Source organism: Streptomyces griseorubiginosus (assembly GCF_017614965.1).
Lineage (GTDB): Bacteria > Actinomycetota > Actinomycetes > Streptomycetales > Streptomycetaceae > Streptomyces > Streptomyces griseorubiginosus_B.
Genome location: NZ_WVUG01000037.1, coordinates 1 through 44,471, shown reverse-complemented (window position 1 = coordinate 44,471; position 44,471 = coordinate 1). Strand labels below are relative to the sequence as shown.

The following is a 44,471-nucleotide window of genomic DNA, read 5'->3' as shown; positions in this document are numbered from 1 at the left end:
GGTCGAGGGGGACGCCGGGGCCGGGAAGACGGCGCTGGCGCACGCGTTGAGCGGGCGGGCACGGCGGGCCGGGATGCGCGTGGCCTGGGGCGCCTGTCTGGAGGGTGGGGGCACGGCGCCGTACTGGCCGTGGGTGCAGATCTTGCGGGGTGTCGGGCGCCCGGCGGACGCCATCGCGGGACGCGGGGGCGGTTCGGAGAACCGGTTCCAGGTCTTCGACGGCGTGGTCGAGGAGTTGCGCCGCTCCGGTGGCGGGCACGGGCTGCTCGTGGTCCTCGACGACCTGCACTGGGCCGACGAGCCGTCGCTGCGGCTGCTGCAGTGGGCCGCCTCCGCCGTGACCGACGACCGGGTGCTGCTGATCGGGCTGTACCGGGGGCAGGAGGCCTTCGCGTACGGCGAGGCGGGCGCCGTACTGCGGGCTCTGGGCCGGGGACGCGCGGCCGGCACGATCACGCTCGGCGCACTGACCCCGGACGAGGTCGCGGAGCTGGCCGGGCGGGCGCTGGGACGGGCGCCCGACGCCGGGCTCCTCCAGGTCGTGCGGGAGCGGTGCGAGGGCAATCCACTGTTCGTTCTGGAGATGCTGCGGCTGGTGGAGACAGGACGGCCGGTGGACGGCCGGCTGCCGCGTACCGTGCGGGAGGCTGTGGGCGGCCGGCTCGATCGGCTGACTCCTGCCTGTCGTCGGGTCATGCGTCAAGCCGCCGTACTGGGACGGGAGTTCACCGTCCCGCTGCTCGCCTCCGTCGTCGACGACACCGGCTCCGCGCCCCTCGAGGACCTGCTCGACGAGGCGCTTTCCGTCGACCTCGTCACCGCCCCCGCCCCGCACACCGTCCGCTTCTGCCACGTCCTCACCCAGGAGGTCCTCCTCGCCGAACTCCCCACCCCCACCCGTCGCACCCTGCACGCCCGGGCCGCCCGGGCGCTCGCGGACACGGGGCCGCTGGAGGCGTTCGCGCATCACCTCCGGCAGGCCGCGCCGCTGACCGGCGCCGAGGAGGCGCTGGCGGCGACCCGCGCGGCCGGACGGCGAGCCTGGGACCAACTGGCGTACGAGCACGCGGCGTTCCAGTACCGGGAGGCGCTGAGGCTGCTGCCGCTGGTGCCGGGCGGTGCGCAGTTGCGGGCCGGGCTGGCGCTGGAGCTGGCGCGCGCCGCGTTTCGCTCCGGGGCCATCGAGGAGGCGGGACGGTGCTGCCGCGAGGCCGCCGAACTGGGGCGGGCTGCCGGTGACGCGGAGATCGTCGCGGACGCGGCCACCGTCGTGCGGGGCATCACCAACTCCCCGCTCACCACCGAGCTGCACGCCCTGTGCGCGTCGGCGCTGGAGATGCTCCGAGAGGTGGACGACCCCGTGCGCGAGGCCCGGGTGCTCGCCCAATTCGCCTGTACCAGCGATCCGTTCGCCGGGACGGAGACCGTCGAGACGAGCCGGCGTGCGTTGGCCGCCGCCGAGGCGTGCGGTGACCCCGACGCCCTGTTCCTCGCACTCCAGGCACGCGGCACGGCCCTGGTGGACGGCCGGCACGTGCTGGAGCGGCTGTCGATCGGCGAGCGCGCCCTGCGGCTGGGCCGGGACACCGGCCGCGCGGAGCCCACGGCGTGGGGGCACGTCTGGCGGCTGGACGCCTTCTGGGAGCTGGGCCGCCGGGTCCAGCTGGACCGCGAACTGACCGCGTTCGCCGACCTCGTCTCCCGTATGCGCGAACCGCTCTGGCAGTGGCGGCTGCTGCGGGTGCGGGCCTGTCTGGCGTTGCACGAGGGACGGCACGACACCGCCCGCGAACTCGCCGACCGGGCGCTGGAGATCGGCGAACGCGGAGGCCACGAGGGCGCCGGGTTCCTGGACCTGGTGTTCCGTTCGCACCTGGCGACGCAGACCGGGGAGGGCTTCGACGAGGTCGAGACGGGGGTGCGGGAGTTCGTCGCCCGGGGGCCGTTCTTCGCCCGGGGGTGGCTCGTCGACGTCCTGGTGGGCGCGGGGCGGACCGCGGAGGCGGCGGAGATGTGGCGGGCGATCGCCCCCTATGTACGGGACCTTCCGCGCGGTGCGCCGGAGTGGATCGTCGCCGGGACGACCAACGCCCGCCTCGCGGTGACCTTCGGGGACCGGGAGGCAGCCGTGACGCTGTACGAGGACCTCCTGCCGTACGCCGACCGGCAGGTCACCGCCGGCGCGCACAATCCCTCCGGCGGTCCGGTCACTCTCTACCTCGGCATGCTCGCGACCTTCCTGGCGGACTGGCCGGCCGCCGAACGCCATCTGCGGGCCGCGCTGGCCTCCTGCCGGGCGACCGGCTCACCGCCGTACGAGGCCCGCGTCCGGATGGAGACCGCTCGGCTGCTGCTGGCCCGCCGCCCGGCCGATCCGGCGGGCGCGGAGGAGCATCTCGCGGCCGCGTCACAGATCGCGCGGCGGCTGGAGCTGCGGCCGCTGGAGGGGGAGATCGCCGCCGTCGAGGCCGGCACCCGCAGGGGCGTTCTGACCGCGCGCGAGGAGGAGGTGGCCGCGCTGGTCGCCGAGGGGCTCAGCAACCGGCAGATCGCCCGGCGGCTGCGGCTGTCGGAGCGCACCGCCGAGAACCACGTCACCCACATCCTCACCAAGCTCGGCTTCGACTCCCGGGCCCGCATCGCGGCCTGGTACGCACGCCGCGGCTGAGTGGTGCCGTGAGTGGTTTCCCGGATGGCCGGTTGCCGCCGTCCCCCTAGCGTCAATGGCCAGAGACGTGAGGAGGCGAGCGTCATGTACGCGGTCGTGGGCGTCTGGAGCACGGACGAGGGCCGGGAGGAGGAGCAGCGGCGCGCGTTCAAGGACCGGATCGTGCCGCTGACCAGGTCCCGGCGGGGTTTCGTGACCGGTTACTGGATGCGGGACGCGGAGACGGGCAAGTCCCACACCGCGGTCGTCTTCGCCGACGAGGAGTCCGCCGGGGAGTTCAAGAGGTTCGTCGAGAGCCGCTCGCAGGAGGCGGCGCGGGCCGGGATGACGGCGGACTTCTGCGCCCTGGTGGAGGTCGTCGCGGAAGCCACGGCCACTTCCGACCCGCCCCACTCCTGACGGACCCGGCTCCGACCGGCTCGCCGCTTCTTCCGACACCCGTACTACCCCAACCCCTACCCGGGAGGCACCCGATGACCACCACGACCGCCGTGAACGGCACTCTCGTCAGGAACCCGGCCGCCCACACCGTCGCCCTGGCCCTCTGCGCACTGCTCGGTCTGCTCGACGTCGCCGGCACGGCCGGACTGCTGTCCTCCGACGGGCCGCCCGTCTTCATCGTGCTGCCCGGCACGATCCTCGGCCTGCTCACCCTCGCCGCGACGCTCCCCGCCCTGCGCGGCAGCGAACCGGGCCTGAACACTGTCCTGGGCTCCCGGTTCGTGTCGGCCGTGATGGGGTTCGTCGCCTTCTTCGACGACGAGGCCCCGCACTGGGCGCGGGTCGTCGTCGCCGTCTCCATCGCCGTGACGCTGGCGGCCTTCGGGCTGCTGGCCCTCCCGCGTCAGGAGCCCGCCCGGGGGACCAGGCCCTGACGTCACGGACCGCCCCCGCCCGGCTCAGCGACACCGGGTGGGGGCGGTGCCCCTGACGGGCCGGGGCCTCGGTCAGCCCGTCTCGCGGACCGTGCTCGCCGGTACTCCCCCCACCGTGAAGCCGATGACCGCCCCGCCCCCCTCGCGCTGGAAGGCGAAGGGGGCGCCGCCGTGGGCCATGGCCACCTCGCGCACGATGGAGAGGCCGAGGCCGGAGCCGGGGAGGGAGCGGGCGTCGGCGGCGCGGTAGAAGCGGTCGAAGACGCGGACGAGGTCGCAGTCGGCGATGCCGGGGCCCCGGTCGAGGACCTCGACGCGGACCGTGCCGGGCCGGGCGGGCCCGGAGACGGCGATCTCGATGGGACCGGTGCCGTCGCGGTCGAACTTCGCCGCGTTCTCCACGAGGTTGGACAGCGCCCGGGTCAGCATCCCGAGCCGCCCGTCCGTCGTCGTGTCGCCGCTCGAGCGGACCGTGACCTCCCGTCCGGTACGGCGCCGGGCGACCCCGGCGACGTCCTCGGCGATGTCGACGAGGTCCACCCGCTGCGGCGGCTCCGTGTCGGACTGCCCGGCGGCGAGATCGACCAACTCGTTGACGAGATCGGTCAGTTCGCGTGCCTCCTGGCCGAGGTCGGCGACCAGTTCCTCCCTGGTCGAGGGCGGCAGTTCGTCGATGCGGCGCAGCAGGGAGATGTTCGTGCGCAGGGAGGTGAGCGGGGTGCGCAGTTCGTGGCCCGCGTCCTGGACCAGGCGCCGCTGGTCCTCCTCCGACTGGGCGAGCCGGCCGAGCATCCGGTCGAAGGCGCGGCCGAGGCGGCCCACCTCGTCGTACCCGGTGACCGGCACCTCGATGCCGAGCCGGCGGGTGCGGGCCACGTCCTCGGCGGCCGAGGTCAGGATGATCAGCCGGCGGGTGATGCGCCGGGCCAGCCACCAGCCGAACAGACCGGCGGCGGTCACGACGGCGGCCATCAGGATCAGCGTGCGCTGCTGCAGCGCCCGCAGCAGATCCTCGGTGTCGCTGAACTCCTGCGCCACCTGCACGGCACCCCGCCCGTCGCCGAGCGACACGGTCGCGATGCGGTAGACGTCCGCGTCGACGCCGACGTCCTTGTGCTCGACCATCCTCGCGGCCGTGCGCGTCACGGCGATCGCCCGGTCCGCGGCCGTCACCGGCAGCCCGGGGCTCCCGGAGTCGACGACCTTGCCGTCCGGCCCCAGCACCTGGACGTCCGTCCGGGCCGGCCGCACGATGTCGTGGCCCGGCGCCGACGAGGAGAAGTCGTCCGGGGTCATCCGGTGCTGGCGCACCTCGTCCCGCAGATCCTGCACGACCTGGTCGAACACCGACTCCTGGTCCACCCGCACCAGCCGCGCCGCCGCGCTGTACGACAGCACGCCGACCAGCACGGTCACACAGGCGGTGACCGTCGCGAACGACACCGCGAACGTGGTGCGCAGGGAGACCAGCCCGGGCCGCCGTCTGGCCAGCAGCCGCCTGAGCCGGCCCACTCAGTCCTCCCGGAGCACGTAACCCACGCCACGGACCGTGTGGATCAGCGCTGGCGCGCCGGGCTCGTCGAGCTTGCGGCGCAGGTAGCCGACGTACACGGCGAGGTTCTTGGAGCCGGGACCGAAGTCGTAGCCCCAGATCCGGTCGTAGATCGTGGAGTGGTCGAGCACGATGCCGGCGTTGCGCACCAGCAGTTCCAGCAGCTCGAACTCGGTACGGGTCAGCTCCAGCTCGCGCTCCCCGCGCCAGGCGCGCCGGGCCTGGATGTCCATGCGCAGGCCGGCGGCCTCGATCTGCCGGTGGGAGGACGGGACGGCGTCCTTCGTCCCCTTGGCCTCCTTCGCCGGTACGTCGGGCGCGGCGCCGTTGTCCTGGCTGCTGCGCCGCAGCAGGGCCCGCAGCCGGGCGAAGACCTCCTCGACGTCGAAGGGCTTCACCACGTAGTCGTCGGCGCCGGCGTCCAGACCGGCGATGCGGTCCGCGGTCTCGACGAGCGCGGTGAGCATGAGGATGGGGGTGCGGTCGCCCTCGGCGCGCAGGACCCGGCAGACCTGGAGCCCGTCGATGCCGGGCATCATCACGTCGAGGACGAGCACGTCGGGCGGGGTCTTGTGGGCCTGCGCCAGTGCCTCTACGCCGTCGGCGACCGCGGTGACCTGGTAGCCCTCCAGGCTCAGGGCGCGCTCCAGCGCATGGCGGATGGCGCGGTCGTCTTCGGCGAGCAGCACAGTTTGGGGCACGCACCCAGTCTGCCAAGGCCGGTGGCTGTTCGGCCGAAGTGAGCGGACCGACGATCAGCCTTTTTACCGGCCTCTCACCGTCACACAGGCAACCGGAGACATACGCCTACCGTCTTCTCACCGACGGCGGGAGGTGCCGCTCACACGCCGGACGAACCGTTGGGGGACAGCGCCGCCAGCTGCTGCGCGAACGGCACGACCTGCAGGTCGTCCTTGGCCCGCCTCGGACCCGAGAGCCCCGAGATCTCAGAGATCTCCGAACGCTCCGAGCGCCCCGACAGCCCCGTCATCAGCGCGGCCAGCTCCCCCGCCGCCCGTTCGATCCGCCCCTCCAGGCCCTCCGCGCCCCAGTCCTCCGAGGCCGCGTAGACCCCGGTGGGCACGACCACCGCCCGCAGATACGCGAACAGCGGACGCAGAGCGTGTTCCAGGACCAGCGAGTGGCGGGCCGAGCCGCCCGTCGCCGCGATCAGGACCGGCTTGCCGTCCAGCGCGTCCTTGTCGAGGACGTCGAAGAACGACTTGAACAGGCCGCTGTAGGAGGCCGAGAACACCGGCGTGACGACGACCAGTCCGTCCGCCGAGGTCACCGCGTCCTGCGCGGCGGCCAGGGCGCGGCCCGGGAAGCCGTTGGTGAAGTTGTGCGCGATCTCCACGGCGAGGTCGCGCAGCTCGACCACCTCGACCTCGACCGGCGCCTGCCGGCCCACCGCCGCGGCCAGCCGGTCGGCCAGCAACCGCGTGGACGACGGGACGCTCAGCCCCGCCGAGACGACGACGAGCTTCATGCGACGACCTCCTCATCGGCAGCGTGCTTCTGCGCGTCGGCGAGCAGCGACGCGTGGGTCGGTGCCTCCGGCACGTCCGCCGGGCGGCCCGCCGCGAACTCCTTGCGCAGCACCGGCACGACCTCCTCGCCCAGCATGTCGAGCTGCTCCAGCACGGTCTTCAGCGGCAGCCCGGCGTGGTCCACCAGGAACAGCTGGCGCTGGTAGTCACCGGCGTACTCCCGGAAGGAGAGCGTCTTCTCAATGACCTCCTGCGGGGAGCCGACGGTCAGCGGGGTCTGGTCGGTGAAGTCCTCGAGCGAGGGCCCGTGGCCGTACACCGGCGCGTTGTCGAAGTACGGACGGAACTCGCGCACCGCGTCCTGCGAGTTCTTCCGCATGAAGACCTGGCCGCCGAGGCCCACGATCGCCTGCTCCGGCGTCCCGTGCCCGTAGTGCGCGTACCGGGTCCGGTACAGCTCGACCATGCGCTTGGTGTGGTCGGCCGGCCAGAAGATGTTGTTGTGGAAGAACCCGTCGCCGTAGTACGCGGCCTGCTCGGCGATCTCCGGCGAGCGGATCGAGCCGTGCCAGACGAACGGCGGGACACCGTCCAGCGGGCGGGGCGTCGAGGTGAAGCCCTGCAACGGCGTCCGGAACTTCCCCTCCCAGTCCACGACGTCCTCGCGCCACAGGCGGCGCAGCAGCGCGTAGTTCTCTATCGCGAGGTTGATGCCCTGGCGGATGTCCTGTCCGAACCAGGGGTAGACCGGCCCGGTGTTGCCGCGTCCCATCATCAGGTCCACCCGGCCGTCGGCAAGGTGCTGGAGCATCGCGAAGTCCTCGGCGATCTTCACCGGGTCGTTCGTGGTGATGAGGGTCGTGGAGGTGGAGAGGATCAGCCTCTCCGTCTGCGCGGCGACGTACCCGAGCATCGTCGTCGGGGACGAGGGCACGAACGGCGGGTTGTGGTGCTCGCCGGTCGCGAAGACGTCCAGGCCGACCTCCTCGGCCTTCAGGGCGATGGCGACCATGGCCTTGATGCGCTCACGCTCGGTCGGCGTACGCCCCGTGGTGGGGTCCGGCGTCACATCGCCGACGCTGAAGATCCCGAACTGCATGGTCGCTCGACCTCCAAGTTGTTGACGGTTCAACTATACCCTTCCAACGACGCCCGAGTCCCCCGTATTCCGCGGACTGTCAGTGGCTCGTCCTACGATCCCGACATGGCCGCCGCACGCCGTGACACCCGAGGTATCGTCGGCGCCGCGGACTTCCTCGCCCGCGTGGACTTCCGCCGCCCCGACGCCGCCGAGCCGCTGCGCGCGTACGTCGAGTACTACTGGCTGATCGACTGGGACCTCCCCGAGCCCTACGTGTCCCACGTGGTCCCGCATCCCGCCGTGCACGTCGTCTTCCAGCACTTCGAGGGCCAGGAGCCCTTCGTGGAGATCGCCGGCGTCCAGCACGGCCTCTTCACCCAGAAGCTGGAGGGGCGGGGCCGGGTGTGCGGCATCAAGTTCCGGCCGGGCCGCTTCCGCGCCTTCGCGCCGGACCGGCCGGTGAGCGCGTGGACGGGCCGCCGGGTCCGCTCCCCCGAGGTCCTCCCGGACGCCGATCTCGCCGCCGTCCTCGCCCCCGACGACGAGACGGCCCGCGTCGCCGCCCTCGACGCCTTCCTCCTCGCCCGGGATCCACGGCCCGATCCCCAGGCCGAGCTCGCCGCGGCCCTGGTCGAACGCGCCCGCACCGACCGCTCCATCCGCCGGGTCACCGAACTGGCCCGCACGGAGGGCATGTCCGTACGACTCCTCCAGCGCCTGTTCGCCGCACACGTCGGCGTGGGGCCGAAGTGGGTCATCCTGCGCTACCGCATCCACGAGGCCCTGGAGCGCGCCGAGTCCTCCGACAAGCTCGACTGGGCCACCCTCGCCGCCGACCTCGGCTACGCCGACCAGGCCCATCTGGTACGGGACTTCACGGCGACGGTGGGAGTGCCGCCGACGGCGTACGCGGCACAGGGCGGCGGGGTGGGCTGAGCCGGGACCGAACCGGCGCCGAGGTCAGAACGAGGTCAGAACGCCTGGGCGTCCCCGGTCCGCAGCCGGGTGATCTGCCGGGCGCTGAAATCGACCGTCCGCCTCATATGGCCGACGATCACGGCGAGTTGGGCGTCGTCCAGGTCGTCGAAGAGGGTCGACCAGCCGCCGCTCAGCCGCTCCCACATCCGGCCGAACTCGGCGATCTTCTCCGGCACCGTCAGCACGAGCACCTTGCGGCGGTCGGCCGCGTCCCGCCGCCGTACGACGTACCCGGCCTTCTCCAGCCGGTCCACCAGCCGCGTCGCCGACCCGGTCGTCAGGCCCGTCAGCTCGGCGATCCGGCCCGTGGTGACCGGCGCGCCCTCCAGCGTGAGCAGGTTCAGGCACTGCAGATCCGTCGGATGCAGCCCGATGCGGTCCGCGACGGCCTGGTTGAACAGGGCGTACGAGGCCATGTAGCGGCGCGAGACCGTGGACAGCTCCTGAAGCAGCCGCTCCCGTGCGCTACCCGCCATGCCCGGCTCCCTCACTTCTGCACCGTGCAGAAATCGTACGACGCAGAGGTCCAGCGGCCCCGGAAGCCGCGGCAGCCGCCGCTCAGAAGTAGTAGTCGTCGCCCGTGGCCAGGACGAGCACCCGTTGCCGGTCGTTCTGCCGGTTCCGGTCCACCGTGCCGCCGCTCCACACCGTGTCGATCTGCAGCAGCACCTCCGACGGCGCGCCCAGCAGCCGTACCCGTAGCCCGATCCGCTCGCCCACCGCGTCCGCCGCCAGCGCCCCCACCCGGCACAGCACCGCCCGCGGCTCCGACCGCGCGCACCCCGCCGGCAGCGTCTGCGCGTCCGTCAGCGCCCGCGACCAGCGCAGCCGTACCGTCGCGTCCGGTACGGCGGACGGCCCGAAGTTGCCGGGCGTGAACCGCACCTTCACCCGCCCGTCGGCCAGCGAGGCGGCACCGTGGTAGGCGAGGTCGGCCTCCGGACCGCCCCCGACGGCCCGCGCGGGACCCACCGCCCCGCAGACCGCGGCCAGCACCGCCGCCGCCCCCGCAAGAACCCTCCGCATGCCCCACTCCTCACTCCGGCGCCGTGGACGTACGGATGTATCCCGCGCGCGGGCGCACCGCAGGCGCCCTCCATCAGGTGACAGCGCGCGTGACAGGCTGCTGCCATGCTCATCGCCCGATCCGCCGCCCTGTTCGTCCTCGCCGCCCTGTTCGAGATCGGCGGCGCCTGGCTGATCTGGCAGGGCGTCCGCGAACACCGCGGCTGGCTGTGGATGGCCGGCGGCGTCCTCGCGCTCGGCGCGTACGGCTTCGTGGCCACGTTCCAGCCCGACGCGCACTTCGGCCGCATTCTGGCGGCCTACGGCGGCATCTTCGTCGCGGGCTCGATCCTGTGGGGGGTGGTCGCGGACGGGTACCGGCCGGACCGCTGGGACATCACCGGGGCCGCGATCTGCCTGGCCGGGATGGCAGTGATCATGTGGGCCCCGAGAAACGGGGGCTGACCGCCCCGTATCGAGGGGCGCTCGATGTCTGACGCCTATCCTGTCCGGGACAAACCCGCGAACCGAACCCGCACACCGAACCCGCGAACCGAACCCGCACACCGAACCCGCACACCGAACCCGCGAGGAGCACCTTCATGGCCCCGTCCCGCATAGCGATCGTCACCGGCGCGAGCAGCGGAATCGGCGCCGCGACCGCCCGCAGGCTCGCCGAGGCCGGCTACCGCGTCGTCCTCACCGCCCGCCGCGAGGACCGCATCGAGGCGCTGGCCAAGGAGCTCAACGAGGCGGGCCACCAGGCGACCGCGTACCGGCTCGACGTCACCGACCGCGCCGCCGTCGACGAGTTCGCGACGGCCTTCAAGACGGTCGCCGTGCTCGTCAACAACGCCGGCGGAGCCCTCGGCGCCGACCCGGTCGCGACCGGCGACCCCGCCGACTGGCGCACGATGTACGAGACGAACGTCCTCGGCACGCTGAACGTCACCCAGGCGCTGCTGCCCAAGCTGGTCGCGAGCGGCGACGGGACGGTCGTCGTGGTCTCCTCCACCGCGGGCCACGGCACGTACGAGGGCGGCGCGGGCTATGTCGCCGCCAAGCACGGCGCCCACGTCCTCGCCGAGACCCTCCGCCTGGAGATCGTCGGACAGCCGGTGCGGGTCATCGAGATCGCGCCCGGCATGGTCAAGACCGACGAGTTCGCACTGACCCGCTTCGGCGGGGACGCGGAGAAGGCGTCCAAGGTGTACGAGGGCGTGGCCGAGCCGCTGACCGCCGAGGACGTGGCCGACACCATCGGCTGGGCGGTCACCCGCCCCCACCACGTCAACGTCGACCTCCTGGTCCTGCGCCCGCGCGCCCAGGCGTCGAACACAAAAGTCCACCGGGACCTGTGATGGCCGCCGACGAAGGTGAACGGCGGCGCCTCGACCTGGAGAAGAAGCGCGAACGGTACGTCTGGTACTACCTCGCCTACTTCCTCTTCGGCATCCATGTCGTCGCGTTCGTGATGATCTACGCCGTGCTGCACGCCAAGTAGGCATAGAGTCACAGCCTGTGGACAGACATCTGCGCTTCGACGTGCTGCACAACTTCCGTGACTTGGGCGGCTATTCGACCCCCGACGGGCGCCGGATCCGTTCCGGGCGCCTGTACCGGGCCGACTCGCTGGGCAAGTTGCGGCAGGGCACGGAGGACTGGTCCCGCTTCCTCTCGCTGGGCGTCCGCACGGTCGTCGACCTGCGCCACCCGTGGGAGATCGAGAAGCGCGGCCGTGTGCCGGACGACCCGTCGTTCAGCTACCACAACCTCAGCATCGAGCACCGCCCCTACAACCAGCCGGCGTTGCCGCCCGAGCTCGACCCGGGTCCGTACCTGGCGGAGCGGTACATGGAGGTGGCGGAGGACGGCACGAAGGAGATCCGCCGGGCGCTGGAACTCGTCGTGGCCGCGGCGGAGTCCTCCGACCCCCTGGTCTTCCACTGCGCGTCCGGCAAGGACCGCACGGGCCAACTGGCGGCATTCGTCCTGTCGTTGCTCGGCGTCCCGGACGAGACGATCATCGAGGACTACAGCCTCACCGAACTCGCTGCACCGGCGATCCTCGCGGCCTGGACGGCACGGGAGGGCCACGCACCGACCTGGCTGGGCTTCGGCCGCGCCCCGGCGACGGTCATGCGCACCTACCTCGCCGCCATGAAGGCGCGTCACGGCTCGATCGAGAGGTACGTGAACCAGGAACTGTCCCTCGACGCCACGGAGTTGGCATCCCGCCTCCGCGCGTCCCTCCTGGAACCCCGCCCCACCACCTGGCCGCCCCTGACCTTCCGCAGGGCTACCCCTGCCGACGCCCCCGCCCTGGTCCGCCTCCGCGACACGGCCGCCCTCTGGCAACTGGCGCGGGGCATCGACCAGTGGAAGCCGGGCGAGAAGGACGAGACCCACTTCCGCACCCGCATGCGGGAGGGCGAGGTCTGGCTGGCGTACGCGGACGACCGTCTGACCGGCGCCTACGAACTCTGGTGGGACGACCCGGCCGCCTGGGGCCCCCGCCCCGCCGACGCGGGCTACATCCACCGCCTCATGACGGTTCCCCACACCTCCCCACCCGGCACGGGCCGCCACCTCCTCACCCACGCCGAATCCCGCATCACCGCGAAGGGCCGCCCGCACGCCCGCCTCGACTGCCTCGCCACCAACCCGGCCCTGCGCGCCTACTACGAGGCGGCGGGCTACGAAGTGGCCGGCGAACAGCGAGCCAAGGAGGGCGGCGCGGGCAGCCCCTATGCGGTGACACTGCTGGAGAAGCGGCTGTCGGGCTGAGTCAGCCCTTCACGCAGACGACCTGCTTCAGCTTCGCCACGACCTCGACGAGGTCCCGCTGCTGATCGATGACCTGCTCGATCGGCTTGTAGGCGCCCGGGATCTCGTCGACCACGCCGGAGTCCTTGCGGCACTCCACGCCCCGCGTCTGCTCCTCCAGGTCCTTGGTGGAGAAGCGGCGCTTGGCGGCGTTGCGGCTCATGCGCCGACCTGCGCCGTGGGACGCCGAGTTGAAGGCCTTCTCGTTGCCGAGACCCTTCACGATGTACGAACCCGTGCCCATGGAGCCCGGGATGATGCCGTAGTCGCCGGAGCCCGCGCGGATCGCGCCCTTGCGGGTGACGAGCAGGTCCATCCCGTCGTAGCGCTCCTCCGCCACGTAGTTGTGGTGGGCGCTGATCTCCGGCTCGAAGGTCGGCTTCGCCTTCTTGAACTCCTTGCGGACCACGTCCTTCAGGAGCGCCATCATGATCGAGCGGTTGTACTTCGCGTACTCCTGCGCCCAGAACAGGTCGTTGCGGTAGGCCGCCATCTGCGGGGTGTCCGCGATGAAGACGGCGAGGTCGCGGTCGACAAGACCCTGGTTGTGCGGGAGCTTCTGGGCCACGCCGATGTGGTGCTCGGCGAGTTCCTTGCCGATGTTCCGGGAACCGGAGTGCAGCATCAGCCATACGGAACCGGTCGTGTCCGTGCAGACTTCGACGAAGTGGTTCCCGGATCCGAGCGTTCCCATCTGCTTTCCGGCCCGCTCGTGACGGAATTTGACCGAATCGGCCACTCCGTCGAACCGCCCCCAGAAGTCCTCCCACCCGGCCGTCGCGAAACCGTGCAGCCGCCCCGGGTCGACCGGGTCGTCGTGCATTCCGCGGCCCACCGGAATCGCCTGCTCGATCTTCGACCGCAGCCGCGAGAGATCCCCCGGCAGGTCGTTCGCGGTCAGGGACGTCTTCACCGCCGACATGCCGCAGCCGATGTCCACCCCGACCGCCGCCGGACACACCGCACCCCGCATCGCGATCACCGAGCCGACCGTCGCGCCCTTGCCGTAGTGGACGTCCGGCATGACCGCGAGGCCCTTGATCCAGGGCAGGGTGGCGACATTGCGGAGCTGCTGGAGGGCGCCCTCCTCGACCGACGCGGGGTCGGTCCACATACGGATCGGGACCTTCGCGCCCGGTATCTCGACGTACGACATGTCTTCCTCATTCCCCCGGAAAAACAACACAGATCTACATAAGTGGGTAATCGAAAAAAAGGTGCCAAGGTCTACGAAAAGGACAGCGGACCGGCGGTCACGGCGTTGCGTGCGATAGACATTGTCTGCAGGGGTGCCCCCTGCGCGGCAAGCCATTAACCAGCGAGAGGAGCCTGACCGTGCAGCGGAAGGCGTACGTATCCGGCGTCGCCGCACTCCTCGCGGCCCTGCTGGCCGGCTGCACCAGCGGCTCCAGCGGCGGCGGCACGACGGACGACGCTAACCCGGGCAACGCCGGCTCGGCCACCGCTGTCGCCCAGCCGGGCAAGTACGACACGCTCCCGGAACCGTGCAGCGCGGTCAGCCACAACACCCTCGACTCCCTGCTGCCCGGCATCAAGCAGATCGCCGACCAGGATCAGCGTGCGAAGGCGTACCAGGGAGAGGCCGACCTCACCTACGACACCGACCGCAAGTCCGGCTGCCGTTGGAAGGTGGAGTCCACGGACGCGACGGACCATCTCCTCGTCGACTTCGAGCGCGTGGTGTCGTACGACAACGCGGTGAGCGACGACGCCGAGGCCCAGCAGCTGTTCGCGACGAAGGTGGAGGCGGCGGACCTGCCCGAGCCGACCGCCTCGAGCTCGGACGCGGGCGTGACAGCCGACGCCGGTTCCTCGTCCACCGCCTCGCCCTCGGCGTCGGCCTCCACCTCCTCAACGCCGTCCTCCTCACCGTCCTCCTCCTCGTCCGCGACCCCCTCCGACCTCCAACCCCGCGTCCTCTCCGGTCTCGGCGACGAGGCGTTCCTCGACGACGTGGTCGGCGGCTCCGGTTCGACGGCCCAGCAGCGCACGGTGACTGTGGCATTCCGCACGTCGAACGTCATCGTGACCATCGAGTACGAGGAGCAGCCGGCCACCGTCGGCACGGTCCCGGACAGCAAGGAAATGCAGGACAGGGCAAGGAAACTGGCCTCCCAGCTGGCGGACACGCTGGGCGGATAAGGGGTGTTCACCGCTCCCCCGCGTCCCTTCGCAAAGCTTTCAAAGCAAAACCGCACAGAGTCCTCACCGCGTACCGTGGCCCCTCGGACCCGATCCGACGGCAGGAACCACGAGCGTCATGAGTGAAGGAACCATGCAGCGACCAGCACAGCGAGATGAGCTCGACCAGCGAGAGAAGCGGGCGGGGCGCCTGGGCCGTGTCCTTGTCTGCGCGGCGGCGGTCCCCGTGATGCTGATCGTCGCCGGCTGTTCCTCGGACTCCGGCTCCGGTGACAGCGGGAGCAAGGGGTCGGAGAGCGGCGGGCAGACGTCCTCGTCGACGGGCGCGAGCGCGTCGCCGACGGTGCAGGCGGCGGCGTACCGGACGATTCCCGACTCGTGCGGGACGTTGTCGAAGAAGACGCTGACCTCGCTGGTACCGAAGGGGGCGAAGTCCGGCAAGAAGGGCACTTCGGACGAGGCGGGTACGCGGGCGAGTTGCTCGTGGAGCAGTCTGGCCAACAACGGTGTGAAGGGCTCCCAGTTCCGCTGGCTCAACGTGTCTCTGCTGCGTTTCGACTCGGACGCGGCGCGCGGTGAGGGCAACCAGCTGGCGCACGTGTACTACGAGAAGCAGGTCAAGGACGCCCAGTCGGTGGCGGGCGCGAAGAACGTCAAGTCGCAGGCGGTCGCCGGGACGGGCGACGAGGCGACGGCGGTGCGCTACGACCTGAAGAAGAAGGAGGGCGCCTTCAAGCAGCAGACGGTCGTGGCGCGGGTGGAGAACGTGGTCGTCACCCTCGACTACAACGGCGCGGGTCTGGCCGGTGACAAGACGCCGAACGCCGACGATCTGAGCAAGCTGGCGCAGCAGGCGGCCAAGGAGGCGGTGGCCTCGGTGGCGGCGGCCAACGGCGACGGCGGCCAGGGCGGCGGTTCCGGCGGCGACTCGGGTTCGGGCACGGCGAAGCCGTCGCCTTCGAAGTCCGCGGCGCCGTCGGCGTCGGCGTCGAAGGCCGGGAAGTCCTCCGCGTCCCCGTCGAGCTCTCCTTCCTCCTCAGCGTCGAAGAAGAGCTGACCGTCACATCTGGACGGCAATTCGCAGCTCAGCACCGCATTTTGACGGAGCCCGGCCCCCTGTGACGGCCGGGCTCCTCCCGTCCGGCGGTACGACCGACGTACACATGTGCCACCCTGTTGCGCGCAACAACACGCAAGGGGAGGGGAGTACGGGTGGCCGCGCCACTGCAGCTGACTCGGATGCACCGCGTTCTCATCGGCGTGGTCGTGACCGGCGCCGTGATCATCGCCGGCATCGGCTTCGCCGGTTCGTACGCGGCGGTCCGCGAGTTGGCCATCAAGAAGGGCTTCGGGAACTTCGCGTACGTGTTCCCGATCGGCATCGACGCCGGTATCTGTGTCCTGCTCGCCCTGGACCTCCTCCTGACCTGGATCCGCATCCCCTTCCCGCTGCTGCGGCAGACGGCGTGGCTGCTGACGGCGGCCACGATCGCCTTCAACGGCGCGGCGGCCTGGCCGGACCCGCTGGGCGTGGGCATGCACGGCGTGATCCCGGTCCTGTTCATCGTCGCCGTGGAGGCGGCCCGGCACGCGATCGGCCGGATCGCGGACATCACGGCCGACAAGCACATGGAGGGCGTGCGGCTCACCCGCTGGCTGCTCTCCCCGGTCCCGACCTTCCTGCTGTGGCGCCGGATGAAGCTGTGGGAGCTGCGCTCCTACGAGCAGGTCATCAAGCTGGAGCAGGAACGTCTCGTCTACCAGGCCCGGCTGCATTCGCGGTTCGGCCGCGCCTGGCGCCGCAAGGCTCCGGTGGAGTCCCTGATGCCGCTGCGGCTGGCCCGCTACGGCGTCCCCCTGGCGGACACGGCCCCGGCGGGCCTGGCCGCGGCGGGCATAGAGCCGGTGCTGCTGCCCCCGGCGCCCGCGCAGGAGGTCACCGCGCCACCGGTGAACCGCGCGGTGGAGGCGGCGCCCGCACCACGGCCGACGGAGCAGTACGACTACGTACCCGAGGCACCCGAGCCGGAGGTGAGTCCCTGGCTGCACGCCCGGCACCCCCAGCAGATCGAGTACCACGGCGACTACGATCCGACGTACGACCCGGAGCAGTACGCCCAGTGGTACGCGGAGCAGCAGCAGGCGGAGCAGTACCAGCAGGAACAGCAGTACCAGGAAGAGCCCTCGATGGAGGAGACGGGCAGCTTTCCCATCCCGGTGAGCGGCAACCGCACCCGTGAGCTCGGAGAGGGCGGTGGCGCCCCGGAGCCGTCCGAGGAGGACTTCTACCAGGTCTTCCGCGAGTCGATAAAGACCGGGAACGGTGCGCCCACCCCGCGCGGGTTCATCGCCGATGTCGAGGCCACGTACGGTGTCACGCTCGACGAAGCCGAGTCCAAGCGCATGGTCAACCGGTTCTCCAACCGCCTGAACGCGGAGCTGACGGACGAGCACATCGCCTGACCGGCTCAGGTACAGGTAGAGAGACAGGAAAAGGCACAGGAAAAGGGGCCCTCGGCAGAGGACCCCTTTTCCGTTGCCGTTACTCGCTACTCGCTACTCGCCGAGCAGGCGCCGTACCCGGTCCTGTCCCACCGCCAGCAGCAGCGTGGGCAGGCGCGGTCCCGTGTCGCGCCCGACCAGCAGGTGGTACAGCAGCGCGAAGAACGTCCGCTGGGCCGTCTTGATCTCGGCCGGCAGCTCCTTGGGCGTGGCGTCGGCCGCGAACCCGGCCTGCACCTTCGGGACGCCGTAGACGAGGTGCGTCAGGCCGTCCAGCGACCAGTGCGACTCCAGTCCGTCGAGCAGCAGCCGCAGCGACTGCTGGGAGGCCTCGTCGAGGGACTTCAGCAGCTCGGCGTCGGGTTCGTCCCGCACGATGGTGCGCTGGTCGGCGGGGACGTGGGTGTTGATCCAGGCCTCGGCCCGGTCGTACCGCGGCCGTGCCTCGTCCAGCGAGGCGAGCGGGTTCTCCGGGTCGAGCTCGGAGAGGATCCTGAGCGCCTGGTCCTCGTGCCCGGCGGTGATGTCGGCGACCGAGGCGAGCGTGCGGTACGGCAGCGGTCGCGGTGTCGTCGGCAGCTCACCGGCGGCCGTGCCCACCGCGCGGGCGTGCGCGGCGACGTCCCCCGGCAGGGCGGAGCCTCCCCCAGTGCCAATAGCCTGGGAGGTGCCCCCAGCGACCTTGGCGTCGAGCTTGTCCCACTCGTCGTAGAGCCGCTGGATCTCCTGGTCGAAGGCGATCTTGAAGGACTGGTTGGGCCGGCGGCGGGCGTAGAGCCAGCGCAGGATCTGCGGCTCCATGATCTTCAGGGCGTCGGCGGGCGTCGGCACACCGCCCCGCGAGGAGGACATCTTCGCCATGCCGCTGATGCCCACGAACGCGTACATGGGCCCGATCGGCTGCTTGCCGCCGAAGATCCCGACGATCTGCCCGCCGACCTGGAAGGAGGACCCCGGGGACGAGTGGTCCACACCGGACGGCTCGAAGACGACGCCCTCGTAGGCCCAGCGCATCGGCCAGTCGACCTTCCAGACCAGCTTGCCGCGGTTGAACTCCTCCAGCCGGACGGTCTCGGAGAAGCCGCACGAGGTGCAGGAGTAGGTCAGCTCGGTGGTGTCGTCGTCGTAGGAGGTGACGGTCGTGAGGTCCTTCTCGCAGTTGCCGCAGTAGGGCTTGTACGGGAAGTAGCCGACGGAGCCGGAGGCGGAGCCGTCGTCCTCGCCGGCCGCGCCGGAGCCCTCGGCGGCCTCCAGTTCGGCCTCGTCCACCGGCTTCTGGGACTGCTTGGCCGGGGCCTTCTTGGTGCGGTACTGGTCGAGGATCGCGTCGATCTCGGCCCGGTGCGCCACGGCGTGCAGGATCTGGTCCCGGTAGACGCCGGAGGTGTACTGGGCGGTCTGGCTGATCCCGTCGAACTCCACGCCGAGCTGGGCCAGCGACTCGATCATCGCGGCCTTGAAGTGCTCGGCCCAGTTCGGGAACGGGGAACCCTTCGGCGCGGGGACGGACGTCAGCGGCTTGCCGATGTGCTCGGCCCAGGTCTCGTCGACCCCGGCGACCCCGGCCGGCACCTTGCGGTAGCGGTCGTAGTCGTCCCAGGAGATGAGGTGGCGCACCTGGAGGCCGCGCCGCCGGATCTCGTCGGCGACGAGGTGCGGGGTCATGACCTCGCGCAGGTTGCCGAGGTGAATCGGACCGGACGGCGACAGCCCGGAGGCGACGACCACGGGTTTGCCGGGGGCCCGACGCTCCGACTCCTCGATGACCTCATCCGCGAAACGGGAGACCCAGTCGGTGGTCTCGGTGCTCTGAGCCACGATCGGCACGTCCTTCTTTCTGAACGGGTGACGCTCCATTGTCACAGACGCCCATGCGCCCGGGAAAACCGCTTTACCTCCCATGGGATACTGGTTGGGTCTATCGATCCCCACGAGGAGAACGGCACCCATTCCTATGGCCCCGGTCACGTCCCTCAGCGACTCCGTCAACCAGCAGCTCGCGTCCGCCCTCTCGGCCACCCTGCCGGAGGCCGTTGCGGACCCGCTGCTGCGACGTAGTGACCGGGCGGACTTCCAGGCGAACGGCATCCTTGCCCTCGCCAAGAAGGCCAAGGCCAACCCGCGGGAGCTGGCGACCGAGGTCGTCGGACGGATCGTCACCGGCGACGAGCTGATCAAGGACGTCGAGGTCTCCGGGCCCGGCTTCCTGAACCTCACCATCGCGGACCGGGCGATCACCGAGAACCTCGCCGCCCGGTACGCGGACGGCGACCGCCTCGGCGTTCCCCTCAAGGAGAACGCGGGCATCACGGTCATCGACTACGCCCAGCCGAACGTGGCGAAGGAGATGCACGTCGGTCACCTGCGCTCCGCGGTCATCGGCGACGCCCTGCGGGGCATGCTCGACTTCACCGGCGAGAAGACGATCGGCCGGCACCACATCGGCGACTGGGGCACCCAGTTCGGCATGCTCATCCAGTACCTGTTCGAGCACCCCGGCGAGCTGGCCCCCGCGGCCGACGTCGACGGCGAGCAGGCCATGTCGAACCTCAACCGTGTCTACAAGGCCTCGCGCGCGGTCTTCGACTCCGACGAGGAGTTCAAGGAGCGGGCGCGCAAGCGGGTCGTCGCCCTGCAGTCCGGCGACAAGGAGACCCTCGAGCTGTGGCAGCAGTTCGTGGACGAGTCGAAGGTCTACTTCTACTCGGTCTTCGAGAAGCTGGACATGCGGATCCGGGACGAGGAGATCGTCGGCGAGTCCGCGTACAACGAGGGCATGCCCGAGACCGCCCGGCTCCTGGAGGAGAAGGGCGTCGCGGTGCGCTCCGAGGGCGCGCTCGTCGTGTTCTTCGACGACATCCGCGGCAAGGACGACCAGCCGGTGCCGCTGATCGTGCAGAAGGCGGACGGCGGTTTCGGCTACGCCGCCTCAGACCTGACGGCGATCCGCAACCGGGTCGACGACCTGCACGCCACCTCGCTCCTCTACGTCGTGGACGTACGGCAGTCGCTGCACTTCAAGATGGTCTTCGAGGCGGCGAGGCGTGCGGGCTGGCTGACCGACTCCGTGACCGCGCACAACATGGGTTACGGCACGGTGCTCGGCGCGGACGGCAAGCCGTTCAAGACGCGTGAGGGCGAGACCGTACGGCTGGAGGACCTGCTGGACGAGGCGGTCCAGCGGGCGGCGGAGGTCGTCCGGGAGAAGGCCCAGGACCTCACCGAGGACGAGATCCAGGAGCGGGCCGCGCAGGTCGGCATCGGCGCGGTGAAGTACGCCGACCTGTCGACGTCCCCCAACCGGGACTACAAGTTCGACCTGGACCAGATGGTGTCGCTGAACGGCGACACGAGCGTGTACCTGCAGTACGCGTACGCCCGTATCCAGTCGATCCTGCGCAAGGCGGGCGACACGAAGCCGGCCGCCCACCCGGAGCTCGAACTGGCCCCGGCGGAGCGGGCGTTGGGCCTGCACCTGGACGCGTTCGGCGACACGGTCTTCGAGGCGGCCGCGGAGTACGCCCCGCACAAGCTGGCGGCGTACCTGTACCAGTTGGCGTCGCTGTACACGTCGTTCTACGACAAGTGCCCGGTCCTCAAGGCCGACACCCCGGCGCAGGTCGACAACCGTCTGTTCCTGTGCGACATGACGGCCCGCACCCTCCACCAGGGCATGGCGCTGCTCGGCATCAGGACGCCCGAGCGTCTCTGACCTCGAACTCGCACCACACGGCCTTGCCCAACTCGCGGTCCCGGACGCCCCACTGGTCGCTCAGGGCCGCGACCAGCAGCAGTCCGCGCCCGCCTTCGGCCCCGGTGTCCCCGCTCTCCACGACGCGGGGCTCGCCGGGGCCGCTGTCGTGCACCTCGATGCCCAGCACCCGTCCGTCGTAGCGCAGGAGCAGCCGCGAGTGACGGCCGGGCGGTACGCCGTGCAGCAGGGCGTTGGTGACCAGTTCGCTCACGCAGAGCAGTACGTCGTCGGCGCGGTCCGTCCCGGCGAGGCCCCAGCCGGTGAGTGTCTCCGCCGTGAACCTCCGCGCGGCCTGCACGGATCGCCGTTCACGGCGGAAGAACCGCTCGCGCAGGGTGGGGAGTTGGATCGTGTCATTCACAGGACGAGAGTTGCGCAGAGTGACTACTGTTGATCACTCCGTAAACCCGTACAGATTTTTTGTACGGGCTCGCACCCGGTGACGTACGCGTCCCGAGGGGGAGGGAGTCCTGCATGAGCGCCAGGAGGCCACCGCGGCCGAAGAACCTCACGTCCATGAAGATGCTGGGCAAGCAACTGGGCGCCGCGCGTCGCGCCGCGGGCCTCACCCAGAACTCCCTCGCCGCAGCCGTCCGGGTCGATGAGGAGACCATCGCCTCGATCGAGCAGGGCAGACGGGCCCTGAAACCGGACTTGGCCGCCGCGCTCGACGATCTCCTCCAGACCAGGGGCGTGTTGTCGGCGGGCGTGGCCAACCTCCCGGACATCGACCAGTTTCCGATGTGGGCGGAGCTGTACATGGAGCATGAGAGGGAGGCGATTGCGTTGTCCTGGTACGACAACGCCGTGCTTCCCGGTCTTCTCCAGACGGATGCGTACGTCCGCGCCGTACTCTCCAACCGCGTTCCTGCGTACGGCACGGACGAGATCGAGACGAGTACAGCGGCCCGCTTGGAACGCCAGAAGATCCTGCATCGCAGGAACCCGCCGACCCTGAGCTTCATCGTGTGGGAGCCGGTCCTGCACATGCGCATTGGTGCGGCAGATGTGCGCCGCGAACAGCTGCGTCACCTGCGAGCAGTGGCTGAACTGCCATGCGTGTCCCTGCAGTTCCTGCCATTGAGCAGCCCGTATCACGCGGGAATGGACGGCCCCTTCACCCTCCTTGAAACACCGGACCACCAACACCTCGCGTACACCGAATCGCAGCGCGGCAGCCAGTGGGTTTCCGACGCGGATGAGGTGTCCAGGCTGGCGCGCAAGTATGCGATGCTGCGGACACAGGCCCTGACCACACAGGACTCCAGGGATCTGCTCGACCGCCTGCTAGGAGAGCAATGAGCGCCGAAGCACTTCAGTGGTTCAAGTCGACGTACAGCGGCAGCGAAGGCGGACAGTGCGTCGAGGTAGCCACCACCCCCCACACCATCCACATCCGCGACTCCAAGAACCCCGCAGACACCGGCCCCACCCTTCAGGTCACCCCGGCCGCCTGGGCCGCCTTCACCGCGAGCGGGTGCTGCTGAGCACCACGAGCCGTTGGGTCGCCCGGGTCATCGCCACATAGTGGTCGACCGCGCCCTCGATGCCGTCCCCGAAGCTCTCCGGGTCGACGAGGACGACCAGGTCGAATTCCAGCCCCTTGGACAGTTCGGGGGTGAGTGAGCGGACCCGGGGTGTCGTCGGGCGGTACGTGGGGGCGCCGATGACACACGCGATGCCGTCGGTGTTCGCGCGAAGCCAGTCGTCCACGACCGCGTCCAGGTCGGCGGCCGGGCCGTGCGTGACCGGGACTCCGCCGCTGCGGATGGAGGTCGGCACGTTGGCGTCGGGGAGCACGGCCCGGATGACCGGCTCGGCCTCCGCCATGATCTCCTGCGGGGTCCGGTAGTTGACGGTCAGGGAAGCCAGTTCGACGCGGTCGAGTCCGACGCGTTCGAGGCGCTCCCGCCACGACTCGGTAAAGCCATGCCGGGCCTGGGCGCGGTCGCCGACGATGGTGAAGCTGCGGGACGGACAGCGCGAGAGCAGCATCTGCCACTCCGCGTCGGTCAGTTCCTGCGCCTCGTCGACGACGATGTGCGCGAACGGGCCCGCGAGCAGGTCCGGTTCGGCGGCGGGCGGCGCGTCCAGGGGGACCAGGGAGTTCTGCAGGTCCTGCCCCTTCAGCATGGTCATCAGCATGCGCTGCCAGTCGTCGTCGGTCCGCAACAGGTCCTCGGTGACCTGGGCCCGGTACGCGCGTTCGGCGGCGACCTCGGCCTCGTGCCGGCGCCTGCGCCGAGACGCCTCGGGATCGCCGAGCCGTTGCCGTGCCGCGTCCAGGATCGGCAGGTCCGACACCGTCCAGGCCTGCGGCTCGGCGCGCTGGAGGCGTCGTACGTCGTCCCGGTCGAGCCAGGGAGCGCACATGCGCAGATAGGCAGGCACCGACCACAGGTCCCCTACCAGGTCGGCCGCCTCGATCAACGGCCAGGCGCGGCCGAGGGCGGCGTTCAGCTCCTCGTTCCGGCGCAGCGCCCTGCGGAAGAGGTCGGGGGAGACGTCGCCGTCGTACTTGTCCGTCAGGATCTCGACCAGTTTCTCCCAGACCTGGTCGCGGGCCTCGTTGTGGGGGGTGCCGGGCTCCGGGGCGTCGAAGGCCTCGGCCCAGTCGTCGGCGGTGAGGGGGATGCCGACCCAGTCGAGGGTGACCGTCATACCCTCGGTGGGCGGCTCCTCGTAGAACCGGACGGCCTTCTCGACCGCCTTCACCAGGCCCGCGGAGGCCTTCAGCCGGGCCACCTCCGGATCGCGCTCCACGCCCGCCGTCTCCCCCTCGGTGACGAGGTCCCGCAGGACGCAGGTCTGCACGCCCTCCTCGCCGAGGCTGGGCAGCACGTCGGCCACGTACGCCAGATACGGCCGGTGCGGGCCGACGAACAGCACGCCGCCGCGCCGGTGGCCGAGGCGGGGGTCGGAGTAGAGGAGGTGGGCGGTGCGGTGCAGGGCGACGACGGTCTTGCCGGTGCCGGGACCGCCGTCGACGACGAGCGCGCCCCGGGAGCCCGCGCGGATGATGGCGTCCTGGTCTGCCTGGATGGTGGCCAGCACGTCCCGCATGCGCTCGGAGCGGTTGGTGCCGAGGCTGGCGATGAAGGCGGACTGGTCGTCGAGCGCGACGTTGTGCTCCAGCTGGTCGGCGGTGAACACCTCGTCCCAGTAGTCGCTGATCTGCCCGTCGGTCCAGCGGTAGCGGCGGCGGCTGACCAGGCCCATCGGGTTGGCGTGGGTCGCCGCGAAGAAGGGCTCGGCGGCCGGGGAACGCCAGTCGGTCAGCAGGCGGCGGCCCTCGTTGTCGGTGAGCCCGAGACGGCCGATGTAGACGGGCTGCTCGGGGTTGTCGGCCTCGACCATGCGCCCGAGGCACAGGTCGAGACCGAAGCGGCGCAGGGTACGCAGGCGTCCGTTCAGCCGGTGCACCTCGATGTCCCGGTCCATGGCGGCCTGGCCGATGCCGCCGGGCGCCTTGAGCTCGGCGTCGAGGCGTTCGGACACCTCGCTGATCGCCTGCTCCAGGCTGGCCGCGATGGCCGCGAACTGCTGCTCGTCGCGGGCGATCAGTGCGGGGTCGGCTTTCGCGGTGAGGTTGCCGGAAAGGTCGAAAGCGGACAAAGACACAGACAATTCCTGAATCCCCCATTTACCCAGCTTCTCGGCTTCGGCCTGCGATTGTGCGCCACGAGGGGGGCCTTGCCGCAAGGCCCCCCATGAGCTATAGGTTGAAAGTGGCGGGGAGTGTGGTGTCAGTGCCTCCCTCTACAGTCACCGACATGGCGACACTTCCGAATCCCCTTCCGAGGCTCACATCCCTCGGCTTGGAGCTGCCCGCGGGCCGACTGGTCGACGAGACGACCGAAGGCCCCTGGCACGAACCCCTGTTGTGGCTGGCAGAGGAACAGGCGACGCCCGGTGCCTGGGCACGTCTGGGGGGAGCCGTGCCGCGAGTCGGGCTGCTACCGGTCCTCTTGGACGTGGGCGGAGGCCATGGCGGGCCGGAGGGCTGGGAGTTGATGCCCGGAGAGGTCTCTTATCCCGGTGATCACGACGCCGACGAGGTGCTTGCCGAGTTCTGGGACGAGGACCCGCCGGAGGACGAGGACTGGCCGGGGCCGGCGCCTTCCCCGGTGTCGGCCGCCGACCCCGACGAGCGGGCCGCCGCGGTCGCCGACTCCCTCACCGAGGGGCGGCCCTGGTTCAAGGAGCCGCACCTGGCACTGGTGCCCGCCCGCCGCAGCGCCGACATCCCGGCGGCCGTCGGCTGGAGCGGACCGGTGAATTACGAGGAGGACGTCGCCCGTCTCTGCGCGGTGCTGCGCTCGTGGGAGGACCGCTTCGGCATACGGGTCGTGGCGTTGGGCTTCGACCACCTGGCCGTCTCGGTGGCGGCGCCGCCGACCGACCTCGCCGAGGCGGAGGCGGTCGCCGCCGAGCACTACGCGTTCTGCCCGTACACCGTCCTGGTGGACACCGGCGACACCCTCACCTCGTACGCGCAGAAACTGCTCGGCGAGCAGGTGTGGCACTTCTGGTGGGACTGACCGGGCGTCACGGCAACAAGGCCATCCCCTCCGGCGCCACGACCCCGAACTCCCCCTCCAGCAGCCGCCGAGCCTCGATCTCGTCCGCCAACTCCCGCTCCCGTACGGACCCGTCGGACCGTGTCTCCGTCAACACCCGTCCGTGCAGCAGGAGGTGCCGCTCGGCGTCGACGCTCTGCACGTACAGCCGCTGGGTGAACGGCGAGCGCGGGTTCGTGGCGACGTGCCAGTTGATGACCTCGAAGTCGGCCCGCTCGAACGGCTCCAGCGTGAACGCGTACTGCGCCTGCCAGGGCCCGTCCGAGGCGACGCCGCCCTTCTCGTCGCCGTAGGCCTGCAGCACCCACAGCTCCAGCGGCCCCGGGTGCGGCACGGTCACCAGCCGGTGCCGCCGCCCGGCGTCCCGGAACTCGGTGCCGGCGAGAAGCGGCACCGGTTCCAGCAGCGCCCCGATCGCCCCGAAGCCGACGTCGGCGAGATACGGCAGCGGCTCACCCGGTACCTCCACCAGCAGGGCCATATGGGTGCGCGGGCGGCTCTCGATGCGGTCGGCGCCCACCACGACCCGTGCCGTCAGCCGCCTCACCCGGAACCCGAGGGCCTCCAGGATGCCGGCGAGCAGCGTGTTGTGCTCGTAGCAGTAGCCGCCGCGCCGCCCCCGCACCAGCTTGGCCATCAGGTCGGCGGGCGCCAGCGAGGGAGCCGTACGGCGCAGGGCGTCCAGGTTCTCGAAGGGGATGCCCCGCATGTGCGCCAGATGCACCCCCCGGAGGGTTTCGGCGTCGGCCCGCCGCGGCCCCTCCCAGCCGATCCGCCCGAGGTACACGTCAAGGTCGGACTCCACGAACTCCACTGTGTCGGACATGCCCTCACCGTAGACACCACCACCCACCGCGTCCGTCCCCCCACGGTCGGAGCCGACCCCGACATTCGCCCTACTTCCGCAGCCCTCGTACGACTCCGGGAGGCGGGCCCAGAGGAACTGCGGGACGAGGGTTCGTGCCCGCAGCCTAGGGATGTGCGTGCCGTCTACAACGAGATTTCCGGGATATGGACGGAGCCGCCTCTCGGACCTATCGCACCTCTCAGGCCTTGCGGCCGATCCCCGCGTAGATGTTGATGTCGGCGTCCGTCACGTCGTTGATGTCGGCGTACCGGATCTTCTCGATGGCGTCGAGGGTCTCCAGGTAGGAGGCCTCGGGCTGCTCCGGGACCGGGGCGGCGTTGTCGGCCCGCCAGCGGTGGACGGGGACGACGCCGGGCTCGGCGATGTCGAGGGAGTTCTCCGTGAAGAACCGCTCAACCTCGGCCTTGGACCGCAGCACGAAGGTGAGCCCCCGCTCGGTGTACGTGCGCTGGAGCGCCCGGATGTTGTCGGGGTTGAGGTCATCGGTGAGGTGGCTGAGCACCAGCCGGCTCCCGGAGGGCAGCGCCTCCATGAGCTCGCGCACGATCGGGTAGGCCTCCGTGTCCTCGACGAAGTGCAGGATCGCCACCAGGCAGAGCGCCATCGGCTGGTCGAAGTCCAGCGTCTTCGCGGCCTGTTCGAGGATGTGCGCCGGGTTGTTGAAGTCGGCGTCGACGTAGTCCGTACGGCCCTCGGGCCCGCTGGTGAGCAGGGCACGGGCGTGGGTGAGCACCACCGGGTCGTTGTCGACGTACACCACCCGGGCGTCGGGGATGATCCGCTGGGCGATCTGGTGGACGTTCTCCGCGGTGGGCAGGCCGGTGCCGATGTCGAGGAACTGACGGATGCCGTCGTCCTGGGCGAGTGTGTTCACCGCGCGGCGCAGGAAGTCCCGGTTGTGCCGAACGTCGAGGTAGCCGCGCGGGTTGACGGCGAGCCCGGCGGCCGCCGCGGCGCGGTCGACCGGGTAGTTGTCCTTGCCGCCGAGGAAGACGTCGTAGACCCGGGCCGAGTGCGCCTTGGTGGTGTCGATCCTGCCGCGCAGCAGGGCGGGGTCTTGGCTCAGTGCGTCACCGGACACGGGTGTCTCCTGGGGAGTCGAGGCGGTCGTACGGGCGACCGCGACCAGTCGCCAACAACCTAACTCCCGGCCGGACTTGATGGTGCCCGACCGGCGATCCCGCCGTTCCGGCACCCGCGATCCGTCCCACGAACCCTCTGCGGGAAATGACATCCCTGCAGGTCAGAGGTCACCCCGTCACCTCGGCGTCCCGAATCTCGCGCGGACCGTGGCGCCGGCGGGCGATCATCACTCAGGCTGAGGCCCGCACCCAGCCACCCCACAGAAGGCCCCCACGACCATGCCCGCCATCCGCCGCTCGCTCACCGCCCTGCTCCTCGCCGCGCTCGTCACGTTCGGCCTGACGGGATGCCAGGACGGCACTGGCCTCAAGGACGAGGGCCCGGCGACCAGTCACGCCCGGTCCCTGCACGCCCCCGGTCCCCCGCACACGACGAGGCCGCCCGGCGGGGAGCCGGGCGGCCTCGGAGGTCGCTGAGGAGATCAGCCGGCGTAGACCGGCGCCTCCTTCGGGTTCGGGCCGTACTTGTTCTGACCCGGCTCGCTGTCCAGGCAGGTGAAGACCAGCAGCGTGATGCCGCCGACGAGCGGGACGATCCCGAACAGCAGCCACCAGCCGGAGCGGCCGGTGTCGTGCAGCCGGCGGACACCGACGGCCAGGCTGGGGAGCAGGATGGCGAGCCAGAAGATGACCAGGAGGATCGAGAACGCGGACGACTTCGTCGCGACGGACAGCACGCTCAGCACCACGTAGATGATGCCGACGAACAAGGTGTACATCCAGTACTCCTTGCGGCGCGCGCGCCCGTTGAACACCGCGTACTTCTTCAGCACTTCGAGAAACCAGCTCATGGTGCGTCCCCCAGGGATCGACGTTCGGACCATCCGGAACGGATCAGGCCAAGCGCAGAAGGTAGGGACGCTGACGAGAACTCGTCAATCCCGCGTGACCGGCCCACAAACCCCCGTGACCACCCCGCGGGTGCCCGGAAATACGGACAGATCCATCCAAGATCCATCACCGACCACGGCGAATCGCTCGCCGGGCAACGCGGGTTCACGCGATCGAGTTGCTTCCGTTGCCGAACCGAAGGCGTTCCGATGCCGGTCGGTGGCCGATTCGAGGCCTGATCTGTTCCGTACCGTTGCCGGTTCAGCGCACCTTTCGCGCCACCTCGGTCGCCCAGTACGTCAGGATGTTCCGCGCGCCGGCCCGCTTGATGCCGGTGAGGGCCTCCAGGATCGCCCGGTCGCGGTCGATCCACCCCTTCTCGGCGGCGGCCTCGATCATCGAGTACTCGCCGGAGATCTGGTAGGCGGCCACCGGCACGTCCACGCTGTCGGCGACCCGCGCGACGATGTCGAGGTAGGGCCCGGCGGGCTTGACCATCACCATGTCGGCTCCCTCCTCAAGATCCAGCGCCAGCTCCCGCAGCGCGTCGCCCACGTTCGCCGGGTCCTGCTGGTACGTCTTCCGGTCCCCCTGGAGCGAGGAGCCGACGGCCTCGCGGAAGGGCCCGTAGAACGCGGAGGCGTACTTGACGGTGTAGGCGAGGACGGCCACGTCCTCCCGGCCGATCTGGTCGAGCGCGTCCCGGATGACCCCGATCTGCCCGTCCATCATGCCGCTGGGGCCGACGACATGGGCGCCGGCGTCGGCCTGCACCTGGGCCATCTCGGCGTACCGCTCCAGCGTCGCGTCGTTGTCGACGCGTCCCTGCTCGTCGAGCACACCGCAGTGCCCGTGATCCGTCGTCTCGTCGAGGCACAGGTCGGACATGACCAACAGCTCGTCGCCGACCTCGGCGCGCACATCGCGGATGGCGACCTGCAGGATCCCGTCCGGGTCGGTGCCCGGCGTCCCGATGGCGTCCTTCTTCGACTCCTCCGGCACCCCGAACAGCATGATCCCGGAGATCCCGGCCTCCACCGCCTCCGCGGCCGCCTTCTTCAGGCTGTCCCGCGTGTGCTGGACGACACCGGGCATCGCGGCGATCGGCACGGGCTCGCTCACACCCTCCCGCACGAAGGCGGGGAGGATGAAGTCGGCCGGGTGCAGCCGCGTCTCGGCGACCATGCGCCGCATCACGGGAGTGGTCCGCAGCCGACGGGGTCGGGTACCGGGAAACGATCCGTACTTCGACATGCCCTCTACGCTACGCCCGCCCCGGGGGCCACTTTGCCGACGCCGTGTCGAGCGCACACCGGCGGCACCGGAAACGGGTGGAGCGCCCCGCACGGGACGCTCCACCTCCTTACCTACTCCTCAGGTCGTCCGGCGTCGCCGGGCCCCCGGCCGCCGCTCGCTCGGCCGGGTCACCGGGTCCCCGGCCTCCAGCGCGGCGGTACGGCGGCGCAGGCCGTAGTCGGCGAGTGCCTCCGCCAGCTTGTGCACGGACGGCTCCGGGGCCATGACGTCCACCCGCAGCCCGTGCTCCTCGGCGGTCTTCGCGGTGGCCGGACCGATACAGGCGATCACCGTCACGTTGTGCGGCTTGCCCGCGATGCCCACCAGGTTCCGCACGGTCGAGGAGGACGTGAACAGAACGGCGTCGAAACCGCCGCCCTTGATCGCCTCCCGTGTCTCCGCCGGCGGCGGCGAGGCCCGCACGGTCCGGTACGCGGTGACGTCGTCGACCTCCCAGCCCAGCTCGATGAGCCCGGCGACCAGGGTCTCGGTGGCGATGTCGGCGCGCGGCAGGAACACCCGGTCGATCGGGTCGAAGACCGGGTCGTAGGGTGGCCAGTCCTCCAGAAGACCGGCCGCGGACTGCTCCCCGCTCGGCACCAGGTCCGGCTTCACACCGAAGGCGACCAGCGCCTTCGCCGTCTGCTCGCCCACCGCGGCGACCTTGATCCCCGCGAAGGCCCGGGCGTCGAGCCCGTACTCCTCGAACTTCTCCCGCACGGCCCGGACGGCGTTCACCGAGGTGAACGCGATCCACTCGTAGCGCCCGGTCACGAGCCCCTTCACGGCCCGCTCCATCTGCTGGGGTGTGCGCGGCGGCTCGACGGCGATCGTCGGGACCTCGTGCGGCACGGCCCCGTAGGACCGCAGCTGGTCGGAGAGCGAGGCCGCCTGCTCCTTCGTCCGCGGCACGAGAACCTTCCAGCCGAACAGCGGCTTGTTCTCGAACCAGGACAGCTGGTCGCGCTGGGCGGCGGCGGAACGCTCACCGACCACGGCTATCACCGGTCGGCCGCCGTCCGGGGAGGGCAGCACCTTCGCCTGCTTCAGCGTCTGCGCGACTGTGCCGAGCGTCGCGGTCCAGGTCCGCTGCCGGGTGGTCGTACCGGCGACCGTGACGGTCATCGGGGTGTCCGGCTTACGGCCGGCCGACACCAGCTCGCCCGCCGCCGCGCCGACCGAGTCGAGCGTCGTGGAGACGACGACCGTGCCGTCCGAGGCGCCCACCTCCGTCCAGCACCGGTCGGAGGCCGTACGGGCGTCCACGAACCGCACGTCCGCGCCCTCGGCGTCCCGCAGCGGCACACCGGCGTACGCGGGCACGCCGACGGCCGCGGCGACACCCGGCACGACCTCGAACGGAACGCCCTCACGGACGCACGCCAGCATCTCCTCGGCGGCGTAGGCGTCCAGGCCGGGGTCCCCGGACACCGCACGGACGACCCGCCTGCCGCCCCGCGCGGCCTCCATGACAAGATGTGCGGCATCCCGTACCGCGGGGGCCCCAACGGTTGTTGACGTGCCGTCAACGACCGCCAGCTGAGGTGTGCCCGTGCCCGGAACAGGGTCCGACGAAGGACCCCCGTCCGTGTGCACCTCGGCGACGCCCTGCCTGGCGTGCTGGCGCACCACGTCGAGCACGTCGTGCTCGGCGACGAGGACGTCCGCGTTCGCCAGCGCCTCCACGGCGCGCAGAGTCAGCAGTCCCGGATCCCCGGGTCCGGCACCCAGGAAGGTGACGTGCCCGTGATCGAGGCCGGTGGGAAGGGTGGTGGGGCTCACTGTGCTCGCTCCCCCATCAGACCGGCCGCGCCCTGGGCAAGCATCTCGGCCGCGAGCTCACGGCCGAGCGCCGTTGCCTGGTCGTATGTCTCGGGCACGGGACCGGTGGTGGACAGCTGCACCGTACGGACGCCGTCGGTCGTGCCGACGACGCCTCGCAGGCGCATTTCCTTGACAATCTGCCCGTCGGCCAGAAGGTCGGCCAGCGCGCCCACAGGGGCGCTGCAGCCGGCCTCCAGGGCGGCGAGCAGTGACCGTTCGGCGGTCACGGCGGCCCGGGTGAACGGGTCGTCGAGTTCGCCGAGCGCGGCGATCAGGTCCGCGTGGTCCGCGGCGCATTCGATCGCCAGGGCCCCCTGGCCGGGGGCGGGCAGAACCGTGTCTATCGACAGGAAGTCGGTGACCTCGTCGATCCGGCCTATCCGGCTCAGGCCGGCGGCGGCCAGGACGACGGCGTCCAGCTCGCCGTCGTGCACGTACCGGATCCGGGTGTCGACGTTCCCCCGGATCGGCACGGTCTCCATGTCGAGCCCGTGCCCGCGCGCGTACGCGTTCAGCTGGGCCATCCGCCGCGGCGAACCCGTCCCGATCCGCGCCCCGCGAGGCAGGTCGGTGAACTTCAGCGCGTCCCGGGCGACGATGACGTCCCTCGGGTCCTCACGCTCCGGTACGGCGGCCAGGACCAGGTCCTCGGGCTGCGCGGTCGGCAGGTCTTTGAGCGAATGAACCGCGAAGTCGACCTCACCCCGCAGCAGCGCGTCGCGCAGCGCCGTGACGAACACACCGGTGCCGCCGATCTGCGCGAGGTGCTCGCGGGAGGTGTCGCCGTACGTGGTGATCTCGACCAGCTCGACGGGCCGGCCGGTCACCCGGCTCACGGCCTCCGCCACCTGCCCGGACTGGGCCATGGCGAGTCTGCTCCGCCTGGTCCCCAGTCTCAGTGTCCTGTCACTCATGCCGGCCCTCGGTCCTTGCTGTTCTCGGGTTCGTCGTCGGCGCGCTCGGCGCGGGAGACGGCCGCGACCGTCTCCTGGTCCAGGTCGAAGAGGGTGCGCAACGCGTCCGCGTACCCAGCCCCGCCCGGCTCAGCCGCGAGTTGCTTGACCCGTACGGTCGGCGCGTGCAGCAGCTTGTCGACGACACGTTTCACGGTCTGCGTGATCTCGGCGCGGTGCTTGTCGTCCAGCTCCGGCAGCCGCCCCTCGAGCCGCGCGATCTCGTTCGCGACGACATCGGCGGCCATGGTCCGCAGCGCCACCACGGTCGGTGTGATGTGGGCCGCCCGGAGCGCCGCCCCGAAGGCGGCGACCTCGTCGGCGACGATCCGCCGCACCTGGTCGACGTCGGCCGCCATCGGCGCGTCCGCGGACGCCTCGGCCAGCGACTCGATGTCCACCAACCGCACCCCGCCCAGCCGGTGCACGGCCGCGTCGATGTCCCGGGGCATGGCCAGGTCCAGCAGGAACAGCACGGGCGCGGGCCGCGGCGGCCCGACCACGGGTTCGGGCTTACGCCGCTCCGGGATCCGTCCGACGGTGGCGGCGAGCGCGGCCAGCGCGACGATGGCGTCGGCGTCCTGCGCGGGATCGAACGAGGCACCGGCCCCGCCCGTCTGCGGCCGAGGCGCGTTGTCCACCCAGGCGGCATGCTGCTCAAGCTCAGCAGCAGCCATCCCGGCCACGGCCCCTTCCCCGATCACGGAGAAGTCGGCGACGGCCTGTATGGGGGCCAGATCAAGCGGACAGCTCTCATCGCCCTCGCCGCTCAGGCTGCGGGCATTCGTGCCGTCGCCCTCGCCGCTCAAGCTGCGGGCATTCGTGCCGCCTAGGGCGGCACGGGTGGGCGCAGGCGGCACCCCGCCACCGCCGGGCTGCGCGTCCAACCCCCGGCCGGCGCCAGCATCCGGCACCCGCCCAGACACCGCCGCAGCAACCGCCTCGGCGGACAGCACCAGCCCAGTGGCCCCCGTACAAGACACCACAACATCGGCACGTGTCAGCTCACCCGGCACCGATTCCATCGACACCGCCCGAGCCGCAACCCCGCTGTCACCCCCGTCGGAGAGGATCTCCGCAAGCCGCTCGGCCCGATCAGCCGTACGGTTCGCGATCACCACCTCACCGACCCCGGCCCGCGCCAACGTCGCCGCGGCCAGCGACGACATCGACCCGGCCCCGATGACCAGCGCCTTCTTCCCCCGGGCCCACGCCCGCACATCCGCACCGGCGGCCAGCTGCTCCAGACCGAAGGTCACCAGCGACTGCCCGGCCCGGTCGATCCCCGTCTCGGAGTGCGCCCGCTTCCCGACCCGCAACGCCTGCTGGAACAGATCGTTGAGCAGTCGCCCGGCGGTGTGCAGATCCTGCGCCTTGGCCAGCGAGTCCTTTATCTGCCCGAGGATCTGCCCCTCACCGACGACCATCGAGTCCAGTCCGCAGGCCACGGAGAACAGATGGTGGACGGCACGGTCCTCGTAGTGCACGTACAGATAGGGCGTCAGCTCATCGAGTCCCACCCCGCTGTGCTGCGCCAGCAGCGTCGACAGCTCGGCGACACCCGCGTGGAACTTGTCCACGTCCGCGTACAACTCGATCCGGTTGCACGTCGCCAGCACCGCCGCCTCGCTCGCCGGCTCCGCGGCGACCGTGTCCTGCAACAGCTTGACCTGGGCGTCCATCGCCAGCGCGGCCCGCTCCAGCACGCTGACCGGGGCGCTGCGATGGCTCAGCCCGACGACGAGGAGACTCATGCCGGCATCACGGCGGGTACGTCCCCGTCGGGTCCCTGCTCGGCGGAGTCCTCGCGCGGGGCGGCGGCCGGGTGCGAACCGTCGGCCGCCGCGCCCTCCTCCACGGCCTTGCGCTGCTCGTGGAAGGCGAGGATCTGCAGCTCGATCGAGAGGTCGACCTTGCGCACGTCGACACCGTCCGGCACGGACAGCACGGTCGGCGCGAAGTTCAGGATGGAGGTGACCCCGGCGGCCACGAGCCGGTCGCAGACCTGCTGGGCGGCACCGGCGGGAGTGGCGATCACACCGATCGACACGCCGTTGTCCTCGATGATCTTCTCCAGGTCATCGGTGTGCTGCACGGGGATCCCGGCGACCGGCTTGCCGGCCATCGCCGGATCGGCGTCGATCAGCGCGGCGACCCGGAAGCCACGGGAGGCGAAACCGCCGTAGTTGGCCAGGGCGGCGCCGAGGTTACCGATACCGACGATGACGACCGGCCAGTCCTGGGTGAGCCCCAGCTCGCGGGAGATCTGGTAGACGAGATACTCGACGTCGTAGCCGACACCGCGGGTGCCGTACGAGCCCAGGTACGAGAAGTCCTTGCGCAGCTTGGCGGAGTTGACCCCCGCCGCGGCCGCGAGCTCCTCGGAGGAGACCGTGGGTACCGAGCGCTCCGACAGTGCGGTCAGGGCTCGGAGGTACAGCGGAAGCCTGGCGACGGTGGCCTCGGGAATCCCTCGGCTACGGGTCGCCGGTCGGTGAGTTCGGCCAGTTGCCACGGTGCTCCTGCGGGTAGAGCGGGGCTGCAGGCGGTCACACGTTCCTGGACCGCCCCGTCGAATGCAGGCTATGTCTTTGTGAACGCGTGCACAAAGATGGTGTCCGATTTGCCCGGGCAACGTGACCGGGGTCACGCACTCACGTCCCAGGCGCATCCCAGGGGGCAAAACCGACACTCTCCTCGCGAATCCCGCCCCCGAGACCAGATCTCCGTCGATCCTAAGCGACTTCCGGGCCGCCTTGTACTAATCAGTCAGTTCCCGGCGCAGCCGGCCCTCGTCGACACGCCAGAACGTGTGCTGCTTCCCGTCGACGAGCACGACCGGGATCTGCTCCCAGTACTCGTCGTACAGAGCGCGGTCTTGGGTGATGTCCTTCTGCTCCCAGGACACGCCGAGTTCGTCACAGACTTTCTCCACGACGAGCTGCGCGTCCTCGCACAGATGGCAGTCGGGCTTGCCGATGAGAGTGACCAACCGCTCATGCGGAGCGGGCTTACGCCGGAAGATGGAAGCCATGTCGGCCATTGTCCCGCCTGTTTAACGACACGGTCGTGCAGTGTTCACAGCCTCCAAACCTCTCGACTCCGGAACCACCGAACAAACTGGCTATGCTCACGGGCATGGCCGCTCTCGGATGGCTCACTCCCCGTAGGCGCTCCGCCACGGCGCGGAGCGTGTTGGCAGGCGAGGCCTCGGCGGAGGCCGCGCGCAAGTCCTCGCAGGACGTCCCCCACGAGGAACCGGAGTTCCCGGTCCTCGGCGACGACAAGGCTGCCGCGTTCTTCGACCTGGACAACACCGTGATGCAAGGTGCTGCCCTCTTCCACTTCGGCCGGGGCCTGTACAAGCGGAAGTTCTTCGAGACCCGCGACCTCGCCCGGTTCGCCTGGCAGCAGGCGTGGTTCCGCCTCGCCGGCGTCGAGGACCCCGAGCACATGCAGGAGGCGCGCGACTCCGCGCTGTCCATCGTCAAGGGCCACCGCGTCGCCGAACTGCAGTCGATCGGCGAGGAGATCTACGACGAGTACATGGCCGAGCGCATCTGGCCGGGCACCCGCGCCCTCGCCCAGGCCCACCTGGACGCCGGCCAGAAGGTGTGGCTGGTAACAGCGGCCCCCGTGGAGATCGCCACGGTGATCGCCCGCCGGCTCGGCCTCACCGGCGCCCTCGGCACAGTCGCCGAGTCGGTCGACGGCGTCTACACGGGCAAGTTGGTCGGCGAGCCCCTGCACGGCCCCGCGAAGGCGGAGGCGGTGCGCGCCCTGGCCGCGGCGGAGGGCCTCGACCTCTCCCGCTGCGCCGCCTACAGCGACAGCCACAACGACATCCCCATGCTGTCCCTGGTGGGCCACCCCTACGCCATCAACCCGGACACCAAGCTCCGCAAACACGCCCGAAACCTCGACTGGCGCCTACGGGACTACAGGACGGGCAGGAAGGCCGCGAAGGTCGGCATCCCGGCGGCAGCGGGAGTGGGCGCGGTGGCGGGCGGCACGGCAGCCGCGATCGCCATCAGCCGACGCCGCCGCTGAGCGCCCCCACGGCCCCGCACCCAAAACACAAGGCGTACCCCCCAACCCGCGCCTCCAGTCCCCTTGTCGGCGCACAGCCACAACACGCCCTGATCCCACCCCCAACCCGATCCTTTCCGATCAACAACCGGTCACTCTCCGGCACTTGACAGGGCGTCATTCGGTTACAGAAGCGACGTAATCGATGATTTGAGCAACTCGGTGTAGCAGCGCCTGCACGAAGCGTTATTCTCCTCAGACGCAAACCGGTACCCCTCCGTCGCTACGACGGGTGAACGGTCCCGCACTGCACGTGATGGAAGCTCTGCCTCTGGGAGTCCCGTGTCCTCACACGTCGGGGTTGACGCCTCGGGCCTGGCTACGCTGCGCGCAACGGTCCAACGGCTGCTGCGCGACTTCGTCCCCACCGCGTACGCCGTCCCCGCTCTCGCCGTAGCCACCACCCCCGTCGGCCCGTGCTACGCGCTCGCGGACGGCGGCGCCGCCGTCGGCAGACGCGGTCGTACGGCCGGTGCCACCACCGTCCGCCGTCCCGCCGCGGACAGCGACAGCGCGCGGATGATGGACCTGGTCGAGCGCGCCCAGGCCGGCGAGGCCGACGCCTTCGGACGCCTCTACGACCAGTACAGCGACACCGTCTACCGGTACATCTATTACCGCGTCGGCGGAAAGGCCACCGCCGAGGACCTCACCAGCGAGACGTTCCTGCGCGCCCTGCGCCGCATCGGCACGTTCACCTGGCAGGGCCGCGACTTCGGCGCCTGGCTGGTCACGATCGCCCGCAACCTGGTGGCCGACCACTTCAAGTCCAGCCGCTTCCGGCTGGAGGTCACCACCGGCGAGATGCTCGACGCCAACGAGGTCGAGCGCTCGCCCGAGGACTCCGTCCTGGAGTCCCTGTCGAACGCCGCGCTGCTGGACGCCGTGCGCCGGCTGAACCCGCAGCAGCAGGAGTGCGTCACGCTCCGCTTCCTGCAGGGCCTGTCCGTCGCCGAGACCGCGCGCGTGATGGGCAAGAACGAGGGCGCCATCAAGACGCTCCAGTACCGGGCCGTCCGCACCCTCGCCCGTCTTCTGCCGGACGACGCCCGCTGAGCCGGCACCGCGACCGGCACCCTCAGTGACGCCCAACTCGCCCACAGTGAAAGTCCGTTGACTCCTCGATCCGTTCATCCGCCGTCCGTAACCCAAGTGCCGCGCCGCTCGTTGTGCGGGATGCAGGCTCCCTGTGGTCACTCCCCGGCCGACTCCGATCGCCCGATCGTGTGGATGTCGTCGGGGCGTGCAACCCTCAGGACCCCCTGGGGAGTCGACCGTCATGACGAGAGGAGGTGCCGCCAGTGATCGCGAACGTATCGGCGCACCGGCGGGCGAACGCCTTCGCCCAGGCCCTGGACGAGCAGCCCGACCGGGACACGGCGGCCGAGCAGTCCGAATCGCCCCCACCGGCGGCGGAGCGGACCGAGCAGGCCGAGCTGTTGGCCCTGGTGGTCGACCTCGGCGAGCTGCCCAAGCCGGAGCTGGACCCCGAGGTCAAGGTCGTCCAGCGGGCCCGGCTGGTGGCCGCGTTCGAGGCCATGCTGCAGGAGGGCGCGGGTGGCGAGGCGGCGGATGCTGCGGTGCCCGAGCAGCGCTCCCACCGCGCCCGGGGCTCGCACCGGGCGAGTGGGCTGGGCAAGCTGCGTCCGCGATCCCGGCTGACCAAGGGGCTCGCCGCGGGCGGGCTCAGTGTCGGTGTCGCCGCGGGAGCCTTCGGCGGGGTCGCCGCCGCCAGCTCGGACGCGCTGCCCGGTGACTCGCTCTACGGCCTCAAGCGCGGCATCGAGGACTTCAAGCTCAACTACCTCACCGACGGCGCCGACGAGCAGGGCCAGGCCTATCTCGACCTGGCCTCCACCCGGTTCAACGAGGCCCGCCGGCTGCTCGACCGCGGCCGCGGCGGCCATCTCGACCACGAGTCCCTGGGCGAGATCCGGCGCACCCTGTCGGGCATGACGCACGACGCGAGCGAGGGCCACCGCCTGCTGCACGAGGCGTACGAGCGCGACCCGCAGCAGCTCGGCCCGATCCAGGCCCTCTCCGCCTTCTCCCGCTCCCACCGCGAGGCCTGGGGCGCCCTGCGCGACAAGCTGCCGGTCCAGCTCGGGGACGTCAGTGAGCAGGTGTCGTCGGTGTTCGCCGCCATAGACGAAGAGGTCGCCCCGCTGCAGTCGCTGCTCCCCCAGCCCCCGGCCCAGGACGGCGACAGCGGCCGGCACGGCTCGGGTACGGCGTCGACGGGCACGTCCGGCTCCGGCCACGGCTCGACGGCACCCGGCACGGGCGGCGACGGCACCTCCGAGACCGGCCACTCCAGCGGCCCCAGCAAGTCGGCGTCGACCGGCAACGACGGCCTGCTCGGCGGCAACACGGGCGGCCTGCTCGACCCGCCCAAGTCCAGCGGCAGCGCCTCCCCGTCCGAGACCAAGTCCCCCACGACCAACCCGGACGTCACCATCCCACCCCTCCTCCCGGGCATCCTCCCCGGCCTGGGCATCAACGGCGAGGAAACAAACTCCTAGCCGGTACGACAGTGGGGGCGCCCCTCCTGGGAGGGGCGCCCCCACTGTCGTACTCGAAACCCCGAAAGTTCAGAAGAACACCGACCGCCGCTGCACCAACAGCTTGTACAGGGTGTGCTGGATCTGTTCCCTGACCTGGTCCGTCAGGTTGAACATCAGCATCGGGTCCTCGGCGGCCTCCGGCGGATAGCCGTCCGTCAGGATCGGCTCGCCGAACTGGATCGTCCACTTGGTCGGGAGCGGGATGGCACCCAGGGGACCCAGCCACGGGAAGGTCGGCGTCAGCGGGAAGTACGGGAAGCCCAGCAAGCGGGCCAGGGTCTTCGCGTTGCCGATCATCGGGTAGATCTCCTCCGCGCCGACGATCGAGCACGGGATGATCGGTGTGCCCCTGCGCAGGGCCGTGGAGACGAAGCCGCCACGGCCGAAGCGCTGCAGCTTGTAGCGCTCGCTGAAGGGCTTGCCGATGCCCTTGAAGCCCTCCGGCATGACCCCGACCAACTCGCCCTGCCCGAGCAGCCGTTCCGCGTCCTCCGCGCAGGCCAGGGTGTGGCCGAGCTTGCGGGCCAGTTCGTTGACCACCGGCAGCACGAAGACGAGGTCCGCGGCCAGCAGGCGCAGATGCCGGCCGGCGGGGTGGTGGTCGTGGACGGCGACCTGCATCATCAGGCCGTCCAGCGGCAGCGTCCCGGAGTGGTTGGCGACGATCAGCGCACCGCCCTCGGCCGGGATGTTCTCGACGCCCTTCACCTCGACCCGGAAGTACTTCTCGTACACCGGGCGCAGCAGGGACATCAGGACCTGGTCGGTCAGCTCCTCGTCGTACCCGAAGTCGTCGACCTCGTAGTCGCCGGTGAGGCGCCGGCGCAGGAAGTCCAGCCCCCCGGCGATCCGGCGCTCGAGGCCACCGTCGTCCCGCGGCTTCTCGGCCGGCTGTTCCTCACGCGTCACAGGGACATCATCCTGCGCCGGACCCATGCCCGGCAGGGGCTGGACCTCACCGACCAGCGCGGAATCCGTGTTCTTGCGCCTGCTCCCCGCGCCCCGGCGCCGCGTCGGCCGCTGCACGGCGCTCCCGCGGGACCGGTCGTCGTCGAACGGAATGACCTTGGCGTCCGCCATCGTTGATGCGCTCCTCAGTTGGCGCTCTGCGTCGGGGGGTGGCCACCGCCCAGGACGGGCAGTGCGGCGATCCGGTCGACGGCCCCGGCGAGGGCCTCCGGCGGCAGCAGTCCGGGTCCGTGACTGCGGGCGAAGTCCGCGAACGTCTCCGCGGTCGTGTACTTCGGCCTGAAGCCGAGCGTCTCTCGCATCTGGTCCGTCGCCACGACCCGGCCGTGCGTCAGCAGCCGGATCTGCTCGGGCGAGAAGTCCGTCATTCCCAGCGTACGCACCAGCGAGCCGGCCCACGTGACGGCGGGCAGCAGCAGCGGCACGGTGGGCTTGCCGAGCCGCCGTGAGCACTGCGACAGCAGCAGCACGCCGTCACCGGCGATGTTGAAGGTGCCGCTGTTGAGCGTGCCGCGCTCCGGCTCGTGCGAGGCGATCCGCAGCACCTCCATCACGTCGTCCTCGTGCACGAACTGCAGCCGCGGGTCGTAGCCGAACACGGTCGGCAGCACGGGCAGCGAGAAGTACGAGGCGAGCGGGGTGTCCGCGGCCGGCCCCAGGATGTTGGCGAACCGCAGCACGGCCACCGCCACATCCGGCCGCCGCCGCGCGAATCCGCGGACGTACCCTTCGACCTCGACCGCGTCCTTCGCGAACCCGCCGGAGGGCAGCGACTTGGGCGGGGTCGTCTCGGTGAACACGGCCGGGTCGCGCGACGCGGAACCGTAGACGTTCGTACTGGACTTCACCACCAGCCGCTTCACCGTCGGCGACTTCTGGCAGGCACCCAGCAGCTGCATGGTGCCGATGACGTTGGTCTCCTTGACCGTGGTCCGGCTGCCACTGCCCAGCGCCATCGCCGTCACGTCCAGGTGTACGACCGTGTCGGCGGCGGTCTCCGCGAGGACCCGCGCGATGCCGGGCTGCCGGATGTCGGCCTGGATGAAGTCGGCGCCCCCGAGATGGTGCTCGGGAGGGACCGCGTCCACGGCGATGACCCGGTCCACCTGCGGGTCACGCTGAATCCGTCGTACGAACCGGCCCCCGAGCCTGCGGGCCACTCCGGTCACTAGCACGACCTTGCCCAAGATCAGCGCCTTCCTTCCAGACCGTCCGGTAGTCGTAGCCTGCCGCGTTCCCCGTGTGCGGCCAACTTAGCGGGTCGATGTTGCGCTGTGATGACCGCCCAATGCACGAAGTAACGACATCCACAGACGTACGAACAGACCAAGCCATGTGAATCGCGTGCGTAGGCACCGACACGCCGGGAGCGCATATGCGTGTGGCCCCCCACCCAGTCTGGTGGGGGGCCACAGAACACGCTCTACGGCGCCGCTTACTTCTTGTTGCGACGCTGAACGCGCGTGCGCTTGAGCAGCTTGCGGTGCTTCTTCTTGGCCATCCGCTTGCGCCGCTTCTTGATAACAGAGCCCACGACTACCCTCGCTCACTTCTCATCACTCGGTGTTTGGGCGCCATGGGCCCACACGACCTACGAGGGGCTAGCCTACCGGTCCGAGCGCTGAGGTCGTAATCGAGGTTGCCGGGGGAGATCCCGAAGTGCCCTGAGGATCCCCCCGAAGCCACGTCGTCAGGCGGTTTCCACCCCCACGTAACTCTCGCGGAGGTACTCGTGAACCGCGTTCTCGGGGACGCGGAAGGACCGCCCCACCCTGATCGCGGGCAGATGACCGCTGTGCACCAGCCGGTACACGGTCATCTTCGACACTCGCATCACCGAGGCGACCTCCGCCACGGTAAGGAACTGAACCTCGCTCAGAGGCCTCTGCTCAGCAGCCATGACACACCTGAACCTTCCGCACTCGACGGCCACCGGCTTCCCCTTCCGGTGACTCTTCGTCGCTGCGTGCTCACTCCCCAATGTAGGGGCGGGTGATGCGAGTGGGGAAGAGGTGCACCCATCGCAGGCCTACTGTGACAGACACGCTCGATTGAGTACGTAGCGGGTCAGCGGCCGGTAGTAAGCGGACCGCACGGCGTCATCAAGTGGAACGACGACGGACACGCGCCCCTCGGCCTCCCCCACGAACAGGGCGGGGTCGTCCGTGTCGGCGAGACCGATGGCCTCGAACCCCAGCTGACCTGCCCCGCAGACCCAGCCGTGGTCTCCGACGACGATCTCGGGCAGCGGCCCGCCGCCCTCCGCGGCCGCCATCAGCGCCAGTCGAACCGGGAGCGGTGAGTGCGTGTGTGCGCCGGTCGCACAACCGGGGCGAGAGGCACCGGGTCGCCGGACGAGCGCGACTCCTCGTACGTACTCAAGGTTGTACGTACGTAGACCGAACCGGGTCGTTATGTCGACACGGCGACCATGCGCCGGTGTGAGGACGGCACATCCCGCCGCCGACAGCGCGTCCGCCAAGGCTGCGTAGAAGCCGAGCAGCCGGTGCGGGTGTCCGGTGCCGAGCAGCACGGGAGCGCCACGCTGGGCGACCACGGCCAGACGCCCGGCGAACGCGTCCAGAGCGGCCAGTGTCCGTTCCGGATCGATCACATCATGACCGGAAACATGGGCAGGATCACCCGAAACCCCACACTTGTCCGCCATCAAACCGATCACATCCCGCTCCCGCCACGTCCCTTCGGGATCGAGACCGATCAGCACCCGGGGATCCCGCGCGGCGAAAAGCCGATAACTGCGCAGACTCTCCTCCCGCGAGGTGGCGACGGCCCCGGCGAGACGAGCGGCCAGCAGATGGGCTCGCAGGGCCCCGGTGCTCCACACGTCAGCGATGGTGACGGACGGCCACGGCCCGGACCACACGAACAGCCAAACACCGCACAGTTGGCGTAACGGCCTGTACGGCGCGGCCGGGCCCGCCGGGCCGGCTACGCCAGCAGACCCCGCAGCGGGAACACCGCCCGCCGGGTCGCCAGCACCGCCTGGTCCAGGCGGTCGGCGGGGTCGTACCCCTGGTCCCAGCCCGCGAAGGACACCGGCCACCGCCCGTCCGTCATCCGCGCCGGCGCCAACTGCCGGGTCCGCGCGAAGACTTCCTGCCGCCAGCCCTCCGGGATCGTCGCCTCCGGCTCCACCGGCCGCCCCGCCGCGATCCCCACGAGATGCGTCCACGACCGCGGCACGACCTCGACCACGGCATAACCACCGCCGCCCAGCGCGACCCACCGCCCGTCGGCGTACTCGTGCGCCAGCTCATGACAGGCCACCTGCACGGCCCGCTGCGCGTCCAGGGATACGGCGAGATGCGCGAGCGGATCCTCGAAGTGCGTGTCGGCCCCGTGCTGGCTCACCAGCACCTGCGGCCGGAAGTCCGCGATCAGCTCCGGCACCACCGCGTGAAAAGCCCGCAGCCACCCCGCGTCCCCGGTCCCCGCCGGAAGCGCGACGTTGACCGCCGACCCCTCCGCCGAGTCCGCGCCCGTCTCCTCCGGCCACCCGGTCTGCGGGAACAGCGTCCGCGGATGCTCGTGCAGGGAGATCGTCAGAACTCGCGGATCCTCCCAGAAGGCCGCCTGCACCCCGTCCCCGTGGTGCACGTCCACGTCGACGTAGGCGACCCGCTCGGCCCCCAGCTCCAGCAGCCGCGCGATCGCGAGCGAGGCGTCGTTGTAGATGCAGAACCCGGACGCACCGCCCGGCATGGCGTGGTGCAGTCCGCCCGCGAAGTTCACGGCGTGCAGCGCCTCACCCCGCCACACGGCCTCCGCCGCCCCCACCGACTGCCCGGCGATCATCGCCGACACCTCGTGCATCCCGGCGAAGGCGGGATCGTCCATCGTCCCGAGGCCGTACGCCCCGTTCGCGGCCCCCGGATCCGCCGAGGCCGCCTTCACGGCCGCGATGTAGTCCTCCCGGTGGACGAGCCGCAGGGTCGACTCCCCGGCGGGCTTGGCAGCCGCCACATGGACGTCCTTGTCGAGCCCGAAGGCGTCGACAAGCCGCCGGGTCAGGGCGAGCCGGACCGGATCCATCGGATGGTCCGGACCGAAGTCATAGCCCGTTACTCCCTCGTCCCACATCAGCTGTGCGCGGCCGCTCATGCCCGCCACCGTATCGGTCCGACGCGGGAGCGAACGAGCGGGCGTAGACCAGGGTCACCAGCACCAACACCATCGGCACGAGCATCGCCCAGCGGTAGCTCCAAGCGTCCCCCAGCGCCCCCACGAGCGGGGACCCGATCAGAAAGCCGACGTAGTTGAACACATTCAGCCGGGCCACGGCCGCGTCGGACGCCCCCGGGAACAGCCGCCCGGCGGCCGCGAAGGTCTGCGGCACCAGCACACACAGCCCGAGCCCCAGCAGAGTGAACCCGAGCATCCCGACCCACGGCCCGGGCGCGACAGCCACCACGGCGAACCCGCCCGCCGCCACCACCGCCC

At 70.7% G+C, this 44,471-nt stretch carries 45 protein-coding genes; 19 read left to right on the top strand and 26 right to left on the bottom strand.

Annotated features, from left to right (window positions below; all coding sequences use genetic code 11):
- The 3 genes from GRC12_RS10415 to GRC12_RS10405 all read left to right on the top strand — a co-directional run.
- A partial coding sequence (locus tag GRC12_RS10415) for an ATP-binding protein (RefSeq protein WP_208778913.1) occupies window positions 1-2,668 on the top strand: 2,668 nt, incomplete at its 5' end.
- 84 nt (window positions 2,669-2,752) lie between these two features.
- Window positions 2,753-3,067 (top strand): antibiotic biosynthesis monooxygenase, encoded by a 315-nt coding sequence (locus GRC12_RS10410; protein ID WP_208778912.1) that lies wholly within the window; start codon window positions 2,753-2,755, stop codon window positions 3,065-3,067.
- 74 nt (window positions 3,068-3,141) lie between these two features.
- The gene (locus GRC12_RS10405; protein WP_208778911.1) at window positions 3,142-3,543 is read left to right on the top strand and encodes a hypothetical protein; all 402 of its coding nucleotides are present in this window, start codon (window positions 3,142-3,144) and stop codon (window positions 3,541-3,543) included.
- Between the two features lie 72 nt (window positions 3,544-3,615).
- Here GRC12_RS10405 and GRC12_RS10400 read toward each other — a convergent pair whose 3' ends face one another.
- From GRC12_RS10400 to GRC12_RS10385, 4 genes are all read right to left on the bottom strand, one after another.
- A complete protein-coding gene (locus GRC12_RS10400) occupies window positions 3,616-5,055 on the bottom strand; it encodes a sensor histidine kinase (RefSeq protein ID WP_208778910.1) in 1,440 nt (479 codons plus the stop codon).
- Window positions 5,056-5,796 carry a response regulator transcription factor gene (locus GRC12_RS10395; RefSeq protein ID WP_208778909.1) on the bottom strand — a complete coding sequence of 247 codons (741 nt, stop codon included), beginning with the start codon at window positions 5,794-5,796 and terminating at the stop codon, window positions 5,056-5,058.
- A gap of 140 nt (window positions 5,797-5,936) precedes the next feature.
- On the bottom strand, window positions 5,937-6,584 hold the full coding sequence (locus GRC12_RS10390) for an FMN reductase (RefSeq protein ID WP_208778908.1): 648 nt from the start codon (window positions 6,582-6,584) through the stop codon (window positions 5,937-5,939).
- Complete coding sequence (locus tag GRC12_RS10385) at window positions 6,581-7,684, bottom strand: LLM class flavin-dependent oxidoreductase (protein WP_208778907.1); 1,104 nt, start codon at window positions 7,682-7,684, stop codon at window positions 6,581-6,583. Before GRC12_RS10385 ends, GRC12_RS10390 begins: the two co-directional genes overlap by 4 nt.
- Window positions 7,685-7,789: 105 nt before the next feature.
- Here GRC12_RS10385 and GRC12_RS10380 point away from each other — a divergent pair, with 105 nt between their 5' ends.
- On the top strand, window positions 7,790-8,602 hold the full coding sequence (locus GRC12_RS10380) for a helix-turn-helix domain-containing protein (RefSeq protein ID WP_208778906.1): 813 nt from the start codon (window positions 7,790-7,792) through the stop codon (window positions 8,600-8,602).
- Between the two features lie 35 nt (window positions 8,603-8,637).
- On the opposite strand, the gene GRC12_RS10375 is transcribed toward GRC12_RS10380, so the two are convergent.
- Complete coding sequence (locus tag GRC12_RS10375) at window positions 8,638-9,120, bottom strand: MarR family winged helix-turn-helix transcriptional regulator (protein ID WP_208778905.1); 483 nt, start codon at window positions 9,118-9,120, stop codon at window positions 8,638-8,640.
- A gap of 82 nt (window positions 9,121-9,202) precedes the next feature.
- On the bottom strand, window positions 9,203-9,670 hold the full coding sequence (locus tag GRC12_RS10370) for a hypothetical protein (protein ID WP_208778904.1): 468 nt from the start codon (window positions 9,668-9,670) through the stop codon (window positions 9,203-9,205).
- Between the two features lie 105 nt (window positions 9,671-9,775).
- Between GRC12_RS10370 and GRC12_RS10365 the strand changes: the two genes are divergently transcribed.
- The 4 genes from GRC12_RS10365 (at window position 9,776) to GRC12_RS10350 (ending at window position 12,436) form a co-directional block, all read left to right on the top strand.
- The gene (locus tag GRC12_RS10365) at window positions 9,776-10,114 is read left to right on the top strand and encodes a YnfA family protein (RefSeq protein WP_133043477.1); all 339 of its coding nucleotides are present in this window, start codon (window positions 9,776-9,778) and stop codon (window positions 10,112-10,114) included.
- Between the two features lie 137 nt (window positions 10,115-10,251).
- A complete protein-coding gene (locus GRC12_RS10360; RefSeq protein WP_208778903.1) occupies window positions 10,252-11,010 on the top strand; it encodes an SDR family NAD(P)-dependent oxidoreductase in 759 nt (252 codons plus the stop codon).
- On the top strand, window positions 11,010-11,153 hold the full coding sequence (locus tag GRC12_RS10355) for a hypothetical protein (protein ID WP_208778902.1): 144 nt from the start codon (window positions 11,010-11,012) through the stop codon (window positions 11,151-11,153). The genes GRC12_RS10360 and GRC12_RS10355 overlap by 1 nt, the downstream gene beginning before the upstream one ends.
- Window positions 11,154-11,170: 17 nt before the next feature.
- Window positions 11,171-12,436, top strand: coding sequence for a GNAT family N-acetyltransferase (locus GRC12_RS10350; RefSeq protein WP_208778901.1), 1,266 nt, complete (start codon window positions 11,171-11,173; stop codon window positions 12,434-12,436).
- Window position 12,437: 1 nt separating this feature from the next.
- On the opposite strand, the gene GRC12_RS10345 is transcribed toward GRC12_RS10350, so the two are convergent.
- The gene (locus GRC12_RS10345; protein WP_208778900.1) at window positions 12,438-13,631 is read right to left on the bottom strand and encodes an RtcB family protein; all 1,194 of its coding nucleotides are present in this window, start codon (window positions 13,629-13,631) and stop codon (window positions 12,438-12,440) included.
- Window positions 13,632-13,810: 179 nt separating this feature from the next.
- On the opposite strand from GRC12_RS10345, the gene GRC12_RS10340 reads away from it, so the two are divergent.
- The 3 genes from GRC12_RS10340 to GRC12_RS10330 all read left to right on the top strand — a co-directional run bounded on the left by GRC12_RS10340 (window position 13,811) and on the right by GRC12_RS10330 (window position 17,101).
- Entirely contained in the window at window positions 13,811-14,638 is an 828-nt protein-coding gene (locus GRC12_RS10340) for a DUF3558 domain-containing protein (RefSeq protein WP_208778899.1), read from the top strand.
- A 133-nt stretch (window positions 14,639-14,771) separates the two neighbouring features.
- Window positions 14,772-15,695, top strand: coding sequence for a DUF3558 family protein (locus tag GRC12_RS10335; RefSeq protein WP_244372566.1), 924 nt, complete (start codon window positions 14,772-14,774; stop codon window positions 15,693-15,695).
- A gap of 155 nt (window positions 15,696-15,850) precedes the next feature.
- Window positions 15,851-17,101 carry a DUF2637 domain-containing protein gene (locus GRC12_RS10330; protein ID WP_208778897.1) on the top strand — a complete coding sequence of 417 codons (1,251 nt, stop codon included), beginning with the start codon at window positions 15,851-15,853 and terminating at the stop codon, window positions 17,099-17,101.
- A gap of 93 nt (window positions 17,102-17,194) precedes the next feature.
- Here the strand turns inward: GRC12_RS10330 and lysS are convergent, their stop codons facing one another.
- Entirely contained in the window at window positions 17,195-18,967 is a 1,773-nt protein-coding gene (lysS, locus tag GRC12_RS10325) for a lysine--tRNA ligase (RefSeq protein ID WP_208778896.1), read from the bottom strand.
- A 127-nt stretch (window positions 18,968-19,094) separates the two neighbouring features.
- Between lysS and argS the strand changes: the two genes are divergently transcribed.
- Window positions 19,095-20,852 carry an arginine--tRNA ligase gene (argS, locus tag GRC12_RS10320; RefSeq protein ID WP_208778895.1) on the top strand — a complete coding sequence of 586 codons (1,758 nt, stop codon included), beginning with the start codon at window positions 19,095-19,097 and terminating at the stop codon, window positions 20,850-20,852.
- Here argS and GRC12_RS10315 read toward each other — a convergent pair.
- A complete protein-coding gene (locus GRC12_RS10315) occupies window positions 20,830-21,255 on the bottom strand; it encodes an ATP-binding protein (RefSeq protein WP_208778894.1) in 426 nt (141 codons plus the stop codon). The two genes, argS and GRC12_RS10315, sit on opposite strands and share 23 nt — an antisense overlap.
- A gap of 113 nt (window positions 21,256-21,368) precedes the next feature.
- Between GRC12_RS10315 and GRC12_RS10310 the strand changes: the two genes are divergently transcribed.
- Both GRC12_RS10310 and GRC12_RS10305 read left to right on the top strand, forming a co-directional pair.
- A complete protein-coding gene (locus GRC12_RS10310) occupies window positions 21,369-22,196 on the top strand; it encodes a helix-turn-helix domain-containing protein (RefSeq protein WP_208778893.1) in 828 nt (275 codons plus the stop codon).
- Window positions 22,193-22,381 (top strand): DUF397 domain-containing protein, encoded by a 189-nt coding sequence (locus GRC12_RS10305; RefSeq protein ID WP_208778892.1) that lies wholly within the window; start codon window positions 22,193-22,195, stop codon window positions 22,379-22,381. Before GRC12_RS10310 ends, GRC12_RS10305 begins: the two co-directional genes overlap by 4 nt.
- Here the strand turns inward: GRC12_RS10305 and helR are convergent.
- Complete coding sequence (gene helR, locus GRC12_RS10300; RefSeq protein ID WP_208778891.1) at window positions 22,359-24,521, bottom strand: RNA polymerase recycling motor ATPase HelR; 2,163 nt, start codon at window positions 24,519-24,521, stop codon at window positions 22,359-22,361. The two genes, GRC12_RS10305 and helR, sit on opposite strands and share 23 nt — an antisense overlap.
- Window positions 24,522-24,667: 146 nt before the next feature.
- Between helR and GRC12_RS10295 the strand changes: the two genes are divergently transcribed.
- Window positions 24,668-25,435, top strand: a complete 768-nt coding sequence (locus GRC12_RS10295; protein ID WP_208778890.1) for a DUF4253 domain-containing protein — start codon at window positions 24,668-24,670, stop codon at window positions 25,433-25,435.
- Window positions 25,436-25,442: 7 nt separating this feature from the next.
- On the opposite strand, the gene GRC12_RS10290 is transcribed toward GRC12_RS10295, so the two are convergent.
- Both GRC12_RS10290 and GRC12_RS10285 read right to left on the bottom strand, forming a co-directional pair.
- Entirely contained in the window at window positions 25,443-26,300 is an 858-nt protein-coding gene (locus tag GRC12_RS10290; RefSeq protein WP_208778889.1) for an arylamine N-acetyltransferase family protein, read from the bottom strand.
- 220 nt (window positions 26,301-26,520) lie between these two features.
- Window positions 26,521-27,423 carry an SAM-dependent methyltransferase gene (locus GRC12_RS10285; protein WP_208778888.1) on the bottom strand — a complete coding sequence of 301 codons (903 nt, stop codon included), beginning with the start codon at window positions 27,421-27,423 and terminating at the stop codon, window positions 26,521-26,523.
- A 280-nt stretch (window positions 27,424-27,703) separates the two neighbouring features.
- Here GRC12_RS10285 and GRC12_RS10280 point away from each other — a divergent pair, with 280 nt between their 5' ends.
- Window positions 27,704-27,901, top strand: a complete 198-nt coding sequence (locus GRC12_RS10280) for a hypothetical protein (RefSeq protein WP_208778887.1) — start codon at window positions 27,704-27,706, stop codon at window positions 27,899-27,901.
- Between the two features lie 5 nt (window positions 27,902-27,906).
- Here the strand turns inward: GRC12_RS10280 and GRC12_RS10275 are convergent, their stop codons facing one another.
- The 7 genes from GRC12_RS10275 to GRC12_RS10245 all read right to left on the bottom strand — a co-directional run bounded on the left by GRC12_RS10275 (window position 27,907) and on the right by GRC12_RS10245 (window position 35,431).
- Window positions 27,907-28,275, bottom strand: a complete 369-nt coding sequence (locus tag GRC12_RS10275; RefSeq protein WP_208778886.1) for a DUF805 domain-containing protein — start codon at window positions 28,273-28,275, stop codon at window positions 27,907-27,909.
- Window positions 28,276-28,576: 301 nt separating this feature from the next.
- Window positions 28,577-29,569: a porphobilinogen synthase gene (hemB, locus tag GRC12_RS10270; RefSeq protein ID WP_208778885.1), complete on the bottom strand. Its 993-nt coding sequence runs from the start codon at window positions 29,567-29,569 to the stop codon at window positions 28,577-28,579.
- A gap of 120 nt (window positions 29,570-29,689) precedes the next feature.
- Complete coding sequence (locus tag GRC12_RS10265; RefSeq protein WP_208778884.1) at window positions 29,690-31,393, bottom strand: uroporphyrinogen-III synthase; 1,704 nt, start codon at window positions 31,391-31,393, stop codon at window positions 29,690-29,692.
- Window positions 31,390-32,349, bottom strand: a complete 960-nt coding sequence (hemC, locus tag GRC12_RS10260) for a hydroxymethylbilane synthase (RefSeq protein ID WP_208778883.1) — start codon at window positions 32,347-32,349, stop codon at window positions 31,390-31,392. Before hemC ends, GRC12_RS10265 begins: the two co-directional genes overlap by 4 nt.
- On the bottom strand, window positions 32,346-34,142 hold the full coding sequence (locus tag GRC12_RS10255; protein ID WP_208778882.1) for a glutamyl-tRNA reductase: 1,797 nt from the start codon (window positions 34,140-34,142) through the stop codon (window positions 32,346-32,348). Before GRC12_RS10255 ends, hemC begins: the two co-directional genes overlap by 4 nt.
- A complete protein-coding gene (locus tag GRC12_RS10250) occupies window positions 34,139-34,903 on the bottom strand; it encodes a redox-sensing transcriptional repressor Rex (RefSeq protein WP_208778881.1) in 765 nt (254 codons plus the stop codon). The genes GRC12_RS10255 and GRC12_RS10250 overlap by 4 nt, the downstream gene beginning before the upstream one ends.
- 246 nt (window positions 34,904-35,149) lie before the next feature.
- Window positions 35,150-35,431 carry a glutaredoxin family protein gene (locus GRC12_RS10245; protein WP_208778880.1) on the bottom strand — a complete coding sequence of 94 codons (282 nt, stop codon included), beginning with the start codon at window positions 35,429-35,431 and terminating at the stop codon, window positions 35,150-35,152.
- A 95-nt stretch (window positions 35,432-35,526) separates the two neighbouring features.
- Here GRC12_RS10245 and GRC12_RS10240 point away from each other — a divergent pair, with 95 nt between their 5' ends.
- The 3 genes from GRC12_RS10240 to GRC12_RS10230 all read left to right on the top strand — a co-directional run bounded on the left by GRC12_RS10240 (window position 35,527) and on the right by GRC12_RS10230 (window position 38,999).
- Window positions 35,527-36,438, top strand: coding sequence for an HAD family hydrolase (locus tag GRC12_RS10240; protein WP_133043501.1), 912 nt, complete (start codon window positions 35,527-35,529; stop codon window positions 36,436-36,438).
- A 321-nt stretch (window positions 36,439-36,759) separates the two neighbouring features.
- Window positions 36,760-37,533, top strand: coding sequence for an ECF subfamily RNA polymerase sigma factor, BldN family (locus GRC12_RS10235; protein WP_133043502.1), 774 nt, complete (start codon window positions 36,760-36,762; stop codon window positions 37,531-37,533).
- 245 nt (window positions 37,534-37,778) lie between these two features.
- Complete coding sequence (locus tag GRC12_RS10230) at window positions 37,779-38,999, top strand: DUF5667 domain-containing protein (RefSeq protein WP_208778879.1); 1,221 nt, start codon at window positions 37,779-37,781, stop codon at window positions 38,997-38,999.
- A 69-nt stretch (window positions 39,000-39,068) separates the two neighbouring features.
- On the opposite strand, the gene GRC12_RS10225 is transcribed toward GRC12_RS10230, so the two are convergent.
- From GRC12_RS10225 to GRC12_RS10195, 7 genes are all read right to left on the bottom strand, one after another.
- Window positions 39,069-40,121, bottom strand: coding sequence for a lysophospholipid acyltransferase family protein (locus GRC12_RS10225; RefSeq protein ID WP_208778878.1), 1,053 nt, complete (start codon window positions 40,119-40,121; stop codon window positions 39,069-39,071).
- Between the two features lie 14 nt (window positions 40,122-40,135).
- Window positions 40,136-41,197: an NAD-dependent epimerase/dehydratase family protein gene (locus GRC12_RS10220; protein WP_133043505.1), complete on the bottom strand. Its 1,062-nt coding sequence runs from the start codon at window positions 41,195-41,197 to the stop codon at window positions 40,136-40,138.
- 248 nt (window positions 41,198-41,445) lie between these two features.
- On the bottom strand, window positions 41,446-41,544 hold the full coding sequence (locus tag GRC12_RS10215; RefSeq protein ID WP_003948845.1) for a 30S ribosomal protein bS22: 99 nt from the start codon (window positions 41,542-41,544) through the stop codon (window positions 41,446-41,448).
- Between the two features lie 156 nt (window positions 41,545-41,700).
- Window positions 41,701-41,910 carry a helix-turn-helix domain-containing protein gene (locus tag GRC12_RS10210; RefSeq protein ID WP_016437488.1) on the bottom strand — a complete coding sequence of 70 codons (210 nt, stop codon included), beginning with the start codon at window positions 41,908-41,910 and terminating at the stop codon, window positions 41,701-41,703.
- A gap of 129 nt (window positions 41,911-42,039) precedes the next feature.
- Window positions 42,040-42,855 (bottom strand): phosphatase, encoded by an 816-nt coding sequence (locus GRC12_RS10205; protein WP_208778877.1) that lies wholly within the window; start codon window positions 42,853-42,855, stop codon window positions 42,040-42,042.
- A 104-nt stretch (window positions 42,856-42,959) separates the two neighbouring features.
- A complete protein-coding gene (locus tag GRC12_RS10200) occupies window positions 42,960-44,132 on the bottom strand; it encodes an acetoin utilization protein AcuC (RefSeq protein WP_208778876.1) in 1,173 nt (390 codons plus the stop codon).
- Window positions 44,083-44,471: MFS transporter (locus tag GRC12_RS10195; RefSeq protein WP_208778875.1), on the bottom strand; the 389-nt coding region annotated here is incomplete at its 5' end. The genes GRC12_RS10195 and GRC12_RS10200, both read right to left, overlap by 50 nt.

Excerpts from the sequence above, each read along its gene's own strand:
- GRC12_RS10355 (WP_208778902.1), top strand. The coding sequence starts at position 11,010 with ATGGCCGCCGACGAAGGTGAACGGCGGCGCCTCGACCTGGAGAAGAAG.
- GRC12_RS10380 (WP_208778906.1), top strand. The coding sequence starts at position 7,790 with ATGGCCGCCGCACGCCGTGACACCCGAGGTATCGTCGGCGCCGCGGAC.
- GRC12_RS10335 (WP_244372566.1), top strand. The coding sequence starts at position 14,772 with ATGCAGCGACCAGCACAGCGAGATGAGCTCGACCAGCGAGAGAAGCGG.
- GRC12_RS10210 (WP_016437488.1), bottom strand. The coding sequence starts at position 41,910 with ATGGCTGCTGAGCAGAGGCCTCTGAGCGAGGTTCAGTTCCTTACCGTG.
- GRC12_RS10410 (WP_208778912.1), top strand. The coding sequence starts at position 2,753 with ATGTACGCGGTCGTGGGCGTCTGGAGCACGGACGAGGGCCGGGAGGAG.
- GRC12_RS10405 (WP_208778911.1), top strand. The coding sequence starts at position 3,142 with ATGACCACCACGACCGCCGTGAACGGCACTCTCGTCAGGAACCCGGCC.
- GRC12_RS10365 (WP_133043477.1), top strand. The coding sequence starts at position 9,776 with ATGCTCATCGCCCGATCCGCCGCCCTGTTCGTCCTCGCCGCCCTGTTC.
- GRC12_RS10255 (WP_208778882.1), bottom strand. The coding sequence starts at position 34,142 with ATGAGTCTCCTCGTCGTCGGGCTGAGCCATCGCAGCGCCCCGGTCAGC.
- GRC12_RS10225 (WP_208778878.1), bottom strand. The coding sequence starts at position 40,121 with ATGGCGGACGCCAAGGTCATTCCGTTCGACGACGACCGGTCCCGCGGG.
- hemC (WP_208778883.1), bottom strand. The coding sequence starts at position 32,349 with ATGAGTGACAGGACACTGAGACTGGGGACCAGGCGGAGCAGACTCGCC.
- GRC12_RS10375 (WP_208778905.1), bottom strand. The coding sequence starts at position 9,120 with ATGGCGGGTAGCGCACGGGAGCGGCTGCTTCAGGAGCTGTCCACGGTC.
- GRC12_RS10390 (WP_208778908.1), bottom strand. The coding sequence starts at position 6,584 with ATGAAGCTCGTCGTCGTCTCGGCGGGGCTGAGCGTCCCGTCGTCCACG.
- GRC12_RS10345 (WP_208778900.1), bottom strand. The coding sequence starts at position 13,631 with ATGTCGTACGTCGAGATACCGGGCGCGAAGGTCCCGATCCGTATGTGG.
- hemB (WP_208778885.1), bottom strand. The coding sequence starts at position 29,569 with ATGTCGAAGTACGGATCGTTTCCCGGTACCCGACCCCGTCGGCTGCGG.
- GRC12_RS10360 (WP_208778903.1), top strand. The coding sequence starts at position 10,252 with ATGGCCCCGTCCCGCATAGCGATCGTCACCGGCGCGAGCAGCGGAATC.
- GRC12_RS10305 (WP_208778892.1), top strand. The coding sequence starts at position 22,193 with ATGAGCGCCGAAGCACTTCAGTGGTTCAAGTCGACGTACAGCGGCAGC.
- GRC12_RS10385 (WP_208778907.1), bottom strand. The coding sequence starts at position 7,684 with ATGCAGTTCGGGATCTTCAGCGTCGGCGATGTGACGCCGGACCCCACC.
- GRC12_RS10245 (WP_208778880.1), bottom strand. The coding sequence starts at position 35,431 with ATGGCCGACATGGCTTCCATCTTCCGGCGTAAGCCCGCTCCGCATGAG.
- GRC12_RS10240 (WP_133043501.1), top strand. The coding sequence starts at position 35,527 with ATGGCCGCTCTCGGATGGCTCACTCCCCGTAGGCGCTCCGCCACGGCG.
- GRC12_RS10290 (WP_208778889.1), bottom strand. The coding sequence starts at position 26,300 with ATGTCCGACACAGTGGAGTTCGTGGAGTCCGACCTTGACGTGTACCTC.
- GRC12_RS10275 (WP_208778886.1), bottom strand. The coding sequence starts at position 28,275 with ATGAGCTGGTTTCTCGAAGTGCTGAAGAAGTACGCGGTGTTCAACGGG.
- GRC12_RS10310 (WP_208778893.1), top strand. The coding sequence starts at position 21,369 with ATGAGCGCCAGGAGGCCACCGCGGCCGAAGAACCTCACGTCCATGAAG.
- GRC12_RS10280 (WP_208778887.1), top strand. The coding sequence starts at position 27,704 with ATGCCCGCCATCCGCCGCTCGCTCACCGCCCTGCTCCTCGCCGCGCTC.
- GRC12_RS10370 (WP_208778904.1), bottom strand. The coding sequence starts at position 9,670 with ATGCGGAGGGTTCTTGCGGGGGCGGCGGCGGTGCTGGCCGCGGTCTGC.
- GRC12_RS10295 (WP_208778890.1), top strand. The coding sequence starts at position 24,668 with ATGGCGACACTTCCGAATCCCCTTCCGAGGCTCACATCCCTCGGCTTG.
- GRC12_RS10200 (WP_208778876.1), bottom strand. The coding sequence starts at position 44,132 with ATGAGCGGCCGCGCACAGCTGATGTGGGACGAGGGAGTAACGGGCTAT.
- argS (WP_208778895.1), top strand. The coding sequence starts at position 19,095 with ATGGCCCCGGTCACGTCCCTCAGCGACTCCGTCAACCAGCAGCTCGCG.